57 protein-coding genes and 2 pseudogenes (1 of these 59 cut by a window edge) are annotated in these 54,783 nt (G+C 60.5%); 34 read left to right on the top strand and 25 right to left on the bottom strand.

Translation table 11 applies throughout. The annotated features are described in order from the left end of the window. Positions 1-433 carry the 3' portion of a type 1 glutamine amidotransferase gene (locus DVK01_RS13970; RefSeq protein ID WP_121537187.1) on the top strand. 278 nt of this gene lie to the left of the window's left edge, so the window shows 433 of its 711 coding nt (coding positions 279-711); its start codon lies beyond the left edge, outside the window; it ends in the stop codon at positions 431-433. 9 nt (positions 434-442) lie between these two features. Here DVK01_RS13970 and DVK01_RS13965 read toward each other — a convergent pair whose 3' ends face one another. Further along, positions 443-802: an FAD-dependent oxidoreductase gene (locus tag DVK01_RS13965; protein WP_199722351.1), complete on the bottom strand. Its 360-nt coding sequence runs from the start codon at positions 800-802 to the stop codon at positions 443-445. Between the two features lie 57 nt (positions 803-859). Here DVK01_RS13965 and DVK01_RS22285 point away from each other — a divergent pair, with 57 nt between their 5' ends. The 4 genes from DVK01_RS22285 to DVK01_RS13945 all read left to right on the top strand — a co-directional run bounded on the left by DVK01_RS22285 (position 860) and on the right by DVK01_RS13945 (position 3,181). Further along, on the top strand, positions 860-1,222 hold the full coding sequence (locus DVK01_RS22285) for a hypothetical protein (RefSeq protein ID WP_199722349.1): 363 nt from the start codon (positions 860-862) through the stop codon (positions 1,220-1,222). A gap of 158 nt (positions 1,223-1,380) precedes the next feature. Continuing rightward, positions 1,381-1,629 carry a sulfurtransferase TusA family protein gene (locus DVK01_RS13955; RefSeq protein WP_121513121.1) on the top strand — a complete coding sequence of 83 codons (249 nt, stop codon included), beginning with the start codon at positions 1,381-1,383 and terminating at the stop codon, positions 1,627-1,629. After that, positions 1,626-2,771: an NAD(P)/FAD-dependent oxidoreductase gene (locus tag DVK01_RS13950; protein ID WP_101351543.1), complete on the top strand. Its 1,146-nt coding sequence runs from the start codon at positions 1,626-1,628 to the stop codon at positions 2,769-2,771. The genes DVK01_RS13955 and DVK01_RS13950 overlap by 4 nt, the downstream gene beginning before the upstream one ends. Positions 2,772-2,782: 11 nt before the next feature. Further along, on the top strand, positions 2,783-3,181 hold the full coding sequence (locus tag DVK01_RS13945) for a hypothetical protein (RefSeq protein WP_115804010.1): 399 nt from the start codon (positions 2,783-2,785) through the stop codon (positions 3,179-3,181). A gap of 106 nt (positions 3,182-3,287) precedes the next feature. On the opposite strand, the gene DVK01_RS13940 is transcribed toward DVK01_RS13945, so the two are convergent. From DVK01_RS13940 to DVK01_RS22850, 9 genes are all read right to left on the bottom strand, one after another. Next, positions 3,288-3,512: a DUF2892 domain-containing protein gene (locus tag DVK01_RS13940; protein ID WP_121537183.1), complete on the bottom strand. Its 225-nt coding sequence runs from the start codon at positions 3,510-3,512 to the stop codon at positions 3,288-3,290. Between the two features lie 211 nt (positions 3,513-3,723). After that, entirely contained in the window at positions 3,724-4,134 is a 411-nt protein-coding gene (gene trxA, locus DVK01_RS13935; protein WP_121537181.1) for a thioredoxin, read from the bottom strand. A 299-nt stretch (positions 4,135-4,433) separates the two neighbouring features. Continuing rightward, positions 4,434-6,062, bottom strand: a complete 1,629-nt coding sequence (locus DVK01_RS13930; RefSeq protein ID WP_233562788.1) for a b(o/a)3-type cytochrome-c oxidase subunit 1 — start codon at positions 6,060-6,062, stop codon at positions 4,434-4,436. A gap of 121 nt (positions 6,063-6,183) precedes the next feature. Beyond that, the gene (locus DVK01_RS13925) at positions 6,184-6,699 is read right to left on the bottom strand and encodes a cytochrome c oxidase subunit II (protein WP_101351538.1); all 516 of its coding nucleotides are present in this window, start codon (positions 6,697-6,699) and stop codon (positions 6,184-6,186) included. Position 6,700: 1 nt separating this feature from the next. After that, complete coding sequence (locus DVK01_RS13920; protein ID WP_101351920.1) at positions 6,701-7,096, bottom strand: halocyanin; 396 nt, start codon at positions 7,094-7,096, stop codon at positions 6,701-6,703. 256 nt (positions 7,097-7,352) lie between these two features. Further along, positions 7,353-8,132 carry a sulfite exporter TauE/SafE family protein gene (locus DVK01_RS13915; RefSeq protein ID WP_121537177.1) on the bottom strand — a complete coding sequence of 260 codons (780 nt, stop codon included), beginning with the start codon at positions 8,130-8,132 and terminating at the stop codon, positions 7,353-7,355. Beyond that, positions 8,129-8,326 carry a hypothetical protein gene (locus DVK01_RS13910; protein ID WP_101351536.1) on the bottom strand — a complete coding sequence of 66 codons (198 nt, stop codon included), beginning with the start codon at positions 8,324-8,326 and terminating at the stop codon, positions 8,129-8,131. Before DVK01_RS13910 ends, DVK01_RS13915 begins: the two co-directional genes overlap by 4 nt. Before the next feature lie 86 nt (positions 8,327-8,412). Further along, the gene (locus DVK01_RS13905; protein ID WP_121513114.1) at positions 8,413-9,288 is read right to left on the bottom strand and encodes a sulfurtransferase; all 876 of its coding nucleotides are present in this window, start codon (positions 9,286-9,288) and stop codon (positions 8,413-8,415) included. 140 nt (positions 9,289-9,428) lie between these two features. Next, positions 9,429-9,551, bottom strand: coding sequence for a hypothetical protein (locus DVK01_RS22850; RefSeq protein WP_255410218.1), 123 nt, complete (start codon positions 9,549-9,551; stop codon positions 9,429-9,431). Between the two features lie 156 nt (positions 9,552-9,707). Between DVK01_RS22850 and DVK01_RS13900 the strand changes: the two genes are divergently transcribed. After that, on the top strand, positions 9,708-10,424 hold the full coding sequence (locus DVK01_RS13900) for a helix-turn-helix domain-containing protein (RefSeq protein ID WP_121537175.1): 717 nt from the start codon (positions 9,708-9,710) through the stop codon (positions 10,422-10,424). Positions 10,425-10,657: 233 nt separating this feature from the next. Here the strand turns inward: DVK01_RS13900 and DVK01_RS21865 are convergent, their stop codons facing one another. Beyond that, a complete protein-coding gene (locus tag DVK01_RS21865) occupies positions 10,658-10,963 on the bottom strand; it encodes a hypothetical protein (RefSeq protein ID WP_158598768.1) in 306 nt (101 codons plus the stop codon). A 286-nt stretch (positions 10,964-11,249) separates the two neighbouring features. Between DVK01_RS21865 and DVK01_RS13890 the strand changes: the two genes are divergently transcribed. The 8 genes from DVK01_RS13890 to DVK01_RS13855 all read left to right on the top strand — a co-directional run bounded on the left by DVK01_RS13890 (position 11,250) and on the right by DVK01_RS13855 (position 21,691). Continuing rightward, positions 11,250-11,744 (top strand): ubiD operon protein, encoded by a 495-nt coding sequence (locus tag DVK01_RS13890; protein WP_121537173.1) that lies wholly within the window; start codon positions 11,250-11,252, stop codon positions 11,742-11,744. 3 nt (positions 11,745-11,747) lie between these two features. Next, on the top strand, positions 11,748-13,253 hold the full coding sequence (locus tag DVK01_RS13885; RefSeq protein WP_121537171.1) for a UbiD family decarboxylase: 1,506 nt from the start codon (positions 11,748-11,750) through the stop codon (positions 13,251-13,253). Further along, positions 13,250-14,653, top strand: coding sequence for a UbiD family decarboxylase domain-containing protein (locus DVK01_RS13880; protein WP_121537169.1), 1,404 nt, complete (start codon positions 13,250-13,252; stop codon positions 14,651-14,653). The genes DVK01_RS13885 and DVK01_RS13880 overlap by 4 nt, the downstream gene beginning before the upstream one ends. A gap of 169 nt (positions 14,654-14,822) precedes the next feature. Beyond that, positions 14,823-16,505: an acyl-CoA synthetase gene (locus DVK01_RS13875; RefSeq protein WP_121537167.1), complete on the top strand. Its 1,683-nt coding sequence runs from the start codon at positions 14,823-14,825 to the stop codon at positions 16,503-16,505. A 46-nt stretch (positions 16,506-16,551) separates the two neighbouring features. Continuing rightward, the gene (locus tag DVK01_RS13870; protein ID WP_101351529.1) at positions 16,552-17,718 is read left to right on the top strand and encodes an acyl-CoA dehydrogenase family protein; all 1,167 of its coding nucleotides are present in this window, start codon (positions 16,552-16,554) and stop codon (positions 17,716-17,718) included. Beyond that, positions 17,718-19,502, top strand: a complete 1,785-nt coding sequence (locus DVK01_RS13865) for an acetyl-CoA carboxylase biotin carboxylase subunit (RefSeq protein ID WP_121537165.1) — start codon at positions 17,718-17,720, stop codon at positions 19,500-19,502. The genes DVK01_RS13870 and DVK01_RS13865 overlap by 1 nt, the downstream gene beginning before the upstream one ends. 2 nt (positions 19,503-19,504) lie before the next feature. Continuing rightward, positions 19,505-21,223, top strand: coding sequence for an acyl-CoA carboxylase subunit beta (locus DVK01_RS13860; RefSeq protein ID WP_101351527.1), 1,719 nt, complete (start codon positions 19,505-19,507; stop codon positions 21,221-21,223). A 3-nt stretch (positions 21,224-21,226) separates the two neighbouring features. Further along, the gene (locus DVK01_RS13855) at positions 21,227-21,691 is read left to right on the top strand and encodes a MaoC family dehydratase (protein ID WP_101351526.1); all 465 of its coding nucleotides are present in this window, start codon (positions 21,227-21,229) and stop codon (positions 21,689-21,691) included. A gap of 41 nt (positions 21,692-21,732) precedes the next feature. Here the strand turns inward: DVK01_RS13855 and DVK01_RS13850 are convergent, their stop codons facing one another. Continuing rightward, on the bottom strand, positions 21,733-22,455 hold the full coding sequence (locus tag DVK01_RS13850; RefSeq protein WP_101351525.1) for a class I SAM-dependent methyltransferase: 723 nt from the start codon (positions 22,453-22,455) through the stop codon (positions 21,733-21,735). Between the two features lie 42 nt (positions 22,456-22,497). After that, on the bottom strand, positions 22,498-23,331 hold the full coding sequence (locus DVK01_RS13845; protein ID WP_121537163.1) for a CoA ester lyase: 834 nt from the start codon (positions 23,329-23,331) through the stop codon (positions 22,498-22,500). 214 nt (positions 23,332-23,545) lie between these two features. Between DVK01_RS13845 and DVK01_RS13840 the strand changes: the two genes are divergently transcribed. After that, on the top strand, positions 23,546-24,421 hold the full coding sequence (locus tag DVK01_RS13840) for an amidohydrolase family protein (protein WP_101351523.1): 876 nt from the start codon (positions 23,546-23,548) through the stop codon (positions 24,419-24,421). Here the strand turns inward: DVK01_RS13840 and DVK01_RS13835 are convergent. Together DVK01_RS13835 and DVK01_RS13830 are read right to left on the bottom strand one after the other, a co-directional pair. After that, on the bottom strand, positions 24,418-25,179 hold the full coding sequence (locus DVK01_RS13835) for an enoyl-CoA hydratase/isomerase family protein (RefSeq protein ID WP_101351919.1): 762 nt from the start codon (positions 25,177-25,179) through the stop codon (positions 24,418-24,420). The two genes, DVK01_RS13840 and DVK01_RS13835, sit on opposite strands and share 4 nt — an antisense overlap. 25 nt (positions 25,180-25,204) lie before the next feature. Next, positions 25,205-25,861, bottom strand: coding sequence for a helix-turn-helix domain-containing protein (locus tag DVK01_RS13830; protein ID WP_101351918.1), 657 nt, complete (start codon positions 25,859-25,861; stop codon positions 25,205-25,207). Between the two features lie 106 nt (positions 25,862-25,967). Here DVK01_RS13830 and paaA point away from each other — a divergent pair, with 106 nt between their 5' ends. The 6 genes and pseudogenes from paaA (at position 25,968) to paaE (ending at position 28,866) form a co-directional block, all read left to right on the top strand. Then, positions 25,968-26,909 (top strand): 1,2-phenylacetyl-CoA epoxidase subunit PaaA, encoded by a 942-nt coding sequence (gene paaA / locus DVK01_RS13825; RefSeq protein ID WP_121537161.1) that lies wholly within the window; start codon positions 25,968-25,970, stop codon positions 26,907-26,909. Between the two features lie 5 nt (positions 26,910-26,914). Further along, positions 26,915-27,088: pseudogene (locus DVK01_RS23005) on the top strand (PacF protein); the annotation flags it as partial. A 6-nt stretch (positions 27,089-27,094) separates the two neighbouring features. After that, positions 27,095-27,442 (top strand): phenylacetic acid degradation protein PaaB, encoded by a 348-nt coding sequence (locus tag DVK01_RS13820; protein WP_394337673.1) that lies wholly within the window; start codon positions 27,095-27,097, stop codon positions 27,440-27,442. Continuing rightward, entirely contained in the window at positions 27,442-28,275 is an 834-nt protein-coding gene (gene paaC, locus DVK01_RS13815) for a 1,2-phenylacetyl-CoA epoxidase subunit PaaC (RefSeq protein ID WP_121537159.1), read from the top strand. The genes DVK01_RS13820 and paaC overlap by 1 nt, the downstream gene beginning before the upstream one ends. Then, positions 28,268-28,702: a 1,2-phenylacetyl-CoA epoxidase subunit PaaD gene (gene paaD, locus DVK01_RS13810; RefSeq protein WP_014030898.1), complete on the top strand. Its 435-nt coding sequence runs from the start codon at positions 28,268-28,270 to the stop codon at positions 28,700-28,702. The genes paaC and paaD overlap by 8 nt, the downstream gene beginning before the upstream one ends. Continuing rightward, the gene (gene paaE / locus DVK01_RS22920; protein ID WP_304999832.1) at positions 28,699-28,866 is read left to right on the top strand and encodes a 1,2-phenylacetyl-CoA epoxidase subunit PaaE; all 168 of its coding nucleotides are present in this window, start codon (positions 28,699-28,701) and stop codon (positions 28,864-28,866) included. Before paaD ends, paaE begins: the two co-directional genes overlap by 4 nt. 101 nt (positions 28,867-28,967) lie before the next feature. On the opposite strand, the gene DVK01_RS13805 is transcribed toward paaE, so the two are convergent. Together DVK01_RS13805 and DVK01_RS13800 are read right to left on the bottom strand one after the other, a co-directional pair. Further along, positions 28,968-30,419, bottom strand: coding sequence for an aldehyde dehydrogenase (locus tag DVK01_RS13805; RefSeq protein ID WP_121537157.1), 1,452 nt, complete (start codon positions 30,417-30,419; stop codon positions 28,968-28,970). A 145-nt stretch (positions 30,420-30,564) separates the two neighbouring features. Further along, a complete protein-coding gene (locus DVK01_RS13800) occupies positions 30,565-31,023 on the bottom strand; it encodes a MaoC/PaaZ C-terminal domain-containing protein (RefSeq protein ID WP_053967752.1) in 459 nt (152 codons plus the stop codon). Between the two features lie 101 nt (positions 31,024-31,124). On the opposite strand from DVK01_RS13800, the gene paaI reads away from it, so the two are divergent. Beyond that, positions 31,125-31,520: a hydroxyphenylacetyl-CoA thioesterase PaaI gene (paaI, locus tag DVK01_RS13795; protein WP_101351518.1), complete on the top strand. Its 396-nt coding sequence runs from the start codon at positions 31,125-31,127 to the stop codon at positions 31,518-31,520. A 3-nt stretch (positions 31,521-31,523) separates the two neighbouring features. Here the strand turns inward: paaI and paaK are convergent, their stop codons facing one another. Next, entirely contained in the window at positions 31,524-32,813 is a 1,290-nt protein-coding gene (gene paaK, locus DVK01_RS13790) for a phenylacetate--CoA ligase PaaK (protein WP_121537155.1), read from the bottom strand. Between the two features lie 132 nt (positions 32,814-32,945). Between paaK and DVK01_RS13785 the strand changes: the two genes are divergently transcribed. Both DVK01_RS13785 and DVK01_RS13780 read left to right on the top strand, forming a co-directional pair. Next, a complete protein-coding gene (locus DVK01_RS13785; RefSeq protein WP_101351516.1) occupies positions 32,946-34,118 on the top strand; it encodes a thiolase domain-containing protein in 1,173 nt (390 codons plus the stop codon). After that, positions 34,115-35,551 carry a zinc ribbon domain-containing protein gene (locus tag DVK01_RS13780; protein WP_121537153.1) on the top strand — a complete coding sequence of 479 codons (1,437 nt, stop codon included), beginning with the start codon at positions 34,115-34,117 and terminating at the stop codon, positions 35,549-35,551. The genes DVK01_RS13785 and DVK01_RS13780 overlap by 4 nt, the downstream gene beginning before the upstream one ends. Positions 35,552-35,560: 9 nt before the next feature. On the opposite strand, the gene DVK01_RS13775 is transcribed toward DVK01_RS13780, so the two are convergent. Next, positions 35,561-36,703, bottom strand: coding sequence for a thiolase family protein (locus DVK01_RS13775; RefSeq protein WP_121512676.1), 1,143 nt, complete (start codon positions 36,701-36,703; stop codon positions 35,561-35,563). Between the two features lie 98 nt (positions 36,704-36,801). On the opposite strand from DVK01_RS13775, the gene DVK01_RS13770 reads away from it, so the two are divergent. Both DVK01_RS13770 and DVK01_RS13765 read left to right on the top strand, forming a co-directional pair. Continuing rightward, positions 36,802-37,686, top strand: a complete 885-nt coding sequence (locus DVK01_RS13770; protein WP_121537151.1) for a 3-hydroxyacyl-CoA dehydrogenase family protein — start codon at positions 36,802-36,804, stop codon at positions 37,684-37,686. Beyond that, positions 37,683-38,495 (top strand): enoyl-CoA hydratase/isomerase family protein, encoded by an 813-nt coding sequence (locus tag DVK01_RS13765; protein WP_121537149.1) that lies wholly within the window; start codon positions 37,683-37,685, stop codon positions 38,493-38,495. The genes DVK01_RS13770 and DVK01_RS13765 overlap by 4 nt, the downstream gene beginning before the upstream one ends. Before the next feature lie 105 nt (positions 38,496-38,600). Here DVK01_RS13765 and DVK01_RS13760 read toward each other — a convergent pair whose 3' ends face one another. Further along, positions 38,601-39,371, bottom strand: a complete 771-nt coding sequence (locus DVK01_RS13760; protein ID WP_101351512.1) for an IclR family transcriptional regulator — start codon at positions 39,369-39,371, stop codon at positions 38,601-38,603. Positions 39,372-39,482: 111 nt separating this feature from the next. On the opposite strand from DVK01_RS13760, the gene DVK01_RS13755 reads away from it, so the two are divergent. Beyond that, positions 39,483-39,809, top strand: a complete 327-nt coding sequence (locus tag DVK01_RS13755; RefSeq protein WP_101351511.1) for an EthD domain-containing protein — start codon at positions 39,483-39,485, stop codon at positions 39,807-39,809. A gap of 60 nt (positions 39,810-39,869) precedes the next feature. On the opposite strand, the gene DVK01_RS13750 is transcribed toward DVK01_RS13755, so the two are convergent. After that, positions 39,870-40,340 (bottom strand): VOC family protein, encoded by a 471-nt coding sequence (locus tag DVK01_RS13750; protein ID WP_101351510.1) that lies wholly within the window; start codon positions 40,338-40,340, stop codon positions 39,870-39,872. Between the two features lie 191 nt (positions 40,341-40,531). Here DVK01_RS13750 and DVK01_RS13745 point away from each other — a divergent pair, with 191 nt between their 5' ends. From DVK01_RS13745 to DVK01_RS13725, 5 genes are all read left to right on the top strand, one after another. Then, positions 40,532-43,381 carry a penicillin acylase family protein gene (locus tag DVK01_RS13745; protein ID WP_121537147.1) on the top strand — a complete coding sequence of 950 codons (2,850 nt, stop codon included), beginning with the start codon at positions 40,532-40,534 and terminating at the stop codon, positions 43,379-43,381. A 129-nt stretch (positions 43,382-43,510) separates the two neighbouring features. Next, on the top strand, positions 43,511-44,758 hold the full coding sequence (locus DVK01_RS13740; RefSeq protein WP_101351508.1) for an ABC transporter substrate-binding protein: 1,248 nt from the start codon (positions 43,511-43,513) through the stop codon (positions 44,756-44,758). A gap of 8 nt (positions 44,759-44,766) precedes the next feature. After that, positions 44,767-46,791, top strand: coding sequence for an ABC transporter permease (locus tag DVK01_RS13735; protein WP_121537145.1), 2,025 nt, complete (start codon positions 44,767-44,769; stop codon positions 46,789-46,791). Next, a complete protein-coding gene (locus DVK01_RS13730; RefSeq protein ID WP_101351506.1) occupies positions 46,784-47,548 on the top strand; it encodes an ABC transporter ATP-binding protein in 765 nt (254 codons plus the stop codon). Before DVK01_RS13735 ends, DVK01_RS13730 begins: the two co-directional genes overlap by 8 nt. After that, entirely contained in the window at positions 47,545-48,267 is a 723-nt protein-coding gene (locus tag DVK01_RS13725) for an ABC transporter ATP-binding protein (RefSeq protein WP_014030882.1), read from the top strand. The genes DVK01_RS13730 and DVK01_RS13725 overlap by 4 nt, the downstream gene beginning before the upstream one ends. 257 nt (positions 48,268-48,524) lie before the next feature. Here the strand turns inward: DVK01_RS13725 and DVK01_RS13720 are convergent, their stop codons facing one another. Continuing rightward, the gene (locus DVK01_RS13720; protein ID WP_101351505.1) at positions 48,525-49,277 is read right to left on the bottom strand and encodes an IclR family transcriptional regulator; all 753 of its coding nucleotides are present in this window, start codon (positions 49,275-49,277) and stop codon (positions 48,525-48,527) included. 1,085 nt (positions 49,278-50,362) lie between these two features. Beyond that, a complete protein-coding gene (locus DVK01_RS13715) occupies positions 50,363-50,764 on the bottom strand; it encodes a TOBE domain-containing protein (protein WP_233560811.1) in 402 nt (133 codons plus the stop codon). 160 nt (positions 50,765-50,924) lie between these two features. On the opposite strand from DVK01_RS13715, the pseudogene DVK01_RS13710 reads away from it, so the two are divergent. After that, a pseudogene (locus tag DVK01_RS13710) lies at positions 50,925-51,707 on the top strand (glucose dehydrogenase); the annotation flags it as partial. A gap of 289 nt (positions 51,708-51,996) precedes the next feature. Here the strand turns inward: DVK01_RS13710 and DVK01_RS13705 are convergent. Both DVK01_RS13705 and DVK01_RS13700 read right to left on the bottom strand, forming a co-directional pair. After that, complete coding sequence (locus DVK01_RS13705) at positions 51,997-52,581, bottom strand: HD domain-containing protein (RefSeq protein ID WP_101351504.1); 585 nt, start codon at positions 52,579-52,581, stop codon at positions 51,997-51,999. 1 nt (position 52,582) lies between these two features. Beyond that, positions 52,583-53,302, bottom strand: a complete 720-nt coding sequence (locus tag DVK01_RS13700) for an EthD family reductase (protein ID WP_198560261.1) — start codon at positions 53,300-53,302, stop codon at positions 52,583-52,585. 104 nt (positions 53,303-53,406) lie between these two features. Between DVK01_RS13700 and DVK01_RS13695 the strand changes: the two genes are divergently transcribed. Then, positions 53,407-54,768 carry an NAD-dependent succinate-semialdehyde dehydrogenase gene (locus tag DVK01_RS13695; protein ID WP_101351503.1) on the top strand — a complete coding sequence of 454 codons (1,362 nt, stop codon included), beginning with the start codon at positions 53,407-53,409 and terminating at the stop codon, positions 54,766-54,768. The last annotated feature ends 15 nt before the right edge of the window (positions 54,769-54,783 follow it).

Here is a 54,783-nt window from a genome sequence, read left to right as displayed (position 1 = left end):
CCAGTTCCTCGCTCAGTCTCTCGGCGGGCGCGTGGTCGACATGGGCGAACACGAACTCGGTTACCGAACAGTCAATCGTCGAGGCGAGGACCCGTTGTTTGCAGACATGTCGTCGTCGTTCACCGCGTTCCAGACACACTCCGACCGGGTCGCCGAACTGCCTGCGGGCGCGGTGGAACTGGCACGAAACGAGTACGGCATACAGGCGTTTCGACTCGGCACGCGCTACGGCGTCCAGTTCCACCCCGAGTACGACCGCGAGACGGCCGAGTGGGTCATCGGCAACAAGGACCTCACCGACGACCGGCGAGCGGCAGTTACGTCAACGATTACCGATGAGTCGGTCGCGGCCGCTCAGGAGGCGAGGACGGTGTTCGAGAACTTCCTCGGACTGGTCGCCACCCATCAGCGGCGGTCGGGTCGGTTCGACTGACTCGGTACGTCAGAATTCCGCCGTCAGTGCCGTCGCGTCGCCGATCTTCTTGTAGTCGACGTAATCGGCCCCACGAAAATCCTCAAGCAGGTCCATCGCTGCCCGAGCGCCCTCTCCGACTGACGTGGAAATTTGTTGCTGACCACCGGTCACGTCGCTGGCCGCGTATACTCGGTCGGCTGCCGTCGACTGGTCGGGTGCGGTCTCGAGTTCCCCGCCCTCGACCGGGCTACCGAGTGCCTCCGCGATGTCGGTGCCACCAGCGGTGCCCAGGGCGACGAACAGACCATCAACAGCGATTCGTCCGCCCGCTTTAGTGCGGATGGCTTCCAGTCCATCCTCGCCGACTAGCCTGTCGAGTGCTGGCATGGTCTGTTGTCGTGTGCCAACCACAGATATATGCTGGTTTCGCGTGTCGGCTGTGACATGACAGAGACACAGTCGCAGTCGACCGGTGGACGAGTCGCCTCGCTGGCCACGCTCGAGCGAGCAGTCGTCGTTCTCGTAGTCATTACTGCTATAACGCATATCTACCCCGGCATCGTTGAGGGTGCACCGCCGCTCGTGCTCGCTGGCTTGGGCTTTCTCGGCGGCGCAGCGTTATACGTCCGCGGCATCCGCAGGCGCACGCTTGCCATCGCGGCGATACCGTACACTGCCGTCCAGATCCCGCTGTGGCTGGTAATAAAAGCGGGCAACTACACGCTTGTCGGCTACGTTGACAAGGCGGTTCAGGTGGTACTAGTTGTGGCGCTGCTAGTCCTCGTCCTCACTCGATACCGCGACTGACAGCCTCCCCCAGTGGTCGAGGCTTCTCTCCGAATCTTCGGTAAACCGGTGTGTCACCGCCAGACGTGGGTGCGCATGAGCGAACGGTATTTTCTCACAGTCTTGGAATCAACGCACATTATTAAATGCATAGCTAGCCTACGTCCAGACGAGAAAGCATGACCACCAATCAAAGTCACACTGAGTCTGACACGACTGTCGACGCTCGGGGCGCGACCTGTCCGGGTCCGCTGATGGACCTCATTTCGGAGGTTCGGGCCGTCGACACCGGTTCCGTTATCGCCCTGTTGAGCGACGCCGAGAAGTCGCCGACGGAGGTGCAGGAGTGGGCCGACGAGTCCGGCAACGAAGTCCTCGCGATTGTCGATGAGGACGACCACTACAGGATTCACGTGAAGAAACTATGACTGAACACATCGCAATCGTCGGTGGCGGCACCGGTGGCACCGTACTGGCGAACACCCTCGCGGAGAAACTCGACGCAGAGCTAGCCGCCGGCGAGGTCGAAATCACGCTGTTCAACGACAGTGAAGACCACGTCTACAAACCGGTGTGGCTCTACGTCGCGTTCGGACAGCGCGAACCCGCGGACGGCCGGCGGCCTCTTCGAGAGGTCGTCGACGACCGCGTTACCATCCGGCAGGACTACGTCGTCGATGTGGACTACGAGCGAAAAGAACTCGAACTTGTTGACGCCATCGACCCCGCGCCGTACGACAAACTCGTCGTCGCGACGGGGGCACAGCTCGAACCGGAGCGGGTTCCGGGCCTCGCTGAAGCCGGGCACCACTTCTACGGGGAGGAGGGTGCGCAAGCTCTCCGTGACGAACTCTTGGAAATGGACGGCGGCCACATCGTCCTGAGCGTTGTCGGGACGCCACATATGTGTCCGGCCGCGCCGCTTGAGTTCACGTTCATGGTCGACGACTGGCTCCGAGAACGCGGCCGTCGAGAGGCGTTCAATATCACGTACACCTACCCCATCATGCGGGTCCACGGGAACGAACACATCGCGGAATGGGCCGACCCGCGCCTCCGGGAGCGCGACATCGGCATCGAGACGATGTTCAACGCCGAGGCGGTCGACCCCGAGGCACAGACGATCACGTCGATGGAAGGGACAGAGCTGGACTATGACCTCCTCGTCGCTATCCCGCCACACACCGGTAGCGATTTCGTTGAGTCGGCTGGGCTCGGCGAGGGAGGGTGGGTGGATGTCGACAAGCACACGCTCGAGGCGACCGGCTTCGACGACGTGTACGCAATCGGCGATGCCGCCCAGACCGGGGTCCCAAAGGCCGGGAGCGCGGCGCACTATCAGGCTAATGTCGTCGCTCAACGGCTTGCAAGCGATCTTCGAGGCCAGCCAGCGACGGCGGTCTACGGCGGTAAGACCATCTGCTTCATCGAGACCGGGATGGACGACGCCACGTTCGTCGAGTTCGACTACGAACGCCCGCCGGAACCGAGTGAGCCGACCCGGGCCATGCACTGGTCGAAGCTTGCCTACAACGAGTCGTACTGGCTCACAGCGCGGGGGCTGCTCTGAGGTGACCACTTATGAGTGAACAACAACCATCAGCCGACGACTTGACCGAGGAACTGACCACCGCCATCGAAGAGAACCCTGAGGCGTTCGCCACGTTCGTCCGCAACCTGGATACTGTCAACGAACTGGTCGAAGTAGCCGAACTCGGGACTGCTGCGATGGACGACGAGATGATCACATCCCTCGCCGGGACCGGGGCCTCGCTTGGTGAACTTGCGGATACGGCCGCCAGCGACGACACACGGGGCGCGCTACAGACCGTCCTCGGCGCACTCGGCGACGCGAACTCCAGCGGACCAGTTGACCTGCACGACGTCTGGGATGGGATTCGAAGCGGCGAGTTTCTCACCGGCGTCCGATACTTGCTCGCGGTCGTTCGGTCTCTCGGACGCGCCGCGCAAAACCAGTGAAAGCGGATTTTTTGTCGTCACGCGCGCGAACAAGCGGAAACCGGCTCCCATCTACCTTCTGAAGAATCAGTTGTCGGCTACTGTGAAACCGGTAGGTCCAGACTGTTCACCGTGTGTCGACAGAACAGGTGTCGATACCCAAGAGTCCGTACAGCCCGCAAAAGCCGGTGACCCCAGTGGCGAGCAGCAACACCGAGGTAAACCCGAGCACAGGCGCGAGTATCGCCGGCAGCGGAACGGCGGTGGCGAGGATACCGAGCGATAGCAACCCTGCGAGGGCACCGATGAGAATTCTGGCAGTCTTGTCTGTCGAACCGACGTTGCGCTCCATGCTACACACTAGGTCCTCCGAGGATAATAGCGTTTCGATTGTGCAATATACACAATAGCGGCCCCGAACTCACGGGTACCAGCGTTCACCAGCCATACTGTCTCACCGCCGAACCGATTTCGGTCTCTTGCTGGCGATTGCGGCGTGGACCTATCAGCCCACGCGATGTGGTTCCACTGCGATATCGAACGCGGATAACACGGCCGAAGAATCAGGCGTAGCTCTCGATGAGCGAGCGGAGCCGTGGCTCCTGTTGCATTCCCACCATGCGCTCGACCGGCTCCCCATCGGTGAACAGCAACAGCGTTGGCACGCTACGGACGCCGTATTTTGCTGCTAACTGCTGGTTTGCGTCGATATCGACTTTCGCCACGGTCGCGACAGTGTCAGCGGCGATGCGTCCGACGACGGGTTCGAGTTGCTTGCACGGTCCACACCAGTCAGCGTAGAAGTCTACGAGGACGACCCCATCACTGACGGTGTCCTGTAGTTCTCCCGCGCCGTGGACGTGGACGGGGTCGGCCGGCGACTCGTTGTTCCGGTTCTCAGCGGCGGTCCCTCGCTCTCCGTTTCGGAGTTCTTCGAGCTTCTTCTGTCGAATTTCTGCTAGCTCGTCGGCCATCACCGTCCAGTATGTGCTCGGTGCGTTTATTTGTTTTGCGGCTTTCATACAATACTATATCCTGTGGCGGGCGGCCCGCCCCCTCCAAGCCGGTCACGACACACTTGCTTATCAGGACAGCGTCTTGCTGAGGAGTCATGTCTCTGGGCGCTGCCCTGAATCCCACGCCGCCCATGGCCCCGAGCGTCGTGCCAGCGTCATCAAGACCGCACTGCTCAGATCGCGGTGGCCCTCATTTCCCGGTTCCCTCTGTCGCTCAGTCCACAACGAGACGAAGCAGTCTGTAACTCAACCCGTGTTCAGACCGGGAACGGCGGTGCCGCGGGATTCAGCGCGCCGTCAGCCACCATCGAGTAGATAGGGAATCCGTAAGCGATGACAACGAGCACGACAGCGATGACGAACCAGAGCTTGACGTTGTCGAGGACCCGCGGACTGTCGGACGGCCCGGAGATAGGTTCGGGGAGGTGGCTGTCGACGCGCAACCGACCGCGACCCCGCTCAGCCAGCCAGGTCCCGACCATCACGAGGACGAACATGAGCGCCCCGAGCGTCAGTAGCGTCCCGCCAATAGCAATCTGGAGACGCATCTCCGCCATTGACCCCAGTACCGGCGCAAAGTCGAACTGCTGGTACTGGGGTTCTGCGGTCCGCCGGGGGACACCGGCGAGTCCCGCGCGGTGCATCGCGTTCGACATCAGCCCCATCCCGATGAACCAGATGTAGGGCTGGACCTGCGCGATGCCGTAGAACTGGAGCCGTTTCCCGGTAATCTGCGGGTAGAGCCAGTAGCTTATCGCCATCATCGTCAGGGCGCTGGCCGTCCCGACGGTGAGGTGGAAGTGGCCGGGAACCCACAGTGTGTTGTGGATGAGGGAGTTGATGTTCATTCCGGCGTTGATAATGCCGGAAAAGCCGCCGGCGGCGAACATCATGCCTGCGAGCGCACAGCCGGCAAAGGCCGGCTTCCCCCACGGAAGCGCCTTCAGCCAGCCCAGATAGCCGGTCCCGCCACGCTGGCGAGCGCCGTACTCCATGCTCGCGACGACGGTGAACGCGGTGAGGAAGCTCGGCAGCAACAGGAACATCGTGTTGGTCATGGCGATGAACTTGAACCCCTCTGGCACGCCGGGGTCCGCGTACTGGTGGTGGAAGCCGACCGGGGTCGAGAGGATGAGAAAGAGGATGAACACGACGCGTGCGAGCGGGTCACTGAACAGCCGTCCGCCGGAGAGCTTCGGGAGGACGGTGTACCACGCGAAGTACGCCGGCATCAGCCAGAAGTAGACGACAGGGTGGCCGAAAAACCAGAACAGCGTCCGGGTCAACAGCGGGTCCACGCTCTCAATGAGGCCAAGTGAGAGCGGGAGGAGGAAGAACAACACTTCGACGGCGACGCCGAGCGTGGCAATGTACCACATTAGCATCGTCGTCACGATCATGAACATCTGGAGTGGAATACGCTCACCGGGGTTGTCTTGCCGCCAGTGGTAGTAGGTACGTATCCAGTCGGCCCCGGCAAGCCACGTCCCGACAAGCCAGGCTGCCAACCCAGCATAAAACAGCGGATGGGCTTGCAGCGGCGCGTAGAACGTGTACAGTACGTCCGCAGAAAACGGGATTTGGCCGACCAGCCCGCCGAAGATGGCTGTTGCTGTCATCACCGCACCGGAGAACATGAGCAGGAACCACGCCAGAGAAAACCGCGGCGAGGGGAGCTCCCTGCCGAGGCTTCGGCTCGTGCCCCACGTGAAGATGCCTGTCAGGAAGAAGATGGTGAAAAACAGCGCGAGCAAGACGCCGTGGCCTGTCAACACGGAGTAGTAATCGGCAGAACTGATCACGCCCCGGAAGACATTTGTTCGGTGGAGGGCCTGGACGATACCTAGGAGCGCACCGATTGTCAGTGCGGTAAACGAAACCCCCATCGAGAGACGAGTGATGCGCGCAGCGCTGGGGAACTTGTCGACAAAGGCGAGGCGGTCCGACAGTTGTGCCGTGTCGCTTTCGTAGGCTTGTGGCTGTTCTGACTTGTGTGGGTGTGCCATCTCAGTTCACCTCGGTCTGAGTAAACTGCGCGGCCGGAACGACGTGCAACGAGCCTTCCATCGTGTGATGGCCGCTCCCGCAGTACTCGTTGCAGACGAGTCCGTACTCGTCCGGTTCATCGAATTCGACAGTGACCGTCGCTACCTGTCCAGGGACGGCCATCGTGTTGATGTTCGTGCCAACGACCTCGAAGCCGTGGATCACGTCCGTGCTTGTCACGTGGAACGTGACGGTGCTGTTAGCCGGGACACGGACTGGCTCGCTTGTCCCGGGGACGAACAGGAACTGCTTCGCTTCGATATACACGTCGTAGTGGCCCGGTTCACTGCCGTTGTACACACCTGGCTCTCGGAAGTTCTCGCTGGCCGTCGCATCTGTGGGGTCGACCTGGCCGCCAGTGTCATCGACCATCCCGTAGCCAGCGCCGACAGCGCCGTATGTCACAGTGCCAATGAACAGGACAATCATCGCGAGCGCGGCCACCAGCCACAGCCGTTCGAATCTGTGGACGTGCATTTTATCCCACCACCGACGGCCCGTTCCCGAGAAATTCGACGAAGTACATGAACAGCCACATCAGCGAGATGACCACGAAGTACAGCACGAGCAGTAGTCCGGTCCCGACCGGGTCGAACGCGTCGTGGTCGACCGACTCCGTCTCGCGTTGTGGGACTTCGGACTCGAACATCTGTCCACTGTGTGGAGTGGCGACTCGTTCAGTGGTGGTCGTCGCGGGAGAAAACGACGGCTCCGGTCTATCTCGCCAACTCAGTAGATATACCGCACCGATACTGAGTCCAGTAAGCCCCAGTGCCACTACCGTGACGACGAGCCCGGACCCGCTACCCCCGCTCGCGGTGCCAGCGCCTGCTTCCTGTGCACTTGCAGCGCCGACGGACACGAGTGCAGCCACTGACGACGCCGCTCGGAAGACCACTCTACGGATGCGTCGACAGCTATGCAGTCGGTCGCGGCCGGCTTGCGGCCTCACGGTGCCTGATCGGTCCTCTGTAGTACCCATACTGTTTCGTCTTCTGCGACCCGATGGAATTGTAACCTCCCTTGTCGCAGGACAAGTCCGCAACACCTGACGGCTCCCCTCGACGCTGGGCTATCGTCGGAACGACGGTGCTAGTGCACTGATTGCGGCGATCAACTCCTTCGGCGGGTTAGCCCAGTGGCTGGTAGATGGGAACCGATGGATGTGGAACCGTCAGACCGAAGATCAGCAGTCCATGCGACAGCGGAAGATACCCCAGAACGAGGAACACTACCCCGAGCGCGCGATGCAGTCGAGACTGAAACCGCGGTGAAACCGAGTTGAAGGCGACACCGTACCCAAACACCGCAGGGACGGTTCCGAGTCCAAGCACGGACAGTGCGAGCGCGCCATAGGCCGGTGACCCGATAGCGAAGGCGTACAGAAACGCCGGATAGAGGAGTGGGCACGGGAGAATACCGTGTACTGCACCCAGCGCGATGATACGCGGACCGCCGACCCACTGGTCGACGTGCTTGTGTAACCGCGTGCTAAAACGCCATAGCAGTGACCCAGACCCGACCCCAGCAATAGCGCTCGTCGCCGTCCCTGTCCGGAGGTACAGCCCCCCGGTCACCATGATGAATCCCCCAACAGCGATTCCGGCGACTGCCCGAAAGCTATCTGCCAGCGCAACGACGGCTGCCGTGTCATAGACGATGGTTCCGAGCAGCCCCATGAGCGCGCCGAGAAGCGCGTAGCTCACTGTTCGCCCGAAGTTGAACAGGAGGTGCTGGCGGATCTCTGCCCAGGCGACCGGGCCGTCGTCGCCTAACCGGTCGGCGTACAGGGTAACGAGCGGTCCACACATTCCCAGGCAGTGTGCACCGCCGAGGAGCCCAATCAAGGCGAAGACTACGAGGCCGATATCGCCGCTCACCACCCCTGTGCCGTGGCCACCGGTCATCATCGCCGTCGGCTCACCGCACGCTTGATAGTGGTGATATCATCCGCGCCGAACATGACCCGAACGGCGACGACGATGAGGGCCGTATTGATGACTGCCAGGAACGCAACTGGTTCGAGTGCGACTACGAACGCGACTACGAACGGAATTGCGAACAGTCCGATGAGGGGCAACCGCGAGACAGGTATCGAAAGCATACCAGGCAGTCCCACCTTCCGTGAGTTAGTCTTCCGTTTGGCCTGTGACAACTCCGGGTAGCAACAGGGGGTAAAGCGCACTCTCGCTACGTCCGGTCAGTTGTCACGGGAACAGCAACGAGGTTCCCCCACTCAGTCCACGCCCCGTCGTAGTTTCTGGCCGAGGAATAACCGAGAAGTTCAGACAGCACAAACCACGTTAACGACGATCGTTCGCCGATCCGGCAGTAGACAATTATGTCGCGGTCGCTGTCGATATCATACTCGCAGTAGAGCCGACGGAGTGCTTCGAGAGATTTGAATCGACCGTCAGAGCGGAGATTCTCGGACCAGACGATGTTCACTGCGCCGGGAATATGCCCGCCTCGCTGTGCGGATTCCGTCATCCCCGGCGGTGCGAGGATAGTCCCGTCGTACTCTTCGGGAAGCCGGACATCGACAAGCGCGGTCGGCTTGGACAGTGCTCGGTGCACGTCGTGTCGATACGCTCTCACATGCTCGTACGGGCCACCCGGCCGATACGACCGTGGCGTGTACGACGGGACGCTCTCGCTCGTCGGTCGCCCCGACTCAAGCCAGTGTCTCCGGCCCCCATCGAGGAGATAGATGTCTTCGTGGCCGTAGTAGGTGAGCATCCAGTACAGGTGCGCCGCAAACCAGTTCGAGCTGTCTCCGTAGAGAACAAGCGTCGATTGGTCCGTGATGCCACGTGTGCCAAGGAGGTCTGCGAGCGCCGCTTTCGATGGGATATCGCGTCGCGTTTCGTGCTGGAGGTGTCGTCGCCAGTCGATCGAAACCGCACCGGGGATGTGCGCTTCAGCATAGAAATCGGTGTTAAGGTCGACTTCGACGAGTCGCAGGTCCGGCGAATCAGACGCGACAGTCTCGAGCCGATGCTCAAGCCATTCTGGCGTGACCAGCGCGTTCTTGATCCGCTGTGGCTGATTCCGGTGGGCACTCATTGTCCAGTTCGGTCGGTCGTAGTGCTGTCGTGTCTGCTGATACTTAAAATAAATACATAGTTCTACGTTCGCCGACTGACAACTGTGCGAAAATTCCAGTGGCCGGCGAGACGGTTTCAGACCGGAACCGACAGATACCGCTACCAAGCTGCGGCGAACGTTAGCAGATCGATACCGATTATAAAGAGGATTATCAACAGCGCTATTGCAATAACGACTTTGACGAACCACGGGAGGGAGTCATCAGCGGCAGTGTTGCTCATATAGCTATGTTATGTCCCTGAACGCCTGTATCTTGTCTTGTCCTGCGACAAGCGCGCGAGGGGATGCTGTCAGCAGAGACGCGATCTGGTTGCCGCTCAAAAAACGAACAACCAGAACCGAAATTGACTGTACTGTCCACACGCAAAACAGAACAGATGCGGGAGTTTGTCTTCGAGATCCGGTACAACGACGGCGTCGACGAGCTAATGGATCTGTTCATCGAGACACCGGAAGCCCGTTCGACGACGTTCCTCTGTTCGATGGGGAACGCGCAACTCTGGCGGCTGGACCGAATAACGGGCCCCACTTCTGTCGTGGAAGACGCGACGGCGCTGTTGACGGGGTCGGCGTACAATCAACTGAGTATCAGTGACCGCCCCTGCGGCGGCCGCCACTACAGTGACGTGCTCGAAAACGGCTCCCAGCGCAGTCTCGTCTACAGCTACTTCGAGGATCTCGTCCACTGCGACTCGGTGCCAACGATCACGAACCGGTATATCAACGGCGCACTCCTCTTCGAAATAACCCGGCAGGAGAACACCGAGCGCTGGCGCATCCTCATGGAGGACGATAAGAAAGTCGGTATGCTGTACGATACACTGGGAGGCGTCCTTCAGGACGGACTCTCTTTTCACTTCGACCACGTAAGCGACGCGGCCGGCCCGTTGCTTACCCTGTTTGACTCAGTTTCTGTTCGGCCGGAACAGAGCCGAGTGCTCGAACTGGCTGCCGAGAAGGGCTACTACGAGACGCCACGCGAGACGACCCTCGACGATATCGCGTCGGAACTCGATTGGCCGCGCTCGACGGTCTCGTACAGGCTGCGTCAGGCCGAGGCGGCACTCGTCGAAGCGTACATCTCGACGATGTGACGGCGTGAGTGATACGCCGGTGCCGCTTCTATTCCGACCTGCATACCGCGAGGTAGCTTGGCGATATTTATGTTCGCCGGACAGTTCGGGCACGCACAGACCAACTTCCACTACGCACACTCCTGTCGTCTGACCCAGACGGCCTCGTATTCCTTTACCGATTCTCACACGCAAGCGCCGAGGACTTCGAGTCCAGCGTTGAGCATATACGAGACGACCCTGTCGGGAGCCAGCTAACCGCTGTCGACGCGAACCGGCTCTACCGCGGCGGCACCGAGTACCAAGGCCCGGTCATCAACCTCTTTCAGACGGAGGCCGCCGCAAAGCAACTGTACCCCGGCCAGTTCGGTGCGTGGAATGGTCTCGGAGATCCCGTATCCGAAGCGGAGCGCCTGTTCAATTACCAGCGCGTTGCGGATGTTATCAACGATCAGATCTGTGACGAGTGCTCGTCCTGTGTCGGGACCCGAGCCGCTTCCCGAGACAGCGATACTAGGAGCAGCATCTCTGTGCGCTTGTTTCCGACGGACTGTGTTCACTCTCGGTCTGTCGGGTCTTCTACGCTAGCCATCATGTAATCGACGATGACTCTGATAGTTCTCTGTCTAACAGCGGAACCGGTGGGGTGGCTAACAGCGGAACCAGTGGGGTGGGGGTGTGGAGCAATTCCACCTGCAGATGTTGGGACCACGCTTTACTATCTCACTTTACTCAGATCGTGACCGGGGCGTGTGAACCGGGACAACAATGGCTCCACGACGGTAGATATTTGCCACTGGGACAAGAGGTTGCTAAGAACATCAACAATCCAACTGAGGGCAGGTAATGTCGAGCCACTACATCACGTCAGCGGACCATCTTCCCGAGGAAGCACAGACCGAAACCACACTGCAGATTACGGATGCGCAGACGAAACGGATTTTCGAAGCGCGCGTTCGGATTGCCAGGGACCCTGCTGAACTCACTGACCCGGAACCCCTAACAATCGTCGCCGGACCACACGAGAGTGTCAGTGAGACCAGATACGTCGAATTGCTCGACGAGACTGACGAGACCGGTATTGATCACGAGCTAGTCGCTCATCTGGCGGCTGAACAGGAGACGGCGTCGAATATCCTCAATACTCGCTCTGACGACCTGAAAGTACTCTTGCAGTATCTCGTCGAGACCGGCGAGTACGAGTCAACGTCCGATGCGCTTCGGGAAATCGCGTTCGACCACCTCGCCACGGAACGACCGGCACTCCTTGACGCTTACGCGGAAGTCCGTCGCGAATTTGATGACGACCCACTCAGGCGGGTCCTCGAAGAACAGGAGTGATAGATGGCGGTCAATTCCCTCCGTGAGTACCTCGATTTGCTCGACACGACCGGCTGGCTCTGTCCGTTCGACCAGCCAGTGTCGTGGGACCTTGAAGCGAGTGCAGCCACGATGCTTGCCAATATCCGTGACGGACCGATTCCTGTTTTCGAGTCCGTCACAGGGATTGAGACGGAGTCGAAACTGGTTGGGGACCCGTACCGCGGCCCGCAGACTCGCCCCTGGAATCACTTCGCACAAGCGCTGGGGCTCCCAGACGGTCTTTCGGGCCGTACGTACTACGACCGAGTGATTGAGCGCCTCAACGCGCCGAAAGCGCCTCGAACTGTCGCAAATCACCAAGCCCCTTGTAAAGAAACAGTGCGGACAGGGAACGAGGTTGACCTCCTGTCGTTCCCGTGGCCGTACATCCACGAGGGTGACGGGGGACGGTACTCGAATCACCACACCATCGTCGCACCGGACCCCGACACGGAGTGGGGGACTTGGTCGAGCCATCGCATGATGATCCACGACAGCTCCCGGGCCAGTCTGCTGTTACTGGCCGGTGAGCAGGTTCCTAACCGCTACTACTACGACTACGAGCCGCGTGGCGAACCGATGCCAGTCGCGGTCGTCATCGGTTCGGAACCCACCGTCGAGAGTACTGCAGATATGTGGATCCCGACTGGACGGAGTGAAGCGGCCTTCGCGGGCGGCCTGAAAGACGCGCCTGTCGACCTCGTCCAGTGCGAAACCAATGACCTGTACGTCCCGGCGACGGCCGAGCTAGTTCTCGAAGGGCACGTTCGACCCGACGACCGACTCGACGAGGGCCCGTTCGGAGACTATTTCGGCTACATGAACGGTCCGCGTCGCTCTATGCCGGTGTTCGAGGTCGATGCAATCACCCACCGGGACGAACCGCACATCCCGTTTTGCGTCGAGGGGAGCGGCGTCGGATACGGGCAGAACTCGACCAGCACGCTGCGACTCGTCGCAGCCGGACCCGACGCGACTGTCGGGCTCCGAGCCGCCGGATTCGATGTTTCGATGGCGGTCCCGTGGCGATTCACGTCCCGCACCGTCTGGGTCATCGCGACGGACCGACCGTATCCGGGGTATCTCCACGAACTGGCGAACTTTATTTTCACGACGTGGGGGATGCTTCACATCGACTTTTTCGTCTTTGTCGACGCTGCTGTCGACCCACTTGACCCACGGGCAGTCTTGACAGCTATCGCACTTGAGGCAGACCCCGATGCCGACTTCCACCAGTTCGGCGTCGAGCGGATGCCGAAAGTCCCGCTCAACATCTACCAGACGCCCGACGAGAAGGGCAGTGCGGATGTGGGGACTTCGAAGGCGAAGACGGCCAAAGCCTACATCGACGCGACGACTGACGGTGACGCGACGGACACGACGGCGACCACAGAAACTCGTAAGCGAGCCCAGGAACGGCTGGTCGAAGCGGGACTGGACGCTGCGCGGTTCGACCGACTTGATGAACGGGAGGAGCAATCACAGTGATACCGTTCACACAGTACGTTCGTGGACTGGCTGGCGACGACGACCTCGTCCGACTCGACGGCCCATTCGAAATCCCGGTTGACGCGCTTGCGGCGGAGGCGCTCCGAGCGAGTGGGCCGGCGCTTCGGTTCCAGCGGTCTACGGGTATCGACTTGGTTAGCGGTGTGTTCAGCGGTCCGGACCAGACACAGCACCGCGAGGCGCGGCCGTGGTCGCGGCTGTCGCTCGGCCTCGGACTTGACCCGGAGGCCGCGCTCGTTGACCTGCTAGAGACTATCGGCGATCTCGGCCCGGCCGGGGAAAATCCGGAGCCGACATACACAGGTCAGGCGGCCTCGGGGACAGATATCGACGGACAGGACCTGCAATTCCCGCAGGGAGAAACTGAGACGTGGCCAACAGTGACGCTCGGTGTCGCATCGATCTCGACCGCTGACGGCACACACTGGGCACCGGTCCACGGCTCGGTTGTGAGTGGGGATACGCTCAGAGTGCGCGTTCCGGACGCGCTGTCGTCGCTTGTTGCTGACGGGGCGACGATGACGATAGCGCTTGGCGTGCCGCCAGCGGCGATCACGACGGCATACCTGCTTGCTGTCACCGAGCAAACTGCCACGCCAATCCAGTCCTGTGGGGTAACCGGAACTGTCCCGCTCGTCCCGACCAACGGCGGACTCGTCCCGAGTGCGACGGAGGTCGTCATCGAGACGACGGTTGCGGACCGCCAGCCTGACTTCCGCTCTGACCGTCGAGAAGGCTGGGAGTACGTCGTTGCGAGCGGGCCGCTCTCGTTGGCGGTCGAGAGCGTCCGCGCTACTGAAAACCCTGTCATTCCTATCTCTCCGGTCGGTTGCCCGCTCGCGGATGATAGCCAGCTCACAGGGCTTGTGACCGCCGCAACGCTCTATCACCGGGTCAACAACTACTGGGGTATCTCGCCAGTGGAATGGGTTATGTTACCGGCAGAGGCCGAACTCGGCATCTGCTTCGTGGCCAGTGACATACTGTACGGCGGGTTCGAGTGGCAACTCGCGAACATCCTCTTTTCGTTCTCGTCGCTTTTCGACACGGTGGTTATCGTCGACGAAGACGTTCCGCCACAGGACTTCGGCCGCGTTCTGGCCGATGTCTGGCTGAAATCTCATCCGGCTCGCGACTGGACGTTCAGCGAGTCGGATGCGCCGGCGGCGACACGGCCGCACTATCGACAGAACAACGAAACCGGTTCGCGTCTGTACGTGAATGCGGCGTGGGACCCACGCTGGAAAGAAACGTACATCGCGCCGCGAGTCACGTTCGAGAACTCGTTCCCAAGCAGCGTCCGCGACATGGCTCGTGTCCTGTGGGACGACTCAGATATCGCTTCCGGAGTGAGGACTGAAAACGAATCGTCCCGCTGAACGTGTTTCCCGAGTGTGTATACATTTAAATATGTAGTAATCAGTTCTGTTTACGCAATACAGCAAGCGTATACTTCCTTTGCGGGAGTGAAAGTAAAATATATTCAACATATTGTCTGTAAAAACTAACCGGTACAGTTATACCGGATACCGGTATCCCGAGCGGTGTATGGCGACCAGCCACAACCTCCCCGACTACGACACAGCACGGCAAGAGTTCACGTGGGACGATATCTACGCAGAAGCGGACTGGGACGCACCGGATAGCTTGAACATCGGGCACGAAGTCGCTGACCGACACGCGACAGACCGAGGCCAGGTCGCACTCTATCAGGTCGGGACCGACGGAGAGCTGTCGACAATGACGTTCTGGGAGCTTGCTGACCGCTCAAGCCAGTTTGCCAACGTCCTCGACGACCTCGGGGTTGCGCAGGGTGACCGGGTCTTCTCGTACATGCCCCGGATCCCGGAGCACTACGTGGCGCTGGTCGGCACGCTCAAACACGGCGCTGTCTGGGGAAGCGTCAACGAGCGGTTCGGTCCCGAGGGTATCTCGTACCGTCTGGACGACTGTGACGCGACGGTCGTCGTCACCACGACTGACAACCGGGACACGGTTGAAGACGCACTGGACGATGCGCCCGCAGTCGAACACGTCATTACCGTTGACCGCGGGAGTGGGGCACCTGCTGATGACGTGGTTTTCAATACTGCGCTGGACGGCGCGAGTACGGCCTACGAGGTCGCAGAGACCAGCGGGGAGGACGACGCACTGCTGTACTACACCTCAGGGACGACCGGGCTGGCCAAGGGTGTCCTCCACAAACAGCGGTGGATCGCCGGTGTCGCGGCGACACAGAAGTACGCCGTAGACCTCCAGGACGGTGACCTGTACTGGTCGACCGGCGACCTCGGCTGGCTAACGGGCGCGATCAACACGCTCGGTGCCTGGTTCTGGGGTGCGTCGCTGTTCACGTACGAGGGCGAGTTCGACACCGACGAGTGGGCAGACCTACTCGACGAATATCCGATCAGCGTTCTGTTCTCGGTCCCGACGGCGTACCGAATGCTCCGGGAGAACGAGGGAGCCCTCGCTGACGCCGACCTCGATTTACGTCACGCGCTCTCTATCGGCGAACCACTCAGTGCCGGCGTCGTCGAGTGGGGGGAAGACGAACTCGGCGTCACGATTCTGGATACGTACGGCCAGACCGAGACCGGGAACATGATTATCAACAACTACCCGACGATGGAACTCCGGCCCGGGTCGATGGGAAAACCACTCCCCGGAATCGAAGCCGATATCGTCGACCCGCAGAGCGGTGAAGTTCTGGCCCCCGGCGAGACGGGTGAGATAGCACAGCGGGGCGATTACCCGTGTTTCTTCGCCGAGTTCTGGAACAAGCCCGAGAAGACCCAGCGGGCGTTCATCGACGGTCCAGACGGGACGTGGTATCTCTCGGGCGATCTGGCGCACAAAGACGAGGACGGCTACTTCTGGTTCGAGGGGCGTGCAGACGACGTGATCCTTTCCTCCGGTTACCGGATCGGGCCATTCGAAGTCGAAAGTTCGCTGGGCGAACACGAAGCGGTCGCTGAGGCGGCTGTCGTCCCCAAACCACACGAAGCGCGGGGGAACATCGTCAAGGCCTACGTCGTGCCAAGCGAGGACGCTGAGCCGTCCGACCCCCTCAAAGAAGACATTCAGAGCTACGTGAAAGAAGAGCTCTCAGCACACGAATACCCGCGCGAAATCGAGTTTCGCGAGGAACTGCCCAAGACCGTGACCGGAAAGATTCGCCGAACCGAACTTCACGACGACGCTGAAGCAGAAGCCGAAGTCGAATCCTGACATAGGGTATCAAGCAGTACGAGTGCCAACACAGACACGACTACCAATGAATTTCGAATCTACAGAGGAGCGTTCGATGATTCGGTCGACTGCGGCGGACGTAGCGGCCGAGTACGGACCGGAGTACTGGCGCGAGAAAGAGGAGACAGGCGAGTTCGGACAGGAATTCTGGGACGAACTGGCTGCGGCCGGCTTCCACGGCCTACTGGTCCCACAGGAGTACGAAGGGGCCGGGATGGGGATACAGGAGATGGGACTGGTCATGGAGACGCTCTGTGCCGAAGGCTGTGGCATGGCGGGTACGTGGTATCTCGTACTTACCGCCGGCATGGCCGCTGTCGGTATCAGTGAGAACGGGACAGAAGCGCAGAAACAGACCTATCTACCCGACATCGCCAACGGGAAGCGAAACTTCTCTATCGGGATTACAGAGCCCGAAGCCGGAACGAACACGCTGAACGTCGCCACCCGCGCCGAGAAAGACGGCGACGAGTACGTGCTGAACGGGAACAAGGCGTGGATTACCTTCGCGGACCGGGCCGACAATATGATTCTCGTCACGCGAACGACTCCGCGTGACGAGGTCGACCGCGGGACTGACGGCATAAGCCTCTTCATCGTCGATATGGACGACCCCGGCATCGACGTGTCGCCGATCCCCAAACACGGTATCAACTACTCGAAGTCCTGTGAGGTCTTCATCGAGGATGTTCGGGTCCCCGAGGAGAACTTGCTGGGCGAGGAAGACGACGGCTGGTGGACTCTCGTCGATATGCTGAACCCGGAACGAATCGGCTTCGCGGCCGCCGGGACCGGCATCGGCAAGCTAGCCGCCGACACTGCTATTGAGTACGCGAGCGACCGGGAGGTGTTCGATGCGCCTATCGGGACCCATCAGGCGGTCTCGTTCCCCATCACCAAGGCGTATGCCCGCATGGAAACGGCCGCGCTCATGCGTGAGAAGGCGTCCTGGTTGTACGACCAGGGCGAGGAGTGTGGGTACGAGACAAACGTTGCGAAGGCGACAGCTGTCAGTGCTGGCATCGAAGCGGTCAAACAATCGATGCAGGCGTTCGGCGGCTGGGGCTACGCGAAGGAGTACGACATCGAGCGGTGGTGGCGCGAAATCAACCTGACGCGGCTGGCCCCGGTCTCTCAGCAGATGGCGTACAACCACATCGGGCAACACCTCGGCTTCCCACGATCCTACTAATGTTCGAGAAAGTCCTTGTCGCAAACCGCGGCGAAATCGCGGTTCGTGTGATGGCTGCGTGTGAAGAGCTGGGTATCGAGACGGTCGCCGTCTACAGCGACGCCGACCGCAACGCCGGCCACGTCGAGTACGCTGACGACGCATACAACGTCGGCCCGGCACCTGCAAGCGAGTCGTATCTCGACCAGACAGCGATACTCGATGTCGCTGAGCGGGCTGGGGCCGATGCAATCCATCCCGGCTACGGTTTCCTCGCGGAAAACGCCGAGTTCGCTAGCCGCGTCGAGGCTACCGACGGTCTCACGTGGGTCGGCCCGCCAAGTGACGCGATGGAGACACTGGGCGAAAAGACGAAAGCCCGAACAGTGATGCAGGAGGCTGGCGTCCCAGTCGTTCCCGGCACGACGGATCTGGTCGACGACCCAGACGAAGTACGGGCGCTGGGCGCAGAGTACGGCTACCCCATCGCGATCAAGGCTGAAGGCGGTGGCGGCGGTCGCGGCATGAAAATCGTCCGGAGCGAGGCTGAGGTTGCGGAGGCGCTCAAAAGCGCACAGCGCGAGGGCGAAGCCTACTTCGGCAATGACTCGGTGTACGTCGAAAAGTACCTCGAAGCCCCAAAACACGTCGAGGTGCAGGTGCTTGCGGACGAACACGGCAACGTCCGCCATCTGGGCGAGCGCGACTGCTCGCTGCAACGCCGCCACCAGAAGGTCATCGAGGAAGCACCGAGTCCGGCTCTCGATGCCGAACTCCGTACGGAGATCGGTGCGGCTGCCAGACGCGGTGTCAGCGAAGCCGGGTACACGAACGCCGGCACGGTGGAGTTCCTCGTCGAGGACGGGGAGTTCTACTTCATGGAGGTGAACACCCGCATTCAGGTCGAACACACCGTCACCGAAGCGGTGACTGGTATCGACATCGTTCGCTGGCAGCTCCGGGTCGCTGCGGGCGAGCAACTGGACTTTACACAGGAGGACGTGTCGATAGACGGCCACGCCGTTGAGTACCGAATCAACGCGGAGAACCCGGCCGAGGACTTCGCTCCGACGCCGGGGCCGCTGACGACGTACGCGCCGCCAAGCAGTATCGGTGTGCGGCTCGACCACGCGGTCTCGCAGGGCGACGATATCGGGGGCGATTACGACTCGATGATTGCAAAGCTCATCGTCGCTGGTGAGGACCGGGACCACTGTCTGGACCGGTCGAGGCGTGCCCTCGACCATTTCACCGTCGAGGGGGTCCACACGACTATCCCGTTCCATCGATTGATGCTGGACGACGACACGTTCCGTGGCGGGACGCACACGACGAAATACCTCGACCAGGAACTCGCCGACGATGCCCTTGACGCGGCCGTCGCGCGGTGGGGGACAGACGAGGTCGGTGGCGACGCCCAGTCGGCGTCGACGGATGAAATCGCTGTCGAAGTCGATGGGAAGCGCTTCGATGTCGTTGTTACGGACGGACTGCCCCGCGTAGCCCGTGATGGCAACGCCAGTGCCGGCTCCGACACTGGCGCTTCGGGCGGCAATTCATCCGGTGGCGGCACGGTGGACGTGACCACGTCGGGTGCGATTACGGCCGAGATGCAGGGCACTATCCTCTCGACCGAAGTCGCGCCCGGTGACGATATCGCAGCAGGCGATGTCGTCTGCGTACTCGAGGCGATGAAAATGGAAAACGACGTGGTGGCATCCACGGGCGGAACTGTCGCGTCCGTCCCGATCACGGAGGGCGATTCCGTGGACATGGGTGACACCCTGGTTGTACTGGAGGAGTAAGTATGCAAGTCAGAATTTCAGACGACGCGACCGAATCGGAAGCACAGGCCATTGCAGAGGCGTTGGCGACACACTTCGAGGACGACATTACACTCGTCATTGACAGCGGCGAAACGGCCGCCAGTGCCACGTACGACGGCACTCGGGGGGACGAAGCCGCGGAACAGGTCGACGACGACCTCGGGCCGACCGAACGCGAGGAGAATCTGCGCAAGGAGATCGAAGAGATCCACGAAGGCGGGCCGGAAAAGTACAAGGAGCAGTTGCCTGAGGAGGGCAAGCTGTTCGTTCGTGACCGTATCGACCTGTGGTTCGGCGACGATTTCCTCTTCGAGGACGGGACGTTTGCGGAGTTTGACGCCGACGACCAGCTCCCGGCTGACGGACTCATCACGGGGGCCGCGGAGTTCGAGGGCCGTGACCTGCATTTCATGGCCAACGATTACACGGTCAAACGTGGAAGCATGGCCGCAAAAGGTGTCGAGAAGTTCCTCCGGATGCAACAACGGGCACTGAAAACCGGGCGACCGGTGCTGTATCTGATGGACTCCTCGGGCGGCCGTATAGACCAGCAGACGGGCTTTTTCGCCAACCGCGAGGGAATCGGGAAGTTCTACTACAACCACTCGATGCTCTCGGGGCGGGTCCCCCAGATCTGTGTGCTGTACGGTCCCTGTATCGCCGGTGCGGCCTACACGCCAGTCTTCGCAGACTTCACCGTCATGGTTCGGGACATGAGCGCAATGGCCATTGCCAGCCCCCGGATGGTCGAAATGGTCACTGGCGAGGAAATCAGCCTCGAAGACCTCGGCGGCCCCGACGTACACGCACAGCACTCCGGAAGCGCAGATCTCATCGCCGACGACGAGGAACACGCCCGCGAACTCGTCGCGCAACTCATCGGTTATCTGCCAGACAACGCCGACGAAGACCCACCACAGACCAGTGGGACGGCCCCGAAGCGCTCGCCAGAGGGTATCGACGCCGTCGTCCCGGACAAGCCCAACAAAGGCTACGATATGTTCGACGTGATCGAGCGGGTCGTCGACGCCGGGTCGCCCCTCGAACTCCGGCCCGAGTACGGGAAAGAGATTATCACGTCGTTTGCTCGGATCGATGGTCGGCCAGTCGGAGTCATCGCCAATCAGCCAGCCCAGCGTGCGGGAGCCATCTTCCCGGACGCGGCGGAGAAAGCCGCCCAGTTCATCTGGACCTGCGACGCTTACAATATTCCGCTATTGTACCTCTGTGATACGCCGGGGTTCATGGCTGGGTCAGGCGTCGAGAAGGAGGGCATCCTCGAACAGGGCAAGAAGATGATCTACGCCACGTCTTCGGCGACAGTGCCCAAGCAGTCCGTCGTGGTGCGGAAAGCATACGGTGCGGGCATCTACGCGATGTCCGGCCCCGCGTACGACCCCGAGTCGACAATCGGCCTTCCAAGCGGCGAAATCGCGATTATGGGGCCGGAAGCGGCTATCAATGCCGTCTACGCCCGGAAGCTCTCCGAGATCGAGGACGAGGACGAACGACAGCAAAAGGAGCAGGAACTCCGCGAGGCCTACCGCGAGGATATCGACATTCATCGAATGGCTAGCGAAGTTGTCGTCGACGACATCGTCCCACCCAGCGATCTCAGAACGGAACTGACGAACCGGTTTGCGTTCTACGAGACCGTCGAGAAAGACCTCCCGGACAAGAAACACGGGACCATCCTCTGAGCTATGACAGGACGCTACTACGAAGAGTTCGAGGTCGGCGAGACCATCGAACACGAGAAGCGCCGTACCGTCAGCGAGCGCGACAATCAGCAGTTCTGCGATATGACGATGAACCAGCAGCCGCTCCATCTCGACGCCGAGTTCGCGGCCGAGACGGAGTTCGGCGAGCGACTGGTCAACGGCCTCTACACGATGAGCCTAGCGGTCGGACTGACCATTCCAGAGACGACTGACGGCACCATCGTCGCGAACCTGTCCTACGACAGCGTCGAGCATCCGAACCCCGTGTTTCACGGCGACACGATCCGCGTGCAATCGACTGTGACCGACAAACGCGAGACCAGCGACGGTGACCGCGGCGTCGTCACGATGCACGTCGAGGTGTTCAAACTCACAGATTCGGACGATGTCCTCGTCTGTGAGTTCGACCGCACCGTGCTGTCGCTGAAGCGGGACCACGCCGAGTGACGCTGTGACTGCCCGACTGACGAACCGCAGATTCAAGTCACCTATTCGGGCACGCCGATGACCCACCGCCATCGTTGCTCGAACGTCCCGTCCAGAGCGCCGAGGAGTTCGTGGGCCTGTCGTACCCGCTGTTCTGTGTCGAGTTTCGGATAGAGCCGTGCGGCCATCGCGGGAATGGCGTGGAACAGCCGGATGTTTTCGGCAGTCGTCGAAAACCGCCATGTGCCTGTCGTCGTCGAGAAGTCACTCGCCAGGGCGTCTTGGAGGGTTGATGTGTCGGACGGGGAGCGTGACTCGCGCTCGAACTGTTCGAACACGTCCGTGCCGTCGGGACAGAACCACCCCAGCGGTGCGACAGCGCCAACCACGCCGTCCGGGCGGAGGACTCTGGCGGCTTCCCGTACTGCAGTCGCTGGGTCAGGGACCAGAAAGAGTGAGGCGGTAAAAGCCACGCCGTCGACCGACTGGTCACTGAGCGGAAGGTGGTCGAAATCGGCCTGCAACCGGGCAGCGGAGTCGATTTCGCGTAGCATCTCGCGACTGATATCGAGCGCAATAGTATCCGCTGCCGTCTCGGCGAACACGCGCGTGCTTACGCCTGTTCCAGCGCCCGCATCGAGCACTGTCCCGAGTCGCCCGTCAGGACGAGTGCTCATCTCGGCGGCGAGCAGCCGAGCGAGCGACGTGAAACGATTGGTCCGCCGCTCGTAGGTCGTGTAGGCGTCGACGCTGGCATCGAAATTTCGCCGGACGACGTTTTTCATACACGACAGCACAGTAAGGTCTCGGATAGGTGTTGCCGTTGGTTACCGCTGCCCGGCCTCGCGAGCGCGTTCGAGGACGCGCTCTGCTTGCGCGATAAGCGGTGCGTCAATCATCTCTCCGTCGACCTCGAAAACCCCGGCATCTGTCTCGTCGTCGGCTGCAACAACGCGTTCAGCCCATGCTATTTCCTCGTCATCGGGGGAGAACGCGTCGTTGATGACCGCGACCTGATCCGGATGGATCGCCATCTTCCCATCGTATCCGAGCTGGGCCGCGAACTCCGTCGCTTCGCGGAGGCCATCTAGATCGCCGTAGTCGGGGTATATCGTATCTATCGCATCGATTCCAGCGGCGCTGGCCGCAACGACGACTCGCTGGCGTGCATAGAGCACCTCTCGTCCGTCGCTGGTCCGACTCGCACCGATGTCGGCCGCGAGGTCTTCGGCTCCGAACAGGAGGGCATCTGTTGGGTCGGCGGCTGCGATCTCCGCCGCGTTGAGGACGCCAGCGGCCGATTCGACCAGCGAAAGCACTGGGAGGTCCACACTGTGCTCCCCGAGGAGCCGTTCCAGTGCCGATATGTCGTCGGCAGAACTGGCCTTCGGGAGCATCACACTGTCGGGACTGGTATCCCTCAGCATTGCCGCAAGGTCGGCTGTAGCGCTGACTCCCACGGGATTGATGCGAACGCAGATGTGGCTATCTGAACTGACAGTCGATAGGACCGATTGAACAGATTCACGGGCCTGTTCTTTGTCAGCCGGTGCAACCGCATCTTCGAGGTCGAAAACGACCACGTCAGCGTCGCCACCGGCCGCCTTTCGCATCAACTCCGTGTTGTCACCCGGTGCAAACAGGACACTGCGACGAACCATGGCCGCCCCTTCACCTTCCAGCAGTAAGATGGTAGGGGATAGACACCCGGCTATGCACGGGGTGACCGTGCGCTGTGGACTCGTCGCCTGCCGCAGGTATGACCACCGCCGCTCGAATTAGCTACCGGTGGCACGACTGCCGTGACACTTCAGCGTGGCCGCTGGACAGCAGAAACAGCATGGATTTTTATGACACTGGGTAAAATCTCTCTCTGTGACAACCGACCTCCCTGGTGTCGACGACAGGCAACTGTTCGACACGCACGCCCACCAACCGACCAGTGAGTTCCTCCACGACGCCGGCGGCGAAATGATGCAAGACGCCGCCGACCGCTTTGGCACTGATCTGGAGACGTGGGACTACGACGAAATGCTCGCGGAGTACCACGAGGCGGGTGTCGGTGGCGCTGTCCTGCTTGGCTGGGACGCGGAGACGAACACCGGAAACCCACCCGTCCCCAACGACTATGTCGCCGAAGTCCGGGACGAGTACCCCGACTTCTTCGTTGGGTTCGGAAGCGTCGATCCACTGAAAGATGACTGCGTACAGGAGGCGATCCGGTGCGTCGAGGATCTGGACCTCTCGGGGTTCAAGTTCCAGCAGATCGCACAGGGCTTTGACCCCTCGGACGAACGCCACGACCACCTGTGGAGTACCATCGAAGACCTCGGGGTCCCCGTTGTCTTCCACGGCGGGAACTCGACACTGGGGGCCTGTAGCGCCGGCGGTCGCGGCCTGAAAATCAAGTACGGTAACCCGATGCTTATCGACGACGTGGCTGCTGCACATCCGGATCTCGACATCCTCATCGCTCACCCCGCCTTCCCGTGGGAGAAAGAGCAACTGGCGATATGCCAGCAAAAAGGCAACGTGTACATGGATCTCTCCGGCTGGGTGCCGAAGTACATCGACGAGCAGGTGCTCCATTACGCCGGGACAGTGCTCAAAGACAAGGTGATGTTCGGCACTGATTATCCGATGATCGACCCCGAAACGTGGCTCGAATCGTTCGCCCGTGACACGGACTTTGACACGGATGTCCAGCGGAAGATTCTGTTCGAAAACGCCCGGGAATTTTTCGACCGCTAGTCGAAATCCGGGGTCCGCCCGTCCAGAAACGCCTCGACTCCGCGTGAGTGTGCCGGCGTATCGTACGCCAGCGACTGGATGCGTGCTTCCCGACGCAGCCCGGTTCGCAGAGACTGGCCGAGATTATCGTGGATCGCCTCCTTCGCCAGCCCGAGGTTCGCTGTCGGCTGTGCCTGAAGTGTTTCGAGCAGGTCGGCCGTCCGCGCATCAAGCTTGGCTGGTTCGACAGCCTCGTTGATCAGATCCATGTCGGCGGCGCTTTCGGCGTCGATTAGTTTCCCGGTGAACGCGAGTTCTTTAGTTTTCCTGAGCCCGATAAGCCGAGGTAGTATGGCGGTTGCGCCCATGTCTGGGACGAGGCCGACGCTGATGAACGACGCACCGAACCGCGCGGACGTGGCGGCGTAGGCGAAATCGGCGACGGCCACGAGCGACAGTCCGGCACCGACCGCGTCCCCGTTGACCTTTGCGACGACAGGCACCGGCGCTTCGAGGATATTGCTGGCCACCCGACCCAGCGTTTTCCGGACTCGTTCGTAGGCTTCCGTTGCCGATTCCTCACGCTCGCTCATCGCCTCAATATCCCCGCCGGCACTGAACGAATCACCGTCACCGGTGAGGAGAACGGCGTCGTGCGTCGCCGGGTCGAGATCAGCGAGCGCATCAGCGAGCTCAGTCGCGACCGCCCCGGTCATCGCGTTTTTGACACCGGGACGGTCGAATACGATTCGTCGAACAGCACCGTCTTCAACGCGCATGGTCGTATTCAGGTGCCCGGGCACTTTACTGTCCGTCGTCGCCCGGATGGCCGCCGTCGGTGTCACCGAACAGCTGCGTGAACAACGAGTGCTGTGCGCGGTGGAGTCGTTCGAGGAACGCGGACTTGCTGATACCGAGTTCGGCAGCGACTTCACTAGCTGTCGTCTGTCGTGGGACGAGAAAATACCCCATCTCAACTGCGTACCGGAGACTCTCAGTCTGTGCCGGGGTCAGGTCCCACTGCTGTGCGATAGACGCGTCCTCTGTTGCACGCAGTGCGTACACCCGCTGTAGTTTCACGCCGACAGTTTCACCGGCCGTCTCCATGACGGTTTGGAGAATCTCGTGGCCCACCACAGCGCCAGTTAAAATCGCGTTGCCGTTCCGATACGTCAGCGATTCAACCATGAAGCCCGCACTGATGAGTTTATGTACAACACATTGCTGGAGCGATAGACATCGGTAATTATACCGACCATCGGTAACTGACTGGTAGAGATAGCGGATCCGGTCGTCCTCATCGAGATAGTCGATAAGCTTGTCACTCGCCTGCGCACTGAACCGCAGCAATACGTTACGGTCATCCCGGAGGAGTGGCGGGGCCGCTTCAATGGATGTCCCCGTGGCACTGCTTGCATCTGCCAGCGGGCAGTCGTCGCCCTCGATGCGAAACTCGACCATGAGACACTCCTCTATCATCACCTCATACATGTGCGGAATTACATATAAAACCCGTCTATATAGGGGCAAATTAGTAAGAATATTCCTCACGATTTTTGGGATAGATATGAACGTTGAAGAAGTCAAAGACCGCGCTGGACCCCGAGAATTCAGCCCGAAAGACGACCTTCCCGAAGAGTATCGGAAGGCAGCCACGCGGATGCTCGAGTTCCACGCAAACAGCGAGATTATGGGGGCGTACCTCGAACGGCCCTTCATCAGAAAAGCACCGAGTATTGAGCGAAAGATGGCCTTCAGCGCGAAGGTGCAGGACGAAATCGGCCACGGCCAGATGCTCTACCGAGCGGCGGAGTCACTCGGTGTCAAGACCCGCGATGAGATGCTTGCAGACCTGGCGAACGGGGACGGGAAGTTCCTGAACTGCTTCCATTATCCGATGGAGAGCTACGTCGAGACGCCGATGATCGCATTCTTCGTCGACGGGGCCGCGATGCGCCGCCAAGCGACCCTGAAAAAGTCCAGTTGGGAACCGTACGCCCACGCGATGGACAAGATCTGCTTCGAGGAGGGGATGCACGTCAAACACGGCGAGTCGATCCTCCGCGAACTGATGAACGGCTCCCGGAAGGAACAGCGCATGGTGCAGGAAGCCTTCGAAGAGTGGTGGCCGCGAATCTTGCAGTTCTTCGGCCCGACCGACGACCAGAGCACCCATCACGACTTCGCCGCGGAAGTCGGGCTGAAGACGTGTACGAACGACGAACTTCGAAACGCGTTCCTCAATACGTACATCCCGAAAGCCAAGAAATACGGGCTGGAGATGCCCGATGAGCCACGCATCCGGGATAACGGTGACGGGACATACGAGGTCGTCGAGGACGACCTCGACTGGGACGAGTTCTTCACTGTCTCACAGAACGATTACGACGGCAGTATCGAGCAGATCACGGGTCGCCGACAGGCTCAGGAAGCGGTTCAGTGGGTCCGTGACATGATGGACGACCAGACGACGACGAACAGCGGCCCGCAGTCACAGGCGGCTGACTGAGAACAATGATCTGGGAAGTATTCCGACAACAGAGTCCGGACGCGGCGTTCGTTCACTGCCGAGATGTCCACGCACCCGACCGAGAGATGGCAAAGCAGTTTGCCGTCATCCAGCACGGACGCCGGAAACCAACCCACGCGCTCTGGGTTGCCCCGCAGGAGAAAATCACGCAGGTCGACTCTGGGGTGGAGAGCCATGGCGAGACCGAGGACAGCGCCGAGAAACCGTGGGCCGTCTTCCGGCAGGACAAGCCTGGTGGGTATCACACGCACTGTGGTGATGTCGAAGCTGCCAGCGCCGCCGACGCAGAACAGGCGGCGATTGCGGCGTTCACTGACGACGACCCGAACAGTCTCTGGGTCGTCCAGCACCAGTACATCGGCGAAGTCACCGAGGACGACGTGAGCTTCGGCGGGACGACCAACAAGTCCTACCGGTTCGCACAGACGTACAACGTCGATCCGGCCGCTGAGGAGGTCGAAGCCTCCGAGACTGAGCAGATAGAAGCGGAGAAACAGCGAGGTGAGATCTAATGGCAACAACGGAATCCGACCTCGGCGCTCCAGCTGACCTGTCCGAGGACGAACAGCGCGCAGTCGAGGCACAGCTACTCCGGCTTGCTGACGACGAGCTGATTCAGGCCGAACGCTACACGTTCTGGCAGGTGCGTGCGCCGACACTGGAATCGGACCTCTCGATTTCGAACAACGCGCAGGACGAACTGGGTCACGCACGACTGTGGTATGATGCAGTGCAGCAACTCGGCTACTCCGAGGAATCGCTCATTTACGAGAGCGACCCCAGCGACTTCCAGCACAGTACGCTCGTCGAGCTGCCGTTTGCGGAAGGCGACTGGGCCGGCGCCATCGTCAGAGCGTACCTCTACGATGCGGCCGAGGATATCCGCCTCTCTGCGCTTGAGGACTCATCGTACGAGACAATCCGGAACCGAACGAGCCGCATTCAGGGCGAGGAAGGCTATCATCTCGAACACGCCGAAAGCTGGCTGAACCGGATGGCACTGGACGAGGAAGCCAGCGAACGCGTTCAGGCGGCTATCGATGACCTCTATCCGTACGCCCTCACGCTGTTCGAACCCGTCGGTGACGTGGAAGCCGACATCGAACGGCTGGGCATCCGAACGATGACTCTCGACGAGATGCGCACCGAGTGGGAGACCCGCGTCGAACCGTTCCTGACCGAACTCGGGTTCGACGTGCCGACCGATGCCGACCCCGCAACGCCGACGGGCCGGGACAACGAACACACTGACCACTGGCACGACCTGCACGAACAGATGACGTCCAGCTACCGGAATCTGGGACGCGACAAAGCGACGCTGATAATGGCGGCCGACGATGAGTAGCGACTACGACCGGCCACGCGCGGACGCTGACGCCACCGCGTGTTCGTACACCGACTACGAGACCAAAGACCACGCAGCGGACGACGTGCCGGCCACAGGCGAGGACGCCGACGGCATCGAACGCGACGTGTGGGCGGCCCTGTATCAGGTCGAGGACCCGGAGATGCCGGTCAGCATCGTCGATCTGGGCCTCATATATGGGCTTGACGTGTCCGATGGTGCTGTCACGGTCGACATGACACTCACATACAGCGGCTGTCCGGCACGCGAGATCATCCTTGATGAGGTCGAAGAAGCCGCCGAGAGTGTCGACGGAATCGAGACCGCGTCGGTCCGACTGGTCTGGGCCCCGGACTGGTCGATTGACTTGGTCACCGAACAGGGCAAAGAAGCGCTTCGGGACTTCGGAATGAGTTTCGACGGATGAGCGAGCCCGACCCCAGCGTCACGACCAGCGGCGAACAGACGGGCGCTGAGTGCCCGTACTGCAGCTCAACTGACACTGAGCGAAAACATCCACGCGGACCGTCTCGCTGTCAGTCGATTCATTACTGTAACGAGTGCCTCCAGCAGTTCAAGAAGTTCGAGTAAGCCGCTATTACTTGCGAGTATTACCTTCGTAGTTTGATACTGCGAAACAGAACGGTGGTGCCAATGATGACGGTGACTGGAGTCTGACGCCGACTTGACCCTCAGCCGAGGTTGATGTGGACGTTTTTCACTTCCGTGTAGCTCTCGATGGCCTGCTCGCCCTGTGCGCGGCCGTGACCGCTCTGTTTCGTGCCGCCGAAGGGCGTCTGTGGCCACGTGTTGGGCGTCTCGTTGACCATCACCATCCCGTAGTCCAGTCTGTCTGTGACGGTGTGAGCGCGAGTCAGGTCGTTCGTCCAGACACAGGCGGTGAGGCCAAACGGTGAGTCGTTTGCGACCGCAATCGCTTCTTCCTCGTCGCTCACTTCGATTGCGGTAAGCACGGGACCGAAGATTTCCTCCCGTGCAATCGTCATCTCGTTGTCCACGTCGGCAAAGACTGTCGGCTCGACGAAGTGACCGGTGTCTCTGTCAGCAGGGACGCCACCGCCGGCCGCGACAGTCGCCCCCTCTTCTTTCCCGGTCTCGATATAGTCGAGGATCTCCTGTTGCTGGCCCGCGCTGACGACTGGTCCCATCTGTCCATCGTCGTCGATACCGCCGCCGAGCGGGATGTTTTCGGCGATCTCAGCCATCCGGGAGACCATCTCGTCGTAGACGTCTTCGTGGACGACAATACGTGAGTTCGCCCAGCACATCTGTCCGGCGTTCATGAAGATTCCGTACTGGATGCCGCGGGCGGCGGCATCGAGGTCAGCGTCGGGGAACACGACTGCCGGACCCTTTCCGCCGAGTTCGAGCGTCACATCGGCGACTGCATCCGCAGCAGTACGCTGGACCGTCTTTCCGACGCCAGTACTCCCGGTGAAGGTAACGTGATCGACGCCCTCGTGCCCGGTGAGGGCGTCGCCGGCCTCGGACCCCTTCCCTGGAACGACGTTGACGACGCCGTCAGGCAGGCCCGCTTTTTCGGCGGCTTTCGCGTAGTACAGCGCCGAAAGCGGCGTCATAGCAGATGGCTTGAGGATAACGCTGTTTCCCGCCGCCAGCGCCGGTGCTAGTCCGCGGCCGGCGAGCTGGAAGGGATAGTTCCACGGCGCGATGTGTGCCGTCACGCCGACTGGTTCACGGGTAGTGTAGTTGAGCCGGCCGTTCTCGACGGGAATCTCGTCGCCGCGTATCTTGTCCGTCCACCCGGCGTAATGGCGGAACGTATCGACGACCATGTCGATTTCCAGCCCGGCTTCGAACGGCGTTTTCCCGTTGTCGTGGGATTCAACCATCGACAGTTCGTCTTTCATCGCCTCGATGGCGTCGGCCATCGCATGGAGCTTCTCCCGACGCGTTCCCGGGTCCATCGTCGCCCACTCGGAACCGTCTGCGACGGCTGCCCGTGCCGCCTGTACTGCATCGTCGATATCGGCCGCCTCGGCCTGCTGTACCGATGCGTAGGTCTGTTCAGTTGCTGGGTCCTCCGTCTCAATCTTGTCGCCGTTGGTCGCTTCTCGCCATTCGCCACCGATATACAGGTCTGTCGGACCGGTGTACTCCATTGCAATAAGAGTGGGAGTGCGCGGCGTCTTAGTTGTTATTATTGATTATTAATGTTTGGCTGACGAGAGCGCAGTTTGCGGCTTTCAAGCCGCAAAATCGCGGTGCTATCCGCTACAGCTGCAGCTTTCGGACGCGTCAGTGGATTTACTCGCGTTTCTTTATCAGGAACTTCATATCGCCCTCGAAGACGACGGTTCCGTCCTGATTTTCCATTTCGGTGTCGAGAACGACTAACCCGGCGTCGTCGCGCCCGACCTCCTTGGTGTTGTCAACGACAATCTCCAGTTGGAGTGTATCGCCGATATGGACCGGGTTCGGGAGGTCCATGTAGTTCATTCCGAGAAACGCGAACGCGGTCCGTTCGACGATGCCCGTCCGGTAGACGAAGCCAGTCGCCTGCACGAACGTCATCGGACCGTGTGCGATCCGCTCACCGAACTCCTGTTGTTCCGCGTATTCCTTGTTCGTATGCAGTTCAGTCCAGTCTCCTGACAGGGCAGAGTGCATGACGAAATCGGACTCGGTAACCGTCCGGCCGACACTGATAAACTCCTGCCCCTCTTCGAAGTCCTCGAAGTGGTGTGGCTCGTAGCTGTACGCCATAGTTTGTCATCTGATAGCAGCCATTTATATTTTTACGCTCCGCTGACAGCACCAGCAGTGACCGGTATATATTTGTTATTCCTGATGGAACCACAGGCTGTATGTCCGGCGTCGCTGACGAAGTCAGAGAGCGTATCGAATCGGACGCGTACTGTGAAACCCTTGGCATCGACCTGGTCGAACTCGATTCGGGGTTCGCCCGGACTGAGTTGACGATTACTGAGGACTTGCTGAACTTTCATGGGACACCCCACGGCGGGGCGATTTACTCACTCGCCGATGCAGCGTTCGCTGCGGCGTCGAACTCTCACGGCGAGGTTGCGGTTGCCCTGGAGACGAACATCTCGTATTTAGACGCCATCGACACCGGTGAGACGCTGTCTGCGGTCGCTGAAGAGACACATCTTGCGGACAGCACCGCGGAGTACGAGGTGACGGTGACCGCACAGGATGGCGAGCGTATCGCGACGTTTCGCGGCCGAGTCTACCGGCCCTGACAGTCAGTCACGGTGGTCGTAAACGCGTTTCACCTTCCCGACCTGCGTTCGTTCGATGCTACCGGGCGCGACAAGTTCGAGTTCGTCCGGGGTGAACGCGAGCACGTTTTCCAGACGTTCGATGATTTCATCTTCCAGCGCTTTGTCGCCCGGCCCCTGCTCCGCAGTCCGTTCGATGGTGAGTTCAAGCACGTCGAGGTTGTCCTCCTCGTAGAGGTCGATTCGGTAGTGCGGGGCGACGCCGTCGATATCTAGTACTGCGTGTTCGATTTCGCTAGGGTAGAGGTTGACGCCACGGATGATGAGGAGGTCATCGGTCCGGCCAGTGACGTTGTCCATCCGTACCATCGTCCGGCCGCACGCACACTCGTCGTAGTTCAGCGTCGTGAGGTCACCGGTCCGGTACCGGAAGACCGGCAACGCCTCCTTGGTGAGCGTTGTGAGAACGAGTTCCCCCTCTTCGCCTTCCTCGACCGGCTCTTTCGTGTGTGGGTCGATGACCTCCGGGTAGAAATGGTCCTCCCAGATGTGAAGCCCGTCCTGCGCTTCGTGGCATTCACACGAGACGCCGGGACCGATGATCTCGGACAGTCCATAAATATCGATGCCATCGACGCCCAGCCGCGCCTCGATTTCCTCCCGCATCGGGTCTGTACACGGTTCCGCTCCGAAGATAATCGTCGAGATCGGTAGCTCTCTGGGGTCGTGACCCATCTCTTCGGCCGTCTCGGCGAGATAGAGGGCATACGACGGGGTGCAGGCGAACACATCGCTCTCCAGGTCGGTCATCAACTCGACCTGTCGCTGTGTCTGGCCGCTCCCGATCGGAATAACCGAGGCCCCCAGTTCCTCAGTTCCGTAGTGGAGCCCCAGTCCGCCGGTGAACAATCCGTAGCCGTAGGCGTTCTGGACGGTGTCCCCTGCTTCGGTCCCGCTCGCAGCCAACGACCGTGCGACGACTTCGCTCCAGGTGTCGAGGTCGTCGTCCGTGTACGAGACGATTTTGGGTTTGCCGGTCGTCCCGGACGACGCGTGGATACGTGCAACGTCCGCGTCGTCTACGGCGAAGAGCCCGTCGGGGTACTCGTCGCGGAAATCCTCTTTCGTCGTCATCGGCAACTTCGTGATGTCGTCGATACTCTGGATGTCTTCGGGCGAGACGCCCGCCTCATCGAGCTTTTCCCGGTAAAACGGGACGTTTTCATAGGCGTGTGTGACAGTCTCTTTCAATCGGTCAGTTTGCAACGCACGCAGCTCTGTACGGTCAGACGCCTCCAGTGGCTTGTACACCATCTTCAGTGACAGAATGGGGTAAGAGTGATAAAATGGTTTGGGATTGGTCACTCCGCTGCCAATAGCGTGCGTGGTGTGTGACTCTCGACGAGTGATGCAAAGCTATTTTTCAGTACCCTCAGAGTTCCATGTATGCGGGACGCGTATCTCATCGGCGCAGGGCAAACGCCGTTTGGCTCGATGCCCGAAGAGAGCTACAGATCACTGTTCGACCACGCAGTCAGCGAAGCCATCGACAGTGTCGACCACGGTATCGACACGGATGCAATAGACGAAGCGGTCGTCGGCTCACTCGGCGTGGGCGGTCGACAACTCGGTCTCTCTGGCCCGGCAGCAACCGAACACGCTGGGCTGCACGGCGTCCCCAGCGTACGCGTTGAAAACGCCTGTGCCGCGTCGGGCTATGCCGTCCGACAGGCAATTCAGGCGGTCAAAAGCGGGATGGCCGACGTGGCGCTGGCTGGCGGCGTCGAAGTCATGACGGATATGAGTAGCGACGTGACGAAGTACTGGCTCGGCGTTTCCGGCGAAACAGAGTGGGAACGGCTGACCGGGACGACGTTCTCCGGCGTCTACGCACAGATGGCAAGCGCGTATCTACGAGAGTACGGGGCCAGCGAGGAACACCTCTCAATGGTGGCAGTCAAGAATCACCGGAACGGCGCGAAGAACCCGAAGGCCCACCTTGGCTTCGAGTGTTCCCTCGAAGACGCCGTCGACGCCCCGGTTGTTGCAGACCCGCTGAACCTCTATCACTGCTGTCCGACCTCTGACGGCGCAGCGGTCGCGCTCGTCGCCAGTGAGGATGTCGTCGAGCAGTACACTGACAAGCCGGTCCGGGTCGCTGGAGTCGGGGCGGCCAGCGACCGGGTCGGTCTCTTCCAGCGAGACAGCTACACCGGCATTTCCGCGTCGAAGAAGGCCGCGGACACAGCATACAACCGTGCCGGAGTCAGCCCTGCGGACCTCGATTTCGCGGAGGTCCACGACTGCTTTACAATCGCAGAACTGCTTGCATACGAGGACCTCGGGTTCTGTGACCGTGGCGAGGCACCGCAGTTGCTCGACGCGGGAACGACCGACGCTGACGGAGCGATACCGGTCAATCTCTCCGGCGGTCTGAAATCGAAGGGCCACCCTATCGGCGCAACCGGTGCCGGACAGGTCGTCGAGGCGTTCAAACAGCTCACCGGCAGCGCCGCAGACCGGCAGCTAGCTGCCCCGAAGTACGGGCTGACTCATAACGTGGGTGGAAGCGGGGGCAGCGCAGTTGTCCATATCCTCGAACGGGAGGCTGCACGATGACTGTCTCAGGGCTCGCGGCCATCGGCGCGTACGCACCTCGGCTACGGATCGACGCCGCGGAGTTCGAAGCCGCCTGGGGCCGATTCGATGCAGCGGGGATCGACGAGAAGGCGGTTCCCGACGCCGACGAGGATGCGGTCACGATGGGTGTCGAAGCAGCCCGCCGTGCGCTCACTGCCGCCGACGCGTCCGGCACGGGCGTCGCGCACTTGGCCTTCGCGACAACGACACCGCCGATGGCGGAAGAGGACCTCGCGGCGCGACTCTGCAGTATTCTCACCGTCCCAGACAGCGCAAAGACGCAGACCATGACCGGCTCCACGCACGCCGGTGCGCAGGCGCTGGACGCAACCATGGACGGCGGGCCGTTCGGGGACGGTATCGGCCTCGTCATCATCAGCGACTGTCCGCAGGGCGACCCTGACAGCGAGGTCGAACACGCCGCCGGTGCCGGCAGTGTTGCGCTCGTTGTTGACGAGGACGGTCCCGGAAGCGTCATTGAGCGAGCGTCACATACGGCGGCTTATCCCGGAACGCGCTTCAGAACGGGCGGCGACGACCGGACGACCGGTCTGGGCGTTACGCAGTACGACCGCGACGCGTTCACGACCACGCTTTCCAGTGCGGCAGAGAGACTGGACGTGTCGATGGAGACAGTTGATGCAGCAGCGGTCCAGTCTCCGGACGGCAAACTCCCCTATCGGGCGACTGGTGCGCTCGGGGTTGACGCAGAGACAATCGCCGCCGCGGACACAGTCAGTACGCTCGGGGACACCGGCGCGGCAAGTGCGTTTCTCGGGGCCGCAACAGCATTTGCGGACGACGCCGAGCGCGTGCTGATTGCCGCGTACGGAAGCGGCGCGAGCGCGACGCTGTTCGCCGTTGCTGGTCCCGTTCCGGTCGAAACTGCACTGGATGGGACTGCCTCCCTGTCCTACGCCGAGTACCTCCGGCGGCGCGGCGAGATTACACGCGACGAACCAAAGGGCGGCGGAGCCTACGTTAGCGTCCCGTCCTGGCAACGGACGATCCCACAACGCCACCGACTCGTCGCCGGCCGGTGTTCTGCGTGTGGTGCGTTGAACTTCCCGCCGACCGGGGCCTGTACGGACTGTCACGAGCGCACCGGTGATTTCGAGGCTGTCGAACTGCCCGGAACAGGGACAGTCGAGGCAGTAACGACCATCGAACAGGGCGGTGCCCCGCCGGAGTTCGTCGCTCAGCAGTCCAAGAGCGGCCAGTTCGATAGCGCTATCGTCGCGCTCGACAGCCCGTCGGGTGCACAGACCGTGAGTGTCCCTGCACAGGTGCTTCAGGCGGGGGCGGAAGTCACAATCGGCACCCCTGTCGTGCTGACGACGCGGCGCATCTACACCCAGGAAGGCGTCATCAGATACGGCTTCAAGGCACAGGTCGCCAGTCAGCGCCGATAGCCGCCAGTATCAGGGACGCTCGAACACAACCGCGACACCCTGACCAAACCCGACACACATCGTCGCCAGTCCGTGCGTCGCGTCTTGCCGTTGCATCTCATGCAGTAACGTCGTCGTGATTCGTGCCCCCGAACAGCCAAGCGGATGCCCTAACGCGATAGCCCCGCCGTTGACGTTGAGCCGTTCGGTCGGAATCCCCAGTTCGCGTTTGCAGTGGAGGCTCTGGGCTGCAAACGCCTCGTTGAGTTCCACAAGGTCGATATCGTCGATTGTCAGGTCGGCGTCGTCCAGTGCAGCACGTGTCGCCGGAATCGGCCCCCGTCCCATGACTAGCGGGTCGACACCGGCGACGGCCCGCGTCTCCACCCGGGCGAGGACATCGAGATCGTGCTGGTCTGCGTACGCTGCCGAGGTGACGAGCATCCCAGCGGCCCCGTCGGTCAGCGGTGACGCGTTCCCCGGCGTAACCGTCGCCGCCTCGTCGTCGCGAAACACAGTCGGGAGTTCGCTCAACTGCTCGACTGACGTGTCTGCCCGTGGTGTCTTGTCGGCCTCTATCGCTGTCTCGTCGGTGTGGACGGGCACGGTCTCTGCATCGAATCGGCCGCCGTTCATCGCAGCGATCGCCCGCTCGTGTGACCGCAGCGCAAACTCGTCCTGAGATTTTCGGCTGATATCGTGGTTTCGTGCGATGGTTTCGGCCGTCTGTCCCATCGGCAGCCTGTCGGGGTCGTACCGCCGCTCGATAGCGGGATGCAGCCAGTCAGAGAAGGGGACGGTGCTCATGTGTTCCACGCCGGCGACTGGATACACCGCACCGTCGCCCGCCTCGATGGCACGAGCGGCGTCGACGAGCGTTGTCAGTGACGAGCCACACAGGCGGGTCGTTGTCGCTCCGGGCACTGTTTCCGGAAACCCGCCGGCGAGTATCGACTGCCGGGCGAGGTTTCGTCCCTGCTCTCCCTCCTGATTTGCACACCCGAGTCGGAAGTCGTCCCACTCGACTGCCGGAACACCGGTCCGGTCAACGAGTGCAGCAAGCACGGTGGTGACGAGGTCTTCGGGGTGTGTCCCGGCCAGCGCGCCATCCTTCGGCACCTGTGGCGTTCGTACAGCATCGACAACGACGGCTTGCGAGTCGGAACCAGTCATCCTCACCGACTCTTACCGTGGCCGCTGTATTAAATGCAGGCCACACTGCGGCGGGACGCAGGCAACGTTTTTACCCCTCGCTACTGTGCTGAGAAATGATGCACGTAGCTATTCTAGGCGCCGGTACCATGGGCCACGGTATCGCTCAAGTGTCGGCAATGGCCGGTCACGACGTCTTTCTCCGCGATATCGAGTCAGATATCGTCGATGACGGCCTGGCCGCCATCGAGTCGAATCTCGAAGAGGGTATCGCCCGGGAGAAAGTGTCAGAGCCGACGGCCGAGGCAGCACTGGACCGTCTCACGGGGACAACATCGCTCGAGGAGGCTGTGACCGGAGCAGACCTCGTCGTGGAAGCAGTCCCCGAGGACATGGAGATCAAACACGAGACGCTTACTGCGGTCGAATCCCACGTCGACCCGGCGACGCTTATCGCGTCAAACACCTCCTCGCTGTCACTGACTGAGATAGCGAGTGGCCTCGACTATCCGGAACGAGCTATCGGCCTCCACTTCTTCAACCCAGTACATATCATGGCACTCGTCGAGATCGTCGTCGCGGAACAGACGAGTGCCGAGACCGTTTCGCGTGCCCGGGAGTTCGTGAACGGGATCGACAAGACACCGGTGGAGGTGGCTGACGCACCGGGCTTTGCCTCCTCTCGGCTTGGTGTCTCGCTGGGCGTCGAAGCGATGCGGATGGTGCAGGAGGGCGTTGCAACACCGCGGGACATCGACACCGCGATGGAACTCGGCTACAATCACCCGATGGGACCGATCGAACTCGGCGATGTCGTCGGTCTCGACGTCCGACTCGACATCCTCGAATACCTGCGTGCGGAACTCGGCGAACGGTTCCGCCCGCCACAGATCCTGAAACGGAAGGTCCGGGCCGGAAAACTCGGCAAGAAATCCGGCGAGGGGTTCTACGTCTGGGAGGACGGTGACATCGTCGGTACCAGCGGCGACTGGGGGGACGCATGACGGACCTCGCTGACGCCGCGGCGGACTGTGAAACGGTTTCGGTGAGCGTCGGTGACCGCGTCGAGAATGTCGCCACCGTCGAGTTACGCCGGCCGGAGGCCCGAAACGCGCTCAATACCCAGTTGCGGACGGAGTTCAAACAGGTCTTCGACGCAATCCCGGACAGCGATGTCCGTGCTGTCGTGTTGACTGGCGCGGCAGACACCGGCGCATTCGTTGCGGGTGCGGACGTGACGGAACTCCGCGAGCGGGATATGCTAGAGCAACGGGAGGCGAGCAAGCGACCCCGGGTCTACGAATACGTCGACGAGTGCCCGATGCCGGTCATCGCCCGCATCAACGGGCACGCGCTCGGCGGCGGCTGTGAGCTGATTCAGGCTGCTGATATCCGGATTGCGCATACGGACGCGAAGTTCGGCCAGCCGGAAATCAACCTCGGCATCATGCCCGGCGGCGGCGGGACACAGCGACTGCCGCGTCTGGTTGGCGAAGGCCACGCTATGCGGCTTATCCTTACCGGCGACCTCATCGACGCAACAGAGGCCGCCGACATCGGCCTCGTCGACGAGGTCCACGACGACGACGTCTTCGATGAGCGGGTCTACGAGATAGCGGCGTCGATTGCAGAGAAAAGCCCCGCGGCGCTCGAACTGGCGAAGAAAGCCGTCCGTGCCAGTTCCCGAATGGATCTCGAAGCCGGCATCGAGTACGAAGCCGAACTGTTCGCACAGCTGTTCGCAACTGGCGACAAGGACGAGGGGATCGACGCGTTCCTCGAAGACAGAGAGCCGGAGTGGGCCAGCGAGTGAGCCCGCGCTGTCCCGGGAACGGGGGCGCCCGCACAGTCACAGCCATACCCAGCGACACACAATGCCAACCCCTCCCGTTGCTCCGTTCGAACCCTGCTGCTGACCTCACGGATGGGCCATATTGATCCCGATCTCGTTGACGACGCCCAGTAGCAGCGTCGGCAGTTCGTCCCGGAGAATGGCCCCCTCAAGCCGGCTTGCCGGGCCGGAAACACTGATCGCCCCGATGGCAATGTCGTTTTCATCCGTAATCGGGGCCCCGACCGCGTGCAGTCCCTCCACCGATTCCTGAAAGTTGAACGCGTATCCGCGGTCACGGATGGTCTCGATTTCCGCCCAGAGTTCGTCCCGGTCGGTGATGGTCTGTGGCGTCCGGCCGGGCAACCCATGCCTGTCGATGGTCTCTGTGATCTGGCTATCCGGAAGGTGTGCCAGTATGGCCTTCCCCGCAGCGTGCTGGTGGAGATAGTTCCGATGGCCAACCCGGGCGTACGTCTGTACCGAGTGTTTGCCCTGAGCGCCGTAGATGTGGACGCTGCGGCCGTGCTCTTCGACTGCACACCAGATTTTCTCCTCGGTCTCCTCCGCGAGTTCGTCGACTCTCGGCTTTGCCTCGTCGTAGAGACGGTACTTGTTCCGTGCCACTTCGCCGTAGTCCAGAAAGCGGATGCCGAGCTGATACTCGTTGTCGTCCTCGACGAGGAGGCTATTGGCCGCGAGTGTCTTCATGTATCTGTGCGTCGTACTCTTCGCACAGCCGAGGTGCTCTGTCATCTCCGACACCGTGGCCGTGTCGTGTCTCTTGAGATACTCCATGATCTCGATTGCTCGCTCGATTGTTCCGACCGGCCTGTTGACAGCGGGTGGGATTGCCATACGTACACACATGTCTAATTGGCTTACAAGTGTTGTGTTCGAGTAGCTTGAACTAATACAGCCAGATCGGATCGGTAGCTAAAAGCCAATCCCTGACGACTTGGCGCACGCATGACAAAAATTGTCGACTTACTCGTCCGGAGAGATGGGTACACTCACGAGGAGTTCGCCGACCGATGGCAAGGCGACCACTCGGAGTTAGCAAAGGACCTGCCAGGGCTGCAACGCTACGTGACGTCTGTCCCAACGGACCCAGAGCGTGCAGCCTACGACGGCGTGCTGGAGCTGTATTTCGAGGACATGGACGCACTCAGCGCTGCGTTCGATTCAGACCTTGCCGAGACGGTTCAGGCTGACGCGGCCGAGTTTATCGATCTGGACGCAGGCCCACGGCTTATCGTCGAGGAAACGGTCCAGCTCGACGAAAGAGACGACTGATAGCGTCGCTCCTGCTGTTCCCGCTTGACTCAGCTTCCCGAGAGCGAACCGTCGCAGATGTCAGCCATCGAGTCGGCTCCCATCGACGTAGAGCTTCTCGGCAGGTGGCCGGTCAGCGTCGTAACTATCGTGATACTCGAACAGCTGAACGAGCGCTCCGGTCGGGTTCGATGGTGGCACAAACGCCTCGGTCCAGTCCTGATATTCATGGTATTCGACGACACTGTATCCGTTGCGCTCCAGTACTGCTTTCACCGCGTCAACAGCAGCCACTTCGAGCGTGATGTGGTGCAATCCCGGCCCGTAGTCGTCGAGGTACGACGTGAGGAACGTGTCCGGTGCCTCGGGTGCGATAAGTTCGAGCCGCGACGCGTCTTGATTGAAGTCGTACTGCGCCCAGCGAAACCGCCCTTCGACGGACTCTTCGACGAGTTTCCGGCAGCCGAGTGCGAACAGGAACGGCTCAGCGTCGGCGATATGCTCGACAGCGATCCCGATGTGGTCGACACGGATCGGCGGGTCCACAGACATGGCGAGGACTGCGGCAGGCTCCCAATTATATGCTTGGGCCGTGAGTGCGGGCGGCCGTTGAACTCAGTGCGGGTGCTGGGCGAATTGGCCGGGACAGACCGACCCTGATACCGCATCTGGAAAGGCATCTCATTGACACGCCCAGAAATGTCCCCAAATATTTATTAAATATCCGGACTGTCGACTACGGGATGCCAGCACAGCACCAGCACTCGTGGCAGCACCTCTCGCGACGAACGCTTCTGAAGACAGGCGCTGCGGTTACCGGCATGGCTGGAATCGGTGCCATCGAGACGGAGTTAGCCTACGCGCAAGAAGACGATGCCACGGTCACGATACGACGAGACGACTATGGCGTCCCACATGTTTACGCCCGCGACGCCGACAGCCGCGCACCGGCGTTCTACGGATTCGGATACGCAACGGCGGCAGACCGGCTTTATCAGCTCGAACTGTACCGGCGGTACTATCACGGGACTGTCGCGGCGGTCCTCGGTGCGGGCGACGAGGACACCGACTGGGTCCAGTTCGATATCGAGGCGCGGCGCAACACCGCCGGCGAGCCGTCACTGGACGAGCAGGCCGCTGAACAGTTGACGGCGGACCAGCGAGCGGTCCTGCAGGCGTTTACAGATGGTATCAACCGATACATTACCGAAGTCCGTGAAAGCGAGGAACTGCAATTCCATCAGGCCTTTCAGGAGCACGGGTTCGAGCCCGAGGAGTTTACCACGACGGACGCTGCCGGGATGTTCGTCGCCAGTATGGCGTATTTCAGCGGCTTCCAGCTCGAAACACTCGGTGCGACAGTTCTCGACACGCTCACGCAGGAAACTGGTAGCGAACAGCGTGCGATGGAGCTATTCGAGGACCTGCAATGGGGCGACGACCCCGGTTGCCCGACCTCGACGGTCCAGCCATCGGATATCTACTCTCCTCCCTATACCGACGTGGGTGCGGAGCCAACACCCAACGTGACTGAGGGACAGGAGACAGACAGGGTGACACGTGGGGCAAGCGGTTCGTCTGTGCTGCCGAGCAATCTGGTGACTGGTGGGGAGTACACGCCGCCAGCTGACCCCGAAGGGATGCACGAAGGCGAAATGGAGCGGATGCGAACGATTGCGTCCGGACTCGACAGGCTTGGCCTCCCGATCAAGTACGGCAGCAACGCTCTCGCTGTCCAGGGTGACATCACGGCCAGCGGCGATGCGCTACTGATGGGCGGGCCACAGATGGGGTTCAACACGCCCTCGATAATGTACGAGGCGAGCCTGCACGGCCCGGACTTCGACATCGCCGGTGTCACTGTTGCGGGGTATCCCTTCATCATGTTCGGACACAACCGCAACGGGGCACTGACCTCGACTGCCGGAATCGATAACTGCATCCAGATGTTCACGGAGTCGATCACGACCAACTCGTCGGGGCCGGACACGTACTCCTTTCAGGGCGAGGAGTACGAGGTCGAAACGGCCGAACAGACAATCACCGTCGCTGACGGCGAGGACGTGACGTATACTGAACGGTTCACTCGCCACGGTGTCGTGACCCAGTGGGACCCTGACAACGGGGAAGCACTGGCACAGACGAAGTCATACGCCGGCCGGCATATGAACTGCTGGCGGGCCTTCTATGAGTGTCAGTTCGCGACGGACGCCGAGGAGTTCCGGGAATCAGCCCAGCGGTGTGACTATGCGTTGAACTTCATGTGGGCCGACAAAGACGGTGACATCGCGTATGTCCATCTCGGTCGGTACCCGGACAGCGAAGCGGTCGACTGGGACACTCGGTTGCCAGCAGATGGAACACAGTACGAACTCACGGCGTCGGACTACCTGCGCGCGGCTGACGGTGACGTGCCCTACGCAATCAACCCCGATCCGGGGTACTCGGCACAGTGGAACAACAAACCCGCGCCTGCGTGGAACAACGGCGACCTGAGCTACTCGTGGTCGACCGACCACCGTGTGCAACGGATCATCAATCTAGTTGAGCAGCGGTTAGCACAGGAGGGAACAGTTGATTACGACTTCCTGAAGACTGTCGTCTACGATATCTCCTTCACCGACCTGCGTTCGATTCGGTATAGAGACCATTTGCTGGATGCGCTTGCGGACGTAGACCTCTCCGACACCGAACAGCAAGCACGCGACGAACTGGCCTCGTGGGACCACTTCGCACAGGCCGACGGCGAAGACAACGAGGGACGCCACTCTCCCGGGTACACCATCTGGGATGCGACGTTCCCGTACATTCTGGACGAGGTTTTCAGCGAGACGTTCGGGAGTGCCTACGGCCCGGCATCGTTCTTCCTCGGCTACGACTACGGTCGCGGCACCCTGATGCGGGTCCTCAACCCGGCGGAGACAGCACTGACGACGCAGGCAGAGTACGCGGATGGAGATATTACCGACGCGCTGGTCAGCGCGTTCCGGACGGCCGTGGGCGAACTCGCCGAGCAATACGACGGGGCCCCAAAGACCTGGCGTCGTGAGGCAGCACTCCATGAGTTCGACAATCTCGCGCTGTTCGGGATGCCTATCGGTGCCACATCCGCGGGGAACACGGCGCTGATGAACCGCGGAACTGAGAACCACGTCGTCCGGCTCAGTGACGACCCGGAGGCAGAGAACATCCTCCCGCCCGGGAACGACGGCTACGTCGCACCAGACGGCACCACTGGCGAGCATTATGCCGACCAGCTGGCGATGTTCGAGAATTTCGAGTACAAACAGCTGTTGTTCGCCGACGCAGCTATTGAGTCCGCCACAACCGAGTCCCGAACGCTGGCGCTGCCGGCAAACTCAACTGGCGCTGCTATCGGTAACACGCCGACGCCGGACGGCACCGAGACAGACGAGGGTACTGCGGCGAGCGGCGCAACGACTACCGATGAGACGGAGAGCGCGGACACAGCAACGGGGACGCCTCCTGTGACGGACGCCAGTGGACCCGGCTTCACGACACTGACTGGGGCGACAGCGGTACTCGGGACGGCGCTGGCGTGGCTGTACAGACAAACCGACACCACCAGATAGTCACCACCGCAGTGGGAAGCAGGAGTCACGAGCCGGGACACCACAGCTACTGACCCGCTTGAACGGCGCGATACGCGCTGACAGGGGCAAGGCTTTAATACGATTTGCTTAACAATAGATAATGAACCTATGTCGAGCGAAGGTACTTCACCAGACCGTACTGTAGGAATCGCCCGGTCACGGAGACAGTTCCTCGCCGCCGCCGGCGCGGTCGGCGCGCTTGGCCTCGCCGGTTGTCAGGGTGGCTCAACAGGTGGTGACGCGGCAGTGACCGTTGCGAGCCTGAACCCGATGACTGGCCCGTTCAGTTCTCTCGGACCGGGCCAGCGCACTGGGGCTGAACTCGCTGTAACGGAGATAAACAACAACGACGATTACGACTTCGAGTTCGAGTTGGTGACGGGCGATACAGAAACCGAGGCCGGGGCTGCACAGTCCGAGGCACAGCGCGTCGTTCAAGAAGAGGGAGCAGAGTTTGTGTTCGGTGCGATATCAAGCTCCGTTGCACTCGGGCTGAACGACTTTGCCGCTCAGTCGGAGCATATCTACTTCCCCGGCGGCGCAGCCGTCCCGATCACCGGGTCTGCCTGCAACGAATGGGTGTTCCGATTCGAAACGAACACCGCACAGATTGCCGAGGCGATATCGGCGTACTCAGTCAACAATCTGGGGACCAACGTTTGGTTCCACTACGCGGACTACGCGTACGGCGACTCGGTGTACAACCGTACCAGCAGGCGCATGGCGGCCGCCAGCGACGACTACACCGAGGTCGGGACATCAACGTCCGAGCTGGGTGCTAGCAACTACGGCTCGTTCATCACGCAGATCAGCAACTCTGACGCCGACGTGGTCGTTCTAGGGATGACCGGTGGTGATCTGGTGAACTTCACCAACCAGGCCGCGGATCAGGGCCTCACTGACCAGATCGCTGTTGTCGGTCCGACCCAGACGTTCCAGAGTGTCCGTGCCGGGACCGGGTCGAACAGCGTCGGCACATTCGGCGGCGCTCGGTACGACCCTTCGCTCGACACCGGTGACAATCAGGCGTTCGTTGAGGCCTACGCCAGCGAGAACGACCGTGAGCCAGGCAACTTCGCCCGCGTTGGCTACGACTCGCTGCGGTTGATGGCCAAAGGAATGGCCGAGGCCGGAAGCACTGAACCGGCGGATGTCCGAGACGCCCTCGAAGGTGGCACGTTCACGACAGTACTGGGAGACATTACCCTTCGAGAGAGCGACCATCAGGCCACGAACCCGACGTGGATGGCGAAACTCACCGAGGGCGACGGTGACACAGCGGATGTTGAACTCCTCGACCAGGTCCCAGGGTCGGAGACGCTGCCACCAGCCAGTGACCTCGGCTGTGAGATGTAGGTAGTACAATGGTCGCTGCCGACTTCATCGAACAACTGCTGAATGGCCTCACCCTTGGGATGGTTTACGTCCTGCTAGCCGCCGGACTGTCAGTCATTTTCGGCGTGATGGACGTGATCAACTTCTCCCATGGCGAACTGTTCGCACTCGGTGCGTATTTCGCGCTGACCATCATTGCGCCGTTCGGAGCGGGGACTGGATTCTGGGTCGCGATAGTGGTTGCCCCGGTCGTCGTCGGTCTCATCGGTGCCGCTATCGAGCGAACGACTGTCCGGCCGTTATACGGTCGGGACCCGCTGTATCACATTCTCCTGACGTTCGGGCTGGTGCTCGTGATCAACGACGGCATCCGTCTTATCTGGGGGACACAGCAACGACAGCTAGCTGTCCCGGCGTACCTGAGTCGCCCGGTGTCTATACTGGGCGTTCAGGTGTCCGTGTATAACTATTTCATGATTGTCTTTGCGGCGTTGCTCGCGGTTGTGACGTGGTATCTGCTGAACCGGACAAAGTACGGGATGATTATCCGTGCCGGGTCACAGGACCGTGAGATGGTTCGTAACGTCGGGATTGATATCGACCAGTACTACACGCTGGTCTTTGGCGTCGGTGCGGCGCTCGCTGCCGTCGCCGGGATTGTCCTTGGCGGCTACCAGAACGTAAACACCGGCATGGGCAACAGCGTCATCATTCCGGCGTTCGTTGTTGTCGTCCTCGGTGGCCTCGGTAGTTTCAGAGGGGCTGTCTTCGGCGGATTGCTCGTCGGGGTCGTCCAGACACTGATGCGGGCCTACAGCGGGACTGTCCTCGCCACGTTCGGTGAGACCACGCTGAGCGTTCCCAATCTCGAAGGGCTGACCGTGTACCTGCTTATGATCGCGGTGTTGCTCGTCAAACCGCAAGGACTGTTCGGAACTCGGGGTGAAGAGTCAGAAAGCGAAGGCGAACTTCTCGTCGGCGGGTATGGCGGGGTACTGGCAGACAGTACTCGGGTCCGACTCGGCGGTATCGCCGTTGCCGCGCTCGCAGTCGCGCCAGTGGCGATTCTGCTCATGGGTGATCAGTACTACCTTGTCGTCCTCAACGAGATCCTCATCTGGGCTATCTTCGCACTGAGTCTCGATATCGTGATGGGCTATGCTGGACTGGTGCCGCTCGGCCACACGATGTTCTACGGCGTCGGCGCTTACACCGCCGCGCTCGTGATGTTGCACTACTCGCAGTCGGTTTTTGTCGTGTTACTCGGGGCGATCCTCCTCTGTGCCCTCTTGGCCTGGATCGTTGGCAGCCTCTCTATTCGAGTTTCCGGCGTGTATTTCGCGATGATTACGCTGGCGTTTGCGGAGTTACTCTACAGCGCTGTGTTCAAGTTCGACTTCACCGGTGGGAGCGACGGTCTGCTCGGTTTTGAGGCCTTCCTCGGACTCGGTAGTGTCGGGGCGTCGCTCTCGAACATTGAGTTCGGGCTCCTCGGGTACGAAGTCGGACAGCAGGTCGTGTTCTACTATCTCGCCCTGCTACTTGCTGTGCTCTCGTTCCTGTTCGCTCGGCGAATGATGAACGCACCGTTTGGCAGTGTTCTGCAGTCGATCCGGGAAAGCGAAGAGCGGGCGGAGTTCATCGGGTACGACGTCAACAGATACAAGCGCCGAGCGTTTGTCATCAGCGGCGGTATGGCTGGACTGGCCGGCGGGCTCCTCGCCGTCAGTCCGTCAACTGTCATCATCTCACCGGACCAGACACTCAACTGGATCCACTCAGGGGAGGTCATCGTTATTGCGCTGTTTGGCGGAATGGGGACACTGTACGGTCCCATGATCGGCTCCGGTGTCTTCTTCGGTGCCGAGGAGTTCCTCTCGTCGTACACCGACCAGTGGCGGCTTATCATCGGGACGATGTTTATCCTGTTCGTGCTGTTCGTCCCACGCGGTATCGTATCGATTCCGTCTCTCGTCGCACAACGGCTGGAGACGGCCAACAACGCGGACGGTCCTGTCGACATGGATGAGCCGGAAGTGAGAAGCGATGACTGAGACTGTACTCGAAACGGACGGACTGACGAAGCGGTTCGGCAAGCTCACCGCCGTTGACGACGTGTCGCTGTCGGTTGCCGACGGTGAGTTCAGGAGCGTTATCGGGCCAAACGGGGCCGGGAAGACAACGACGTTTAATCTCATCACTGGGGCGCTATCGCCGTCAGCGGGCGTCGTGCGGTTCAAAGGTGAGGACATCACTGACGTCGCGCCACACGAACGGGTTGGCCGCGGACTGGGCCGGTCGTTCCAGATTACGAACGTTTTCGGCGGCCTCACCGTGCGAGAAAACGTGCGGCTGGCAGCACAGTCCGTCCACAGTGACGAGATCAATCCCAGCGAAGCGCTGTTCCGTGACAAGAACGGCTTCGACGAGATTACGGAGCAAACCGGGACGGTGCTGGAACAGATCGGGCTCCAAGACAGGGCTGACGAGCACGCTGAGGCTCTGGCGTACGGCGACCAGCGTCGCCTCGAACTGGGTCTCGTACTGGCGACAGACCCGGATCTTGTCATGCTTGACGAACCAACTGCTGGCATGAGTAGCGAGGAAACACAGGCCACAATGAATCTTATCGATGAAGTCCTTTCAGACCGGTCGCTGATGCTCATCGAACACGATATCGACCTTGTGATGCGTGTCTCGGACCGGATTACTGTTCTGACGCGCGGCGAAGAACTCGCAAGCGGGACGCCCGAAGAGATCGCAAACAACGACGACGTCCGCGATGCGTACCTCGGTGGTGTTCGCGAATGACCGACCCGCTACTCTCCCTCGAAGACGTCCGGGCTGGATACGGGATGACTGAGGTACTACAGGGCGTCTCGATGGATGTCGAACGCGGAAGCGTCGTGTCGCTGGTCGGGCGCAACGGCGTCGGCAAGACAACGACGCTACGGTCGATTGTCGGTAACATCACCCCGACTGGTGGGTCAATAACGTTCAACGGCGAGGACATCACGACACGCAACTCCGAGGCGACGATCCGGAGCGGCATCGGGTTCGTTCCCGAAGAGCGACGGATCTTCCCCGAGTTGACCGTCCGAGAGAACATCAGAATGGGTGAAATCGGTGCCGAGTCGCCTGACGGGCCGTCAGTCGACGACGTACTGGATATGTTCGAGAACCTCGCGGAGCGAGAACACAAGGACGGATCGGTCCTTTCCGGTGGCGAACAGCAGATGCTTGCGGTCGGCCGCGCTCTGACTGCCGACCCGGATCTGTTGTTGCTTGACGAACCGACGGAAGGGCTCGCACCCTATGTCGTCCGGCAGATAGAGGACCTTATCCTCGAACTGAACGAACAGGGTATCACGGTGCTGGTCGTCGAGCAGAACATCCCGGTCGCATTGGCGGTCTCGGAGTACACGTACATTCTCGAAAAGGGCGAGATCGTCCACGAGGGAACTGCGGCGGAGATCCAGAACAACGAGGACGTACTCGACAGACACCTCGGCGTCGGTGTCACTGACTGACTATGGCGACAATCGCCGGGCACGACCCGATCCCCGGTCACTAGCCGTATAGCGCAGGGCCCCGTTCGAGACGGGGCTTACCGACCATAGTTCGAGCCCCATGCACCGAGCGGTAACGACCACTAGAGTGTCAACACATCACACAGTCAGTTCTATTCTATTGAATCGGCTTCTATTGTGCTATAGCGTTGTTCCGAAGGGATTCGAACGGTCTCACAGGTGTCTTGCCCAGATCAGTGGTGTTCGAGTCAATAGAACTACTGATACGAGAGATTCACCTGTAGCTCGCCGGAGATCCCACGGATAAGGTCGGTCAGTTCGTTTTCGATGCGTTCCGAGTCCAGCCGGTTTGCCGGTCCTGAGACACTGATGGCACCGTACGTGTTACCGGCGTTGTCTACCAGCGGGGCACCGACGCCGGCTACGCCTTCGAGGAACTGGTCGATTCCGTAGGCGACGCCGCGGTCCTGAATCTCGTCGAGTTCTGCTTCGAGTTCCTGCCGATCCCGACCGTCGGGGAGGGGGTAGTCGTAGCTTTCGAGGATTGTCTCCCGCCGGTGTTTCGGCAACACTGAGAGGATTGCCATGCCTCCAGCGAGCCTGTACAGTTCGGTGTACTGGCCGATCTGTGAGTTTGTCTGAATCGCCCGACTGCCGAGCGCTTTGGCCAGGAAGACCGCCTTTCCGTTCTCTTCGACGATCCACCACGCTTTCTCGTCGGTTTCGTCGGCTATCTCGTTCAGTTTCGGGGCGACCTCCTGGTACATTTCCTGTCGCTCGCGGACTTTCATCCCGATATCCAGAAACCGCAAGCTCAGCCGATACGCCTTGTTCTGGTCCTGGACGACGTAGCCTCGGCTCTGGAGTGTCGAGAGATGAACGTGGACTGTGCTCTTGGGCATCTCTACCCGCTCTGCCAGCTCAGTGACGCCGAGTGCCTGTTCCGTTTTCAGTGCTTCAACAATGTCCAGCACCCTTCCGGCGGACTCGATCGGGTCTTGTCCTGTCATACCAGTATATTTGGCTAAATGATTATAAAATCATTCAATCAGTTTGAACTCTATGTCCGGAGACTGTGTTATCAGGTGTATTCCCAGTGGCATCGCGACGACTGCAGCATGATATACTACCCAAAACTCGGCAATCCAGTGACTCTCCTAAATTCCGTCCGTCCGTTTACGTACCTACTGACCACTGTATTGCCACTGAGAAACGGAGTAAGGCGGCGTCGTCCCGGTGCTCTAATGCCGGCCGATGCAGATGTCGGACGGTGGCACTTGCTGTACATCAGGATGTTCAATTAGCTTGAACTCGGCCGCAGCATACGAAATACAAATGAGAACATAGCGAGGATAGCAGCGTTACCGGGACTAGTCCCGTCACGGTCTCCCAGTCCGTTTCGATTCGCCCTGTTCGTGCTCAGCACTCTCCTTGCACCACCGCAATCACTTCTCGTATCGCCTCGGTACTGGTCTGCACTCCAACGCCGACACTATCACCTACGGCCGGTAACTCTCAGGCTGATTCTGAAATAGATAATAGATGTACGCCTGTTATCCTATGGCTGTATCTCTGAGGTGTGCGCGCTCCAGAGCGCAGTGCAACCATCCGGCCTACAGTGAGGGTTGTTCACAGGTGTTGAATCTCAGTCAGGGTTGCATCTGTCTCTCCCCTGCTCCCGACGCCTAATGAGACGTGTAGAGCAGTCGACTACTCCGATAATATTTGTACGCCTGTTATCTGATGGCCATGTGGATGTCGTATTACGAAACACAGTGCCGTTGCGGTACTGACCCTCTACAACGACAACAGTTCATATAGCAAGTGACTGCGCCTCGCTGGTGACTGCGTGAATGAATTTCACATTACGAAACTAACTCCCACACCCGCTCGCAGAGCGGAAATATTGAATACTGAGCAAGCACGTCTCAGACCATCTCGTCAGCAAGCCCTGCTCACAGAGCCGTCAAAATAGGTCGGTTCCGCGCTGGTCCTCCCAGTGGCTCCTTTGGTATTCTTCCGGCTGTCACTGCCACTGGTACCCTTCTCGGGTATTCTCAAGCCACGTTCTATCGAGCGTCGCGGAATGAGAAAATCAGGCTGCAACCGGACTCTCTTCGTCGATTTCCGTTTCACTGTTCTTGATCGCAGTGCCGGAGTCCGCATCAAACAGATGGATGACCTCCTCTGGGAACCGCAATCCGACCGTGACGCCATTCCCGAGGTTTGCTCCATCCTCGACGGTGACCGTATACTGCTGCCCGTCGATCGTCACGTATACATGAAACAGGTCCCCAAGTGGCTCGACGACGTCGACGGTCGCGGTAACGGTCTGCTCCGGGCCAGTCGCGGGGCTGAGCTGAATATCTTCAGGCCGGACACCGAGGATGACTTCCTCGTACCCGTCGAGCTGGGCGGCGGTCTCAGCGGACAGCTCGTAGGTAAACTCCTGGTGCACTAGCGACCCGTCCTCGACAGCGGCAGGAATGAAGTTCATCGAGGGCGACCCGATGAACCCGGCGACAAACCGATTGGCTGGACGGTGATAACACTCCAGTGGCGTTCCAACCTGCTGTAACACGCCATCGTCCAGAATAGCGATACGGTCGCCCATCGTCATTGCTTCCGTCTGGTCGTGAGTAACGTAGATCGTTGTCACGTCGAGTCGGTTCTTCGAGAACAACGAGCCCGATATGGCTCCACCAGGTGAGTATGTCGAACGGGGGATTGCGGGGGCGCACGGCTACATGGCCGAGTACTTCACCACACCCGCATCGTTTCTCGTCCCGGTCCCGGAATCGCTTGCGGATGTCGGATTTCTGGTCGAACCGATCAGCAATGTCGAAAAGGCACTTGAGCTGGCACAGCGTTCCAGGTCGACCTTCGAGTGGCAGAATGCTGCCGGACTCGTCCTCGGAAACGGACCGCTAGGACTGCTCACATTGGCGATGCTTGTAGACCGGTGTGAGCGGACGTACTGTCTCGGCCGTCGTGAACGGCCGGACCCGACCATCGACATTATCGAGGAACTGGGGGCTACCTACGTTAATTCTCAACAGACGGCCGTCGACGAGATACCCGATGTCCACGAGCCGATGGATCTGGTGTTCGAGGCGACAGGGCATGCAAAACACGCGTTTTCGACGGTCGAGGCACTCGGTGCGAACGGAGTCGGCGTCCTCCTCGGCATCCCTGAGGACTGGGAATTTACTGTCAACGGTGGGGCGCTTCACAGGCAGTTGGTCCTCCAGAACAAAGCGTTGCTCGGGAGCGTGAACTCCAACGTCCGGCATTACAAACGCGCTCGTAACACACTCGCGGAATACCCGGACTGGTTCCTTGCGTCTATCATGACGACCCAGTGCTCGGTGTCGGGGTTTGCAGACGCATTCGAAAAGTCGCCGGATACCATCAAATCGTACATCGAATTCAGCGCATAAGCCCCAGAATACTCTCGATATGTGTATATACACTCGAAAGAGTGGTATTTCTCCGCGCTTCCTCATGGATAATTGTTTCAATCATCTTTTGACGAGGATTTTCGAAATAAGGCTCCTCTAGGGATATTTATGGCAAGAAATTATTGATATATGGGGCATCTTCGGTATACTTAGACGTAAATGCTGGTTGGAGACGTAGAAATCCATTGAAAATTAAAAATGAAAGCCCCCGTAGGGACTAGTTTCGTCGGTCGACGCTGTGGCAGAGTGCTATCGTTCGCGCCAGTGGCTACGTCTGGGAATACTCATCGACCCACTCCTGCAGCGTGATGCCCATCGTTGACTGCGTAATCGCGTTCGAGGATGCGGAGTTCGCACTCTTGACGAGTTCGGCTTCCAGTGTCCGCGTCGGGATCTCGCCGATAAAGTGCGGAATCGCTCGTTGGACCGCCAGCGGACAGCCGACCTCGTGTGCGAGTGCATAGCCCGACAGAGAGTGTGGGACCTCTTCGGTTGCGTATTTCGGGTCCGGGTCGAGTAGCTTCTCGTCCTCGACGAAGTCGACGTACTCGTAGCACTTTCCGACGTCGTGGAGTAGTGTGGCTGCCACGATGACGTCCATATCGGGGTCGGCACCGTGGAACTCCTGCTGCTCGATAGCGGATTCCCGTGCGATTCTGGTGACACCGCGGACGTGCCTGACGTTGGTTACTTCGTGGATGTTCCAGGCGTAGGGGATATCCGTAATGTCGCGCCAACCACCTCGGTCGAGCGCGAGTGCCCACGCCTCGATGACGTTGCTGCGGAGGCTGTCCGACGAGATGTAGTCGAGTTCCGGGAACGCCTCCGTGACTTGCTCCTCGTAGTCGGGCATACTACCCCTCGTCCTTGACGAGCTGTTCCTGGCCGATAAACCGGGGCCGCTCGTCGATAGCCAAGAAGTTATCCACGTCCTCGCGGGCCGCTTTCGCTTTCCCTCTGTCAGGCGCGTAATCCCGCGACCCTTCGCTGCCGAGCGCGTCGTATAGCTTCTCGAGGTCGTCAAAGTAGAGTTCGGCGACGCCGTCGAACTCGGCGTTCTCGGGGTCAGTGGGGATGACCGTATTGTACCTGACGACGCCCTCTATTTCGCGCGCGATCGGCGTATGGTTGGTCTGCCAGTAGTCGACGAACTCATCGTGTGTCATGTCGTCCTGCCGGACGAGAAACGCCGAGTGCTTGTAGAGGCCGTCGGTGTCGCCGTCGACCTCGTCTTTCTGGACGATCTCTTCGCCGATAATACGCGGCCGCTCCTCGACAGCGAGGAAGTTATTCACGTCCTCACGGGCCTTCGCGGCGATTTCCTTTGTTGGGTCGTAATCTCGGGACCCAGGACTGCCCAGCGCCTCGTGCAGGTCGTCGAGCGTCTCAAAGTACAGTTCCGCTACGCCGTCAAACTCGGCGTGTGCTGGTTCTGTTGGAAGAACTTGCTGGTAGCGAACCACGCCTTCGATGTCTTTCGCGATTGGCGTGTGGTTGGTCTGCCAGTAGTCGACGAACTCCTTGTGAGACATGCCCTCCTGTCTGACTAGCAGGGCTACATGCTTGTACATCATCAGCACATTTCTGACCTATGAGTATAAAAACTACCGCTGTCACCTGTCAGGAAATTTGGGTCAGTAAAGATTAATGTATCCGTGACGCCGAACACTGAACCAATATGGAGGCAGTCAACCCCGCTACGGGCGAGCGCCTAGACGTGTACGACCCTGATGATGACGACACAGTCGAGCGAAAGCTAGACCACGCCACGTCGACGTTCGAGGACTGGCGTGAGGTCCCGCTGCGCGAACGGGAGGAGTTGCTTGAAAACGCCAGCGATGTTCTACGGGAGAACAAACAGCGGTACGCTGAACTGATGACCCGGGAGATGGGAAAACCAATCACGCAGGCCATCGCTGAAGTTGAAAAGTGTGCGTGGGCGTGTGACCATTACGCCGAATACGCACACAAGTATCTCTCCGATGAACACCACCCCAGTCCGCCGGGAACGGAGGTAAAGACGGTCCATGATCCGCTCGGGCCCGTGCTAGCAGTGATGCCCTGGAACTATCCGTTCTGGCAGGTCATTCGCTTTGCCGCGCCCTATCTCACTGCCGGTAACGTGGGCCTCCTCAAACACGCCTCAAACGTCCCCGGGTGTGCGCTCGCGCTCGAAGAAGTGTTTGCCGAAGCCGGTTATCCTGACGGCGCTTTTCAAACGCTGTTGGTTGGATCCAGTAACGTCGACAGCATTCTCGCAGACGACCGTGTCCGCGCGGCGACGCTGACCGGAAGTGGTCCCGCCGGGCGTGCCGTCGCCGAAACCGCCGGCAAGCATCTGAAAAAGACTGTGCTGGAACTCGGCGGGTCTGACCCGTTTATCGTCCTCGACGATGCAGACCTCGATGCGGCCCTCAAGACTGGAGTGCAGGCACGGACACTAAACGGCGGCCAGTCCTGCATCGCCGCCAAGCGATTTATCGTTCACACAGATGTCTATGACGAATACGTTGATCGGCTCGTCGCTGCCTTCGAAGACCTCACTGTCGGCGATCCGATGTCCGAAGAAACCGATATCGGCCCGCAGGCCGACCCTGACCTCATGGCCGAACTGCACGACCAGGTACAGGAAAGCGTCGACGCTGGTGCGACGCTGTTGACCGGGGGCGAGCCGCTTGCCCGGACCGGAGCGTTCTACCCGCCGACAGTACTGACTGCTGTCCCGTCTGGGTGCCCCGCCGACACAGAGGAGATGTTCGGACCAGTAGCGACCGTGTATGAGGTTGCCGATGCGGATGAAGCGATTACGGTCGCAAACGACACCCGTTTCGGGCTGGGTGCGAGCCTCTGGACTTCGGACCGAGAACGCGGCCAGCGTCTGGCACGAGATATTTCCGCGGGCTGCGTCTACATCAACGAGATGACTAAATCGGACCCGCGGGTTCCGTTCGGCGGCATCAAAGACGCCGGCTACGGCCGTGAACTCTCGGAGATGGGTATCAAAGAGTTCGTCAACAAAAAGACGGTCTGGGTCGAATAACTGCCGGGGTTTGCG

Source organism: Haloarcula sp. Atlit-120R, from assembly GCF_003665885.1.
GTDB classification, from domain to species: Archaea; Halobacteriota; Halobacteria; order Halobacteriales; family Haloarculaceae; genus Haloarcula; species Haloarcula taiwanensis.
This window is presented reverse-complemented; position numbering and strand designations above follow the sequence as displayed.

What these genes read in the sequence shown, in the direction of transcription:
- DVK01_RS13765 (WP_121537149.1), top strand. Translation starts at nt 37,683, where the DNA reads ATGACGGACCTCGCTGACGCCGCGGCGGACTGTGAAACGGTTTCGGTG.
- DVK01_RS13745 (WP_121537147.1), top strand. Translation starts at nt 40,532, where the DNA reads ATGCCAGCACAGCACCAGCACTCGTGGCAGCACCTCTCGCGACGAACG.
- DVK01_RS13735 (WP_121537145.1), top strand. Translation starts at nt 44,767, where the DNA reads ATGGTCGCTGCCGACTTCATCGAACAACTGCTGAATGGCCTCACCCTT.
- DVK01_RS13955 (WP_121513121.1), top strand. Translation starts at nt 1,381, where the DNA reads ATGACCACCAATCAAAGTCACACTGAGTCTGACACGACTGTCGACGCT.
- DVK01_RS13855 (WP_101351526.1), top strand. Translation starts at nt 21,227, where the DNA reads ATGACAGGACGCTACTACGAAGAGTTCGAGGTCGGCGAGACCATCGAA.
- DVK01_RS13770 (WP_121537151.1), top strand. Translation starts at nt 36,802, where the DNA reads ATGCACGTAGCTATTCTAGGCGCCGGTACCATGGGCCACGGTATCGCT.
- DVK01_RS13870 (WP_101351529.1), top strand. Translation starts at nt 16,552, where the DNA reads ATGAATTTCGAATCTACAGAGGAGCGTTCGATGATTCGGTCGACTGCG.
- DVK01_RS13705 (WP_101351504.1), bottom strand. Translation starts at nt 52,581, where the DNA reads ATGCCCGACTACGAGGAGCAAGTCACGGAGGCGTTCCCGGAACTCGAC.
- DVK01_RS13700 (WP_198560261.1), bottom strand. Translation starts at nt 53,302, where the DNA reads ATGATGTACAAGCATGTAGCCCTGCTAGTCAGACAGGAGGGCATGTCT.
- DVK01_RS13730 (WP_101351506.1), top strand. Translation starts at nt 46,784, where the DNA reads ATGACTGAGACTGTACTCGAAACGGACGGACTGACGAAGCGGTTCGGC.
- DVK01_RS13890 (WP_121537173.1), top strand. Translation starts at nt 11,250, where the DNA reads ATGTCGAGCCACTACATCACGTCAGCGGACCATCTTCCCGAGGAAGCA.
- paaA (WP_121537161.1), top strand. Translation starts at nt 25,968, where the DNA reads ATGAACGTTGAAGAAGTCAAAGACCGCGCTGGACCCCGAGAATTCAGC.
- DVK01_RS22285 (WP_199722349.1), top strand. Translation starts at nt 860, where the DNA reads ATGACAGAGACACAGTCGCAGTCGACCGGTGGACGAGTCGCCTCGCTG.
- DVK01_RS13750 (WP_101351510.1), bottom strand. Translation starts at nt 40,340, where the DNA reads ATGTCTGTGGACCCGCCGATCCGTGTCGACCACATCGGGATCGCTGTC.
- DVK01_RS22850 (WP_255410218.1), bottom strand. Translation starts at nt 9,551, where the DNA reads ATGAGCAACACTGCCGCTGATGACTCCCTCCCGTGGTTCGTCAAAGTC.
- DVK01_RS13695 (WP_101351503.1), top strand. Translation starts at nt 53,407, where the DNA reads ATGGAGGCAGTCAACCCCGCTACGGGCGAGCGCCTAGACGTGTACGAC.
- DVK01_RS13945 (WP_115804010.1), top strand. Translation starts at nt 2,783, where the DNA reads ATGAGTGAACAACAACCATCAGCCGACGACTTGACCGAGGAACTGACC.
- DVK01_RS13925 (WP_101351538.1), bottom strand. Translation starts at nt 6,699, where the DNA reads ATGCACGTCCACAGATTCGAACGGCTGTGGCTGGTGGCCGCGCTCGCG.
- paaC (WP_121537159.1), top strand. Translation starts at nt 27,442, where the DNA reads ATGGCAACAACGGAATCCGACCTCGGCGCTCCAGCTGACCTGTCCGAG.
- paaE (WP_304999832.1), top strand. Translation starts at nt 28,699, where the DNA reads ATGAGCGAGCCCGACCCCAGCGTCACGACCAGCGGCGAACAGACGGGC.
- paaI (WP_101351518.1), top strand. Translation starts at nt 31,125, where the DNA reads ATGTCCGGCGTCGCTGACGAAGTCAGAGAGCGTATCGAATCGGACGCG.
- DVK01_RS13720 (WP_101351505.1), bottom strand. Translation starts at nt 49,277, where the DNA reads ATGACAGGACAAGACCCGATCGAGTCCGCCGGAAGGGTGCTGGACATT.
- DVK01_RS13950 (WP_101351543.1), top strand. Translation starts at nt 1,626, where the DNA reads ATGACTGAACACATCGCAATCGTCGGTGGCGGCACCGGTGGCACCGTA.
- DVK01_RS13830 (WP_101351918.1), bottom strand. Translation starts at nt 25,861, where the DNA reads ATGGTCGAGTTTCGCATCGAGGGCGACGACTGCCCGCTGGCAGATGCA.
- DVK01_RS13915 (WP_121537177.1), bottom strand. Translation starts at nt 8,132, where the DNA reads ATGATGACCGGTGGCCACGGCACAGGGGTGGTGAGCGGCGATATCGGC.
- paaD (WP_014030898.1), top strand. Translation starts at nt 28,268, where the DNA reads ATGAGTAGCGACTACGACCGGCCACGCGCGGACGCTGACGCCACCGCG.
- DVK01_RS13885 (WP_121537171.1), top strand. Translation starts at nt 11,748, where the DNA reads ATGGCGGTCAATTCCCTCCGTGAGTACCTCGATTTGCTCGACACGACC.
- DVK01_RS13910 (WP_101351536.1), bottom strand. Translation starts at nt 8,326, where the DNA reads ATGCTTTCGATACCTGTCTCGCGGTTGCCCCTCATCGGACTGTTCGCA.
- DVK01_RS13760 (WP_101351512.1), bottom strand. Translation starts at nt 39,371, where the DNA reads ATGGCAATCCCACCCGCTGTCAACAGGCCGGTCGGAACAATCGAGCGA.
- DVK01_RS13755 (WP_101351511.1), top strand. Translation starts at nt 39,483, where the DNA reads ATGACAAAAATTGTCGACTTACTCGTCCGGAGAGATGGGTACACTCAC.
- DVK01_RS13875 (WP_121537167.1), top strand. Translation starts at nt 14,823, where the DNA reads ATGGCGACCAGCCACAACCTCCCCGACTACGACACAGCACGGCAAGAG.
- DVK01_RS13780 (WP_121537153.1), top strand. Translation starts at nt 34,115, where the DNA reads ATGACTGTCTCAGGGCTCGCGGCCATCGGCGCGTACGCACCTCGGCTA.
- DVK01_RS13900 (WP_121537175.1), top strand. Translation starts at nt 9,708, where the DNA reads ATGCGGGAGTTTGTCTTCGAGATCCGGTACAACGACGGCGTCGACGAG.
- DVK01_RS13800 (WP_053967752.1), bottom strand. Translation starts at nt 31,023, where the DNA reads ATGGCGTACAGCTACGAGCCACACCACTTCGAGGACTTCGAAGAGGGG.
- DVK01_RS13865 (WP_121537165.1), top strand. Translation starts at nt 17,718, where the DNA reads ATGTTCGAGAAAGTCCTTGTCGCAAACCGCGGCGAAATCGCGGTTCGT.
- paaK (WP_121537155.1), bottom strand. Translation starts at nt 32,813, where the DNA reads ATGGTGTACAAGCCACTGGAGGCGTCTGACCGTACAGAGCTGCGTGCG.
- DVK01_RS13740 (WP_101351508.1), top strand. Translation starts at nt 43,511, where the DNA reads ATGTCGAGCGAAGGTACTTCACCAGACCGTACTGTAGGAATCGCCCGG.
- DVK01_RS13905 (WP_121513114.1), bottom strand. Translation starts at nt 9,288, where the DNA reads ATGAGTGCCCACCGGAATCAGCCACAGCGGATCAAGAACGCGCTGGTC.
- DVK01_RS13835 (WP_101351919.1), bottom strand. Translation starts at nt 25,179, where the DNA reads ATGCGCGTTGAAGACGGTGCTGTTCGACGAATCGTATTCGACCGTCCC.
- DVK01_RS13725 (WP_014030882.1), top strand. Translation starts at nt 47,545, where the DNA reads ATGACCGACCCGCTACTCTCCCTCGAAGACGTCCGGGCTGGATACGGG.
- DVK01_RS13930 (WP_233562788.1), bottom strand. Translation starts at nt 6,062, where the DNA reads ATGGGGGTTTCGTTTACCGCACTGACAATCGGTGCGCTCCTAGGTATC.
- DVK01_RS13850 (WP_101351525.1), bottom strand. Translation starts at nt 22,455, where the DNA reads ATGAAAAACGTCGTCCGGCGAAATTTCGATGCCAGCGTCGACGCCTAC.
- DVK01_RS13805 (WP_121537157.1), bottom strand. Translation starts at nt 30,419, where the DNA reads ATGGAGTACACCGGTCCGACAGACCTGTATATCGGTGGCGAATGGCGA.
- DVK01_RS13775 (WP_121512676.1), bottom strand. Translation starts at nt 36,703, where the DNA reads ATGACTGGTTCCGACTCGCAAGCCGTCGTTGTCGATGCTGTACGAACG.
- DVK01_RS13845 (WP_121537163.1), bottom strand. Translation starts at nt 23,331, where the DNA reads ATGGTTCGTCGCAGTGTCCTGTTTGCACCGGGTGACAACACGGAGTTG.
- DVK01_RS13965 (WP_199722351.1), bottom strand. Translation starts at nt 802, where the DNA reads ATGCCAGCACTCGACAGGCTAGTCGGCGAGGATGGACTGGAAGCCATC.
- DVK01_RS13940 (WP_121537183.1), bottom strand. Translation starts at nt 3,512, where the DNA reads ATGGAGCGCAACGTCGGTTCGACAGACAAGACTGCCAGAATTCTCATC.
- DVK01_RS13715 (WP_233560811.1), bottom strand. Translation starts at nt 50,764, where the DNA reads ATGAACTTCATTCCTGCCGCTGTCGAGGACGGGTCGCTAGTGCACCAG.
- trxA (WP_121537181.1), bottom strand. Translation starts at nt 4,134, where the DNA reads ATGGCCGACGAGCTAGCAGAAATTCGACAGAAGAAGCTCGAAGAACTC.
- DVK01_RS13785 (WP_101351516.1), top strand. Translation starts at nt 32,946, where the DNA reads ATGCGGGACGCGTATCTCATCGGCGCAGGGCAAACGCCGTTTGGCTCG.
- DVK01_RS13860 (WP_101351527.1), top strand. Translation starts at nt 19,505, where the DNA reads ATGCAAGTCAGAATTTCAGACGACGCGACCGAATCGGAAGCACAGGCC.